The organism is Methanobrevibacter sp. (assembly GCF_015062935.1).
In the GTDB taxonomy this organism is placed as follows: domain Archaea; phylum Methanobacteriota; class Methanobacteria; order Methanobacteriales; family Methanobacteriaceae; genus Methanocatella.
The window spans coordinates 1-55,461 of sequence record NZ_SUTM01000017.1; the positions used below are offsets into that span (position 1 = coordinate 1).

At 34.8% G+C, this 55,461-nt stretch carries 63 protein-coding genes and 1 tRNA gene; 45 read left to right on the forward strand and 19 right to left on the reverse strand.

The features are described 5' to 3' along the window. Positions 1 to 369, reverse strand: a 369-nt coding sequence (locus E7Z81_RS08470; RefSeq protein WP_292746309.1) for a helix-turn-helix domain-containing protein, incomplete at its 3' end; no start/stop codon positions are given. 317 nt (positions 370 to 686) lie between these two features. Between E7Z81_RS08470 and E7Z81_RS08475 the strand changes: the two genes are divergently transcribed. Both E7Z81_RS08475 and E7Z81_RS08480 read left to right on the forward strand, forming a co-directional pair. After that, complete coding sequence (locus tag E7Z81_RS08475; protein ID WP_292746312.1) at positions 687 to 1,436, forward strand: ABC transporter permease; 750 nt, start codon at positions 687 to 689, stop codon at positions 1,434 to 1,436. Between the two features lie 8 nt (positions 1,437 to 1,444). Beyond that, on the forward strand, positions 1,445 to 2,197 hold the full coding sequence (locus E7Z81_RS08480; RefSeq protein ID WP_292746315.1) for an ABC transporter ATP-binding protein: 753 nt from the start codon (positions 1,445 to 1,447) through the stop codon (positions 2,195 to 2,197). 35 nt (positions 2,198 to 2,232) lie between these two features. Here the strand turns inward: E7Z81_RS08480 and E7Z81_RS08485 are convergent, their stop codons facing one another. The 4 genes from E7Z81_RS08485 to proS all read right to left on the reverse strand — a co-directional run bounded on the left by E7Z81_RS08485 (position 2,233) and on the right by proS (position 6,123). Then, on the reverse strand, positions 2,233 to 3,225 hold the full coding sequence (locus E7Z81_RS08485) for a tRNA-dihydrouridine synthase (protein WP_292746318.1): 993 nt from the start codon (positions 3,223 to 3,225) through the stop codon (positions 2,233 to 2,235). 77 nt (positions 3,226 to 3,302) lie between these two features. Then, entirely contained in the window at positions 3,303 to 4,037 is a 735-nt protein-coding gene (thiD, locus tag E7Z81_RS08490) for a bifunctional hydroxymethylpyrimidine kinase/phosphomethylpyrimidine kinase (protein WP_292746320.1), read from the reverse strand. Continuing rightward, positions 4,038 to 4,712 (reverse strand): 2-phospho-L-lactate guanylyltransferase, encoded by a 675-nt coding sequence (gene cofC, locus E7Z81_RS08495; RefSeq protein ID WP_292746323.1) that lies wholly within the window; start codon positions 4,710 to 4,712, stop codon positions 4,038 to 4,040. A 7-nt stretch (positions 4,713 to 4,719) separates the two neighbouring features. Next, positions 4,720 to 6,123 (reverse strand): proline--tRNA ligase, encoded by a 1,404-nt coding sequence (proS, locus tag E7Z81_RS08500; protein ID WP_292746326.1) that lies wholly within the window; start codon positions 6,121 to 6,123, stop codon positions 4,720 to 4,722. A gap of 141 nt (positions 6,124 to 6,264) precedes the next feature. On the opposite strand from proS, the gene E7Z81_RS08505 reads away from it, so the two are divergent. From E7Z81_RS08505 to E7Z81_RS08520, 4 genes are read left to right on the forward strand one after another with little or no spacing between them, the layout of a single operon-like run. Continuing rightward, positions 6,265 to 7,308: an NAD(P)-dependent glycerol-1-phosphate dehydrogenase gene (locus tag E7Z81_RS08505; RefSeq protein WP_292746329.1), complete on the forward strand. Its 1,044-nt coding sequence runs from the start codon at positions 6,265 to 6,267 to the stop codon at positions 7,306 to 7,308. Continuing rightward, positions 7,308 to 7,748: a UPF0179 family protein gene (locus tag E7Z81_RS08510; protein WP_292746332.1), complete on the forward strand. Its 441-nt coding sequence runs from the start codon at positions 7,308 to 7,310 to the stop codon at positions 7,746 to 7,748. The genes E7Z81_RS08505 and E7Z81_RS08510 overlap by 1 nt, the downstream gene beginning before the upstream one ends. Further along, the gene (rpiA, locus tag E7Z81_RS08515; protein WP_292746334.1) at positions 7,749 to 8,435 is read left to right on the forward strand and encodes a ribose-5-phosphate isomerase RpiA; all 687 of its coding nucleotides are present in this window, start codon (positions 7,749 to 7,751) and stop codon (positions 8,433 to 8,435) included. Between the two features lie 8 nt (positions 8,436 to 8,443). Then, a complete protein-coding gene (locus tag E7Z81_RS08520) occupies positions 8,444 to 8,662 on the forward strand; it encodes a hypothetical protein (protein ID WP_292746336.1) in 219 nt (72 codons plus the stop codon). Between the two features lie 49 nt (positions 8,663 to 8,711). On the opposite strand, the gene E7Z81_RS08525 is transcribed toward E7Z81_RS08520, so the two are convergent. Then, a complete protein-coding gene (locus E7Z81_RS08525) occupies positions 8,712 to 11,669 on the reverse strand; it encodes a right-handed parallel beta-helix repeat-containing protein (protein ID WP_292746339.1) in 2,958 nt (985 codons plus the stop codon). 280 nt (positions 11,670 to 11,949) lie between these two features. Here E7Z81_RS08525 and E7Z81_RS08530 point away from each other — a divergent pair, with 280 nt between their 5' ends. From E7Z81_RS08530 to E7Z81_RS08540, 3 genes are read left to right on the forward strand one after another with little or no spacing between them, the layout of a single operon-like run. Next, positions 11,950 to 13,698 carry a nitrous oxide reductase family maturation protein NosD gene (locus E7Z81_RS08530; protein ID WP_292746342.1) on the forward strand — a complete coding sequence of 583 codons (1,749 nt, stop codon included), beginning with the start codon at positions 11,950 to 11,952 and terminating at the stop codon, positions 13,696 to 13,698. Positions 13,699 to 13,758: 60 nt separating this feature from the next. Further along, the gene (locus tag E7Z81_RS08535) at positions 13,759 to 14,163 is read left to right on the forward strand and encodes a secondary thiamine-phosphate synthase enzyme YjbQ (RefSeq protein ID WP_292746345.1); all 405 of its coding nucleotides are present in this window, start codon (positions 13,759 to 13,761) and stop codon (positions 14,161 to 14,163) included. Further along, positions 14,164 to 14,304, forward strand: a complete 141-nt coding sequence (locus E7Z81_RS08540; protein ID WP_292746348.1) for a hypothetical protein — start codon at positions 14,164 to 14,166, stop codon at positions 14,302 to 14,304. 8 nt (positions 14,305 to 14,312) lie between these two features. On the opposite strand, the gene pheT is transcribed toward E7Z81_RS08540, so the two are convergent. Continuing rightward, on the reverse strand, positions 14,313 to 15,968 hold the full coding sequence (gene pheT / locus E7Z81_RS08545) for a phenylalanine--tRNA ligase subunit beta (protein WP_292746351.1): 1,656 nt from the start codon (positions 15,966 to 15,968) through the stop codon (positions 14,313 to 14,315). A 22-nt stretch (positions 15,969 to 15,990) separates the two neighbouring features. Further along, positions 15,991 to 16,347, reverse strand: coding sequence for a hypothetical protein (locus E7Z81_RS08550; protein WP_292746355.1), 357 nt, complete (start codon positions 16,345 to 16,347; stop codon positions 15,991 to 15,993). A 201-nt stretch (positions 16,348 to 16,548) separates the two neighbouring features. Here E7Z81_RS08550 and E7Z81_RS08555 point away from each other — a divergent pair, with 201 nt between their 5' ends. From E7Z81_RS08555 to E7Z81_RS08570, 4 genes are all read left to right on the forward strand, one after another. Next, on the forward strand, positions 16,549 to 17,244 hold the full coding sequence (locus E7Z81_RS08555) for a hypothetical protein (protein ID WP_292746358.1): 696 nt from the start codon (positions 16,549 to 16,551) through the stop codon (positions 17,242 to 17,244). A 38-nt stretch (positions 17,245 to 17,282) separates the two neighbouring features. Then, positions 17,283 to 17,555, forward strand: coding sequence for a hypothetical protein (locus E7Z81_RS08560; protein WP_292746361.1), 273 nt, complete (start codon positions 17,283 to 17,285; stop codon positions 17,553 to 17,555). Between the two features lie 203 nt (positions 17,556 to 17,758). Then, positions 17,759 to 20,473 (forward strand): valine--tRNA ligase, encoded by a 2,715-nt coding sequence (locus E7Z81_RS08565; protein ID WP_292746364.1) that lies wholly within the window; start codon positions 17,759 to 17,761, stop codon positions 20,471 to 20,473. A gap of 46 nt (positions 20,474 to 20,519) precedes the next feature. Continuing rightward, positions 20,520 to 20,987 (forward strand): DUF2115 family protein, encoded by a 468-nt coding sequence (locus E7Z81_RS08570; protein ID WP_292746367.1) that lies wholly within the window; start codon positions 20,520 to 20,522, stop codon positions 20,985 to 20,987. Between the two features lie 27 nt (positions 20,988 to 21,014). Here E7Z81_RS08570 and E7Z81_RS08575 read toward each other — a convergent pair whose 3' ends face one another. Then, on the reverse strand, positions 21,015 to 21,581 hold the full coding sequence (locus E7Z81_RS08575; protein ID WP_292746369.1) for a sugar O-acetyltransferase: 567 nt from the start codon (positions 21,579 to 21,581) through the stop codon (positions 21,015 to 21,017). Between the two features lie 44 nt (positions 21,582 to 21,625). Between E7Z81_RS08575 and aroA the strand changes: the two genes are divergently transcribed. The 13 genes from aroA to E7Z81_RS08640 all read left to right on the forward strand — a co-directional run bounded on the left by aroA (position 21,626) and on the right by E7Z81_RS08640 (position 31,493). Then, complete coding sequence (gene aroA, locus E7Z81_RS08580; protein WP_292746372.1) at positions 21,626 to 22,948, forward strand: 3-phosphoshikimate 1-carboxyvinyltransferase; 1,323 nt, start codon at positions 21,626 to 21,628, stop codon at positions 22,946 to 22,948. After that, positions 22,941 to 23,570, forward strand: a complete 630-nt coding sequence (gene nth, locus E7Z81_RS08585; RefSeq protein WP_292746375.1) for an endonuclease III — start codon at positions 22,941 to 22,943, stop codon at positions 23,568 to 23,570. Before aroA ends, nth begins: the two co-directional genes overlap by 8 nt. An 18-nt stretch (positions 23,571 to 23,588) precedes the next feature. Further along, positions 23,589 to 23,744 (forward strand): hypothetical protein, encoded by a 156-nt coding sequence (locus E7Z81_RS08590; protein ID WP_292746378.1) that lies wholly within the window; start codon positions 23,589 to 23,591, stop codon positions 23,742 to 23,744. After that, the gene (locus E7Z81_RS08595) at positions 23,729 to 23,872 is read left to right on the forward strand and encodes a hypothetical protein (protein ID WP_292746381.1); all 144 of its coding nucleotides are present in this window, start codon (positions 23,729 to 23,731) and stop codon (positions 23,870 to 23,872) included. Before E7Z81_RS08590 ends, E7Z81_RS08595 begins: the two co-directional genes overlap by 16 nt. Positions 23,873 to 24,041: 169 nt before the next feature. After that, positions 24,042 to 24,989: a cysteine synthase A gene (gene cysK, locus E7Z81_RS08600; protein WP_292746384.1), complete on the forward strand. Its 948-nt coding sequence runs from the start codon at positions 24,042 to 24,044 to the stop codon at positions 24,987 to 24,989. A gap of 59 nt (positions 24,990 to 25,048) precedes the next feature. After that, on the forward strand, positions 25,049 to 25,753 hold the full coding sequence (gene cysE / locus E7Z81_RS08605; RefSeq protein WP_292746387.1) for a serine O-acetyltransferase: 705 nt from the start codon (positions 25,049 to 25,051) through the stop codon (positions 25,751 to 25,753). An 11-nt stretch (positions 25,754 to 25,764) separates the two neighbouring features. Beyond that, positions 25,765 to 26,145 (forward strand): transcriptional regulator, encoded by a 381-nt coding sequence (locus E7Z81_RS08610; protein ID WP_292746390.1) that lies wholly within the window; start codon positions 25,765 to 25,767, stop codon positions 26,143 to 26,145. Positions 26,146 to 26,223: 78 nt separating this feature from the next. Continuing rightward, positions 26,224 to 26,295 (forward strand) — tRNA-Cys (locus E7Z81_RS08615). A 32-nt stretch (positions 26,296 to 26,327) separates the two neighbouring features. Continuing rightward, positions 26,328 to 27,674 carry a cysteine--tRNA ligase gene (cysS, locus tag E7Z81_RS08620; RefSeq protein ID WP_292746392.1) on the forward strand — a complete coding sequence of 449 codons (1,347 nt, stop codon included), beginning with the start codon at positions 26,328 to 26,330 and terminating at the stop codon, positions 27,672 to 27,674. Between the two features lie 444 nt (positions 27,675 to 28,118). Continuing rightward, on the forward strand, positions 28,119 to 29,417 hold the full coding sequence (locus E7Z81_RS08625) for an O-acetylhomoserine aminocarboxypropyltransferase/cysteine synthase family protein (RefSeq protein WP_292746395.1): 1,299 nt from the start codon (positions 28,119 to 28,121) through the stop codon (positions 29,415 to 29,417). Between the two features lie 68 nt (positions 29,418 to 29,485). Next, on the forward strand, positions 29,486 to 30,694 hold the full coding sequence (gene nifS, locus E7Z81_RS08630) for a cysteine desulfurase NifS (RefSeq protein WP_292746398.1): 1,209 nt from the start codon (positions 29,486 to 29,488) through the stop codon (positions 30,692 to 30,694). 2 nt (positions 30,695 to 30,696) lie between these two features. Then, on the forward strand, positions 30,697 to 31,071 hold the full coding sequence (gene nifU, locus E7Z81_RS08635) for a Fe-S cluster assembly scaffold protein NifU (RefSeq protein WP_292746401.1): 375 nt from the start codon (positions 30,697 to 30,699) through the stop codon (positions 31,069 to 31,071). 56 nt (positions 31,072 to 31,127) lie between these two features. Then, positions 31,128 to 31,493: a desulfoferrodoxin family protein gene (locus E7Z81_RS08640; RefSeq protein ID WP_292746404.1), complete on the forward strand. Its 366-nt coding sequence runs from the start codon at positions 31,128 to 31,130 to the stop codon at positions 31,491 to 31,493. A 57-nt stretch (positions 31,494 to 31,550) separates the two neighbouring features. Here E7Z81_RS08640 and E7Z81_RS08645 read toward each other — a convergent pair whose 3' ends face one another. Continuing rightward, a complete protein-coding gene (locus tag E7Z81_RS08645; protein ID WP_292746407.1) occupies positions 31,551 to 32,984 on the reverse strand; it encodes a radical SAM protein in 1,434 nt (477 codons plus the stop codon). 102 nt (positions 32,985 to 33,086) lie between these two features. Between E7Z81_RS08645 and E7Z81_RS08650 the strand changes: the two genes are divergently transcribed. The 4 genes from E7Z81_RS08650 to E7Z81_RS08665 are packed head-to-tail and all read left to right on the forward strand — an operon-like array spanning position 33,087 to position 37,758. Then, the gene (locus tag E7Z81_RS08650; protein WP_292746410.1) at positions 33,087 to 33,599 is read left to right on the forward strand and encodes a hypothetical protein; all 513 of its coding nucleotides are present in this window, start codon (positions 33,087 to 33,089) and stop codon (positions 33,597 to 33,599) included. Positions 33,600 to 33,613: 14 nt separating this feature from the next. After that, on the forward strand, positions 33,614 to 35,875 hold the full coding sequence (locus tag E7Z81_RS08655) for a DHH family phosphoesterase (RefSeq protein WP_292746413.1): 2,262 nt from the start codon (positions 33,614 to 33,616) through the stop codon (positions 35,873 to 35,875). 10 nt (positions 35,876 to 35,885) lie between these two features. Continuing rightward, positions 35,886 to 36,773 (forward strand): zinc ribbon domain-containing protein, encoded by an 888-nt coding sequence (locus E7Z81_RS08660; RefSeq protein ID WP_292746416.1) that lies wholly within the window; start codon positions 35,886 to 35,888, stop codon positions 36,771 to 36,773. A 7-nt stretch (positions 36,774 to 36,780) separates the two neighbouring features. Then, the gene (locus E7Z81_RS08665; protein ID WP_292746419.1) at positions 36,781 to 37,758 is read left to right on the forward strand and encodes a zinc ribbon domain-containing protein; all 978 of its coding nucleotides are present in this window, start codon (positions 36,781 to 36,783) and stop codon (positions 37,756 to 37,758) included. A gap of 4 nt (positions 37,759 to 37,762) precedes the next feature. Here the strand turns inward: E7Z81_RS08665 and E7Z81_RS08670 are convergent, their stop codons facing one another. Beyond that, the gene (locus E7Z81_RS08670; RefSeq protein ID WP_292746422.1) at positions 37,763 to 38,056 is read right to left on the reverse strand and encodes a winged helix-turn-helix domain-containing protein; all 294 of its coding nucleotides are present in this window, start codon (positions 38,054 to 38,056) and stop codon (positions 37,763 to 37,765) included. Positions 38,057 to 38,216: 160 nt separating this feature from the next. On the opposite strand from E7Z81_RS08670, the gene E7Z81_RS08675 reads away from it, so the two are divergent. From E7Z81_RS08675 to rrp42, 8 genes are all read left to right on the forward strand, one after another. Then, on the forward strand, positions 38,217 to 38,843 hold the full coding sequence (locus E7Z81_RS08675) for a zinc ribbon domain-containing protein (protein ID WP_292746425.1): 627 nt from the start codon (positions 38,217 to 38,219) through the stop codon (positions 38,841 to 38,843). A 69-nt stretch (positions 38,844 to 38,912) separates the two neighbouring features. After that, on the forward strand, positions 38,913 to 39,623 hold the full coding sequence (gene rnp3, locus E7Z81_RS08680) for a ribonuclease P protein component 3 (RefSeq protein WP_292746428.1): 711 nt from the start codon (positions 38,913 to 38,915) through the stop codon (positions 39,621 to 39,623). After that, positions 39,613 to 39,969: an Rpp14/Pop5 family protein gene (locus tag E7Z81_RS08685; RefSeq protein ID WP_292746431.1), complete on the forward strand. Its 357-nt coding sequence runs from the start codon at positions 39,613 to 39,615 to the stop codon at positions 39,967 to 39,969. The genes rnp3 and E7Z81_RS08685 overlap by 11 nt, the downstream gene beginning before the upstream one ends. 240 nt (positions 39,970 to 40,209) lie before the next feature. Further along, the gene (gene psmA / locus E7Z81_RS08690) at positions 40,210 to 41,001 is read left to right on the forward strand and encodes an archaeal proteasome endopeptidase complex subunit alpha (protein ID WP_292746434.1); all 792 of its coding nucleotides are present in this window, start codon (positions 40,210 to 40,212) and stop codon (positions 40,999 to 41,001) included. Between the two features lie 31 nt (positions 41,002 to 41,032). Continuing rightward, complete coding sequence (locus tag E7Z81_RS08695) at positions 41,033 to 41,734, forward strand: ribosome assembly factor SBDS (protein WP_292746437.1); 702 nt, start codon at positions 41,033 to 41,035, stop codon at positions 41,732 to 41,734. Positions 41,735 to 41,760: 26 nt separating this feature from the next. Further along, positions 41,761 to 42,702, forward strand: a complete 942-nt coding sequence (gene rrp4 / locus E7Z81_RS08700) for an exosome complex RNA-binding protein Rrp4 (RefSeq protein WP_292746440.1) — start codon at positions 41,761 to 41,763, stop codon at positions 42,700 to 42,702. 36 nt (positions 42,703 to 42,738) lie between these two features. Continuing rightward, positions 42,739 to 43,434: an exosome complex exonuclease Rrp41 gene (gene rrp41, locus E7Z81_RS08705; RefSeq protein WP_292746482.1), complete on the forward strand. Its 696-nt coding sequence runs from the start codon at positions 42,739 to 42,741 to the stop codon at positions 43,432 to 43,434. Positions 43,435 to 43,446: 12 nt separating this feature from the next. Further along, entirely contained in the window at positions 43,447 to 44,232 is a 786-nt protein-coding gene (gene rrp42 / locus E7Z81_RS08710; RefSeq protein ID WP_292746443.1) for an exosome complex protein Rrp42, read from the forward strand. Here rrp42 and E7Z81_RS08715 read toward each other — a convergent pair. Genes E7Z81_RS08715 through E7Z81_RS08740 form a run of 6 tightly spaced genes read right to left on the reverse strand, consistent with a single transcriptional unit; the run spans position 44,229 to position 48,304 of the window. Next, a complete protein-coding gene (locus E7Z81_RS08715) occupies positions 44,229 to 44,858 on the reverse strand; it encodes a molybdenum cofactor guanylyltransferase (protein ID WP_292746446.1) in 630 nt (209 codons plus the stop codon). The two genes, rrp42 and E7Z81_RS08715, sit on opposite strands and share 4 nt — an antisense overlap. A gap of 18 nt (positions 44,859 to 44,876) precedes the next feature. Continuing rightward, positions 44,877 to 45,641: a hypothetical protein gene (locus E7Z81_RS08720; RefSeq protein WP_292746449.1), complete on the reverse strand. Its 765-nt coding sequence runs from the start codon at positions 45,639 to 45,641 to the stop codon at positions 44,877 to 44,879. A 20-nt stretch (positions 45,642 to 45,661) separates the two neighbouring features. Continuing rightward, positions 45,662 to 46,225: a precorrin-6Y C5,15-methyltransferase (decarboxylating) subunit CbiT gene (gene cbiT / locus E7Z81_RS08725; RefSeq protein WP_292746452.1), complete on the reverse strand. Its 564-nt coding sequence runs from the start codon at positions 46,223 to 46,225 to the stop codon at positions 45,662 to 45,664. After that, positions 46,226 to 46,774, reverse strand: coding sequence for a UbiX family flavin prenyltransferase (locus E7Z81_RS08730; protein WP_292746455.1), 549 nt, complete (start codon positions 46,772 to 46,774; stop codon positions 46,226 to 46,228). Positions 46,775 to 46,782: 8 nt separating this feature from the next. Then, positions 46,783 to 48,009, reverse strand: coding sequence for an HD domain-containing protein (locus E7Z81_RS08735; RefSeq protein ID WP_292746484.1), 1,227 nt, complete (start codon positions 48,007 to 48,009; stop codon positions 46,783 to 46,785). Between the two features lies 1 nt (position 48,010). Then, positions 48,011 to 48,304, reverse strand: coding sequence for a hypothetical protein (locus E7Z81_RS08740; RefSeq protein WP_292746457.1), 294 nt, complete (start codon positions 48,302 to 48,304; stop codon positions 48,011 to 48,013). A gap of 274 nt (positions 48,305 to 48,578) precedes the next feature. Here E7Z81_RS08740 and E7Z81_RS08745 point away from each other — a divergent pair, with 274 nt between their 5' ends. Beyond that, positions 48,579 to 49,796 carry an ammonium transporter gene (locus E7Z81_RS08745; RefSeq protein WP_292746460.1) on the forward strand — a complete coding sequence of 406 codons (1,218 nt, stop codon included), beginning with the start codon at positions 48,579 to 48,581 and terminating at the stop codon, positions 49,794 to 49,796. 11 nt (positions 49,797 to 49,807) lie between these two features. Further along, complete coding sequence (locus E7Z81_RS08750) at positions 49,808 to 50,146, forward strand: P-II family nitrogen regulator (RefSeq protein ID WP_292746462.1); 339 nt, start codon at positions 49,808 to 49,810, stop codon at positions 50,144 to 50,146. 334 nt (positions 50,147 to 50,480) lie between these two features. Here E7Z81_RS08750 and E7Z81_RS08755 read toward each other — a convergent pair whose 3' ends face one another. Beyond that, positions 50,481 to 51,083 (reverse strand): S24 family peptidase, encoded by a 603-nt coding sequence (locus tag E7Z81_RS08755; protein ID WP_292746464.1) that lies wholly within the window; start codon positions 51,081 to 51,083, stop codon positions 50,481 to 50,483. 4 nt (positions 51,084 to 51,087) lie between these two features. Continuing rightward, the gene (gene aroD, locus E7Z81_RS08760) at positions 51,088 to 51,765 is read right to left on the reverse strand and encodes a type I 3-dehydroquinate dehydratase (protein ID WP_292746467.1); all 678 of its coding nucleotides are present in this window, start codon (positions 51,763 to 51,765) and stop codon (positions 51,088 to 51,090) included. A gap of 141 nt (positions 51,766 to 51,906) precedes the next feature. Here aroD and E7Z81_RS08765 point away from each other — a divergent pair, with 141 nt between their 5' ends. The 5 genes from E7Z81_RS08765 to E7Z81_RS08785 form a co-directional block, all read left to right on the forward strand. Further along, positions 51,907 to 52,632: a hypothetical protein gene (locus E7Z81_RS08765; RefSeq protein ID WP_292746470.1), complete on the forward strand. Its 726-nt coding sequence runs from the start codon at positions 51,907 to 51,909 to the stop codon at positions 52,630 to 52,632. 12 nt (positions 52,633 to 52,644) lie between these two features. Continuing rightward, a complete protein-coding gene (sucD, locus tag E7Z81_RS08770) occupies positions 52,645 to 53,508 on the forward strand; it encodes a succinate--CoA ligase subunit alpha (protein ID WP_292746473.1) in 864 nt (287 codons plus the stop codon). Next, a complete protein-coding gene (gene hmgA / locus E7Z81_RS08775) occupies positions 53,509 to 54,711 on the forward strand; it encodes a hydroxymethylglutaryl-CoA reductase (NADPH) (RefSeq protein WP_292746475.1) in 1,203 nt (400 codons plus the stop codon). It begins immediately after the preceding gene. A 2-nt stretch (positions 54,712 to 54,713) separates the two neighbouring features. Continuing rightward, positions 54,714 to 54,917, forward strand: a complete 204-nt coding sequence (locus E7Z81_RS08780; protein ID WP_292746477.1) for a hypothetical protein — start codon at positions 54,714 to 54,716, stop codon at positions 54,915 to 54,917. 275 nt (positions 54,918 to 55,192) lie between these two features. Beyond that, the coding region (locus E7Z81_RS08785) for a helix-turn-helix domain-containing protein (RefSeq protein WP_292746480.1) at positions 55,193 to 55,461 on the forward strand (269 nt) is incomplete at its 3' end.

The window sequence follows — 55,461 nt, forward strand, 5'->3', positions numbered from 1 at the left end:
TCTAAATCCATTTTTGGGATTCTTTTTGGATTTAAATCTTGGATAATTGGAATTTTTTTTAAAAAATCCATTAAATGCGTGTAATAAGTCACGATAAACCTGTTGCAAGCTACTTGACTCACTTTTATACAAAAATGGATATTGTTTTTTCAACATTGTTAACATGGTGTTGAATGTGGTTTGATTGCATTTTAGCTTTGTATAACCATGTTGTTTAAATAATTCAAAGGTTTTTTGGTATTCTGTTAATAAATTATTCCAGACAAATCTAGTATTACCCAGGCTCTGATTAAATTTATCCTTCATAACCTTATCGGGATACAACTTAACCTTCAAACCTTCATTAACAATAATACACTCATCTAACATGAAAAAACACATCAAAATATCTATTTTATATTCCAATTAATTTTGAACACAAAATATAATATATCAACCGACAACATATAAAGAATTACCAAGAGCATTTGATAACTAATGCCCTTTTTTATGCAATTCATCCTCGACTTGAAGAAGTCAAGGTATTCTTGCACCATTTAGATAAATTAGCACAATAAGTTATATAAATTCCAAAATTTATTTTTTTTATTTTCTTCTTTATTTTATTTTAAGTCTATTTTTTTTTTTAAAGTTTTTATAATATGATAACATAACTATTTATGTATAAATTTTTATTAAGTGATGAAATGTTTGATAATTATAAAAATAAATTCGTTCCTTTGATTCTACCAATAATTTTAATATTGTTTTGGTATGTAATTACTAACGGTATGGGATTATTTTCTTCATATATTTTACCGGGTCCTTTGGATGTTTTAAATTCCGCATGGGTTGTTATTGAGAATGGAAAGCTTTTGACAAATACTATTGATACATTATTTAAGGTATTTGCTGGTTTGATACTGGCTTCAATAATAGCTATTCCTTTAGGAATACTGCTTGGATGGTATAAGACTTTGGAAGATATTGCTACTTTTGTAATAAGTATCTTAAGGCCAATTCCACCTGTTGCATGGATTCCGTTTTCAATCTTATGGTTTGGAATAGGTACAGTTCCTGCAGTATTTATTATATTCATGGGTTGTGTTTTCCCTATTTTGATATATACTCTTGATGGGGTTAAAAGAACCGACAAGGTTTTAGTAGAATCAGCTCAGACTTTAGGAGCTAATGATTGGAATGTCTTAAAACGTATTGTAGTGCCATCAGCTGTTCCATATATCGTTTCCGGACTGAAAGTAGGTATCGGTATTGCTTTAATGTGTACAATTTCTGCGGAAATGATTGGTTCAAGCAGCGGATTAGGTTATATGATTTTAACAGCAACCAATTTATTCGATACAGGTACTACCGTAGTTGGTATGTTGGTTATTGGTTTAATTGGTTTAGTGTTTGACTTTGTATTTACTAAAGCACAAGATAGGATATTCTGGTAGGTGAAATCATGGCAATTGAAGTTAAAAATATTAATAAATCCTTTGAAGGCAAAAAGAAGGATGAATTATCTGTTTTAGAAGATATTAACTTAACTATTAATGATGGTGAGTTGGTTTGTCTTTTGGGACCTTCCGGATGTGGAAAAACCACTCTCTTAAGATTAATTGCAGGTCTTGACCATCCTACTTCTGGTGAAATAGTTGCTAATGGCGAAGTTGTTAAAAAGCCATCCGGTGATAGAGCAGTTATTTTCCAGCAATATTCACTATTTCCATGGTTGACTGTTCTTCAGAATGTTACATTCGGTTTGGAGATGACAAAAAAGAATTCCAAGGAAGAAAATATTGCTGCTGCAGAAAGATATCTTACAAGTGTCGGTTTAATTGACTTTAAAGATAGCTATCCTCATGAACTTTCAGGTGGTATGAAACAAAGGGTTGCAATTATTAGATCTTTGCTTAATCATTCACCTATTTTGCTTATGGATGAGCCGTTTTCTGCATTGGATATGCAAAATAGACATAAGTTACAGGAACAGCTCATTGGAGTTTGGAAAAGATTTGAAAATACAATAGTTTTTGTAACTCACGATGTGGATGAAGCAGTATTTCTTGCAGATAAAATAGTGATTCTTGATAAAAATCCTGGCCGTATTGCTTATGTAGTTGATGTTGATATTGAAAGGCCAAGAAGAAGGGACTCCCCTGAATTTATAAAGCTTCAGGAATCTATAGTAAAAGATTTAAATATGGAAGAATAGTTTTTTAAACTAATTCTCCTCAATTCTTCTTTTTTTTAGTAATGGTAACATGTGCTGGTTTTAGTTCTATAGCAGTTATTGCACATCAGGCATCTGGATTTGCTTTCAGAATTGTTTTTCCAGTCTTTTAAGAAATCGTTTTTTGCAACAAAAGGCCTGTACATGGACAGAAATTCAATATTGGTTGTATTTAAAATTTCATTCATATGATTCATGTCATTGAATCCTCCGCCGACAATAACAGGAACGTCAACGTTATCAATCAATTTGTTGGAATATTCAATCAGTTCTCCTTCTCCGGATAATTTTTTAGTGAAATATAATGGTGAAAGAGGTCTTGTAACCTGAATTGAATCGACACCTACTTTTTCAAGCAGTTTGCACGCTTCAAGACTTTCATTTGAATCAAAACCATCCTTTCTCTCATCAAATGTGTTCACTTTACAGGATATGTGCAAATCAAGATTGTCCTTCATAACTTTAATCAGTTCCAGAACCAGTCTCATTCTGTTGAAGACATTTCCCCCATATTCATCTTCCCTTTGGTTGTAATATGGATTTATGAATTTGGATAGGTAAAAATTGTTTCCGATGGATAGCTGTATGCCGTCAAAACCTGCAAGTTGAAGCTTTTGAGCGGCTTCAATAATGTCTGATTGAATTTTACGGATATCTTCAATTGTCAAATCATTGACTGCAATATCCAAATCAATGTTTCGGTTGTATTTGATGAATTCGACCTGCCCTAATATTGGAACATCATAACTGTGTGTAATTTCAGTTATCTTTCCTGCCATTGTCATGAAATTGAGATTTTCCATTTTAAATGAATGTTCGCTGAATTTGTCCATAGGATAAAGTGAATACAGCTCGGAGGTTATCAGACCAACTCCGCTTGAAGCGATCTTTTCATATCTCTCATAAATTGCATTCAAATCACATTGCTGAGACTCCCAAAGACCTGTTCTGATTATGCGGCTATTGAGCTTCAAGTTTCCTAATTTACATTTGTCGAATATTGTTTTCATAGAAATATTATTGTAAAAAATAGTATAAAAGGAAATAAGTAATTTTAAACTTACCCTGTGTTTAAAAAAGCAGTAAATTATATTTTAGGTATCAATGTTCCATAGTTTCCGTTTTTTATCCCTTCATAGACATAATCAAGGGACTTTAAAATGGAATCCTTCAAATCATTGCCCTTAGCAAGATAAGCCGCTATTGCTGCGGACAAGTTGCACCCTGTACCGTGAAGATTGTCTGTTTCAATCAGTTCCTGTTTTTTAAATGAAACTTCTCCGTCAATGTTGAGGGTGTTAAGACCGTCCAGATGGCCTCCTGTGATGATGTTATTGCATTTCATAATTCGGGATGCCTTCTCAGCGCGGGTCCTGGAATCAATTTTTGTACCGGTTAACTTTTCTGCTTCGGCGATGTTTGGTGTTGTAAGAATGGCCTGGGGAAGAAGATACTTATTCAATGCTTTGGCAATGTCCTCCTTTGTTAGGTCGCCTCCGGATGTGGCAACCATTACAGGGTCGACAACTGCTTTTAAATCATATTCCTTAACTTTTCTTGAAACCAGTTTGATAATTTCAGGAGAATATAACATTCCGGTTTTTATGAATTCAACTTCATAGGAATCCATAACGGCATCAATCTGCTCTTCAATATATGTTTCATTGACTGGCAATGTTGAAAAGAATTTATATGGATTTTGAGCTGTCAGTGCAGTTACAATTCCGGTTCCGTAAACGCCGATGGCCTGAAATGTTTTCAAATCAGCAAAAACCCCTGCTCCTCCTGAAGGGTCAACGCCAGCTATTGACATTACAATCATCTAATCATCTCTGGTGACTTTTATTCGTTCGCTTCCTCTGAACGGTTCAAAGGTCACTTTCAGTTCTTTGAGGTATTGTCTTGTATGTGTTTTTTCGCCATGAATCATTATTTCACCTAAATCTTCAGCGGTATTCACATCCAATGCCATGAACAGTGAATCATGAACCTGAGGATTTAATTTTTTTCTTTCAGCGGCATTAACATGTTCCTTGTAGCTGAAACCCTCAAATCGGGTTCTGATTGCCATAGGTTTCATGATAATCATGTTTGTTCCGCCACCTTTTGACGGAACAATAATGAAATCCAAATTTTTAGAAGCGTCAATCAACATTTTAACATTGGTTTTTCCGATTAATGGAATGTCTGAAGGAACAATCATGATTTTTCTGGTTTTTCCTTTGCAGTATTTCATTGCCTGTGTCAATGCTTTATTTAAGTTGGAATTCTCATTTTCCAAAATGGTATCCAAATTCAAGCTCTCTGCATAGCTCAATACATCCTCATCACGGCTTATGATGAAAATTTTGTCCACATATTTTTTTAAAGTATCTGTAACATCCTGAAGCATCACTTTTAGGAGTTTTTCCCGTTCTTCTTCGGATAAGAAAGGTGATAAACGTGTCTTTGCATTTTTGAATTTACTAACTGGAATTATTGCATAAATGTTGTCCATATTATCACTAGTATGTTTTAGCTATCAATGCAATGTATTTGGCATCCTTGCCGCTTGCTATGCATGTACCTTCAGATACTTCTTCCTGAATTCCTAAAACGTCATAGCCGGTTTTTTCTTCAATTTCATGTCCGACTTCTTCATCTCCGCACCAATAAAATTTAACTACATTTCCTGCTTCAACAAGTTCAGGAACTTCTTCTAAGGTGTTTGCAAACTTGACATGTTCGTTCTGGAAGTCCCATGCTTGGGAGGATAGGTTTTCTGAAGACTGATTTAATAAGTCAATGACTGTATCTGTCAGATTTTCGTCCAATGGAATTTCTGTTTTCTCTTCAGTGTCTCTGGTCATTGCAATAGTGATATTGTTTTCAAGATCCCTAGGTCCGAGTTCAAGTTTGATTGGAGTTCCTTTAAGTTCCCAGTTATTGAATTTCTTACCCGGCCTTATGTCCCTGTCGTCAATGTTGACTCTGATGCCTTCTGATTCCAAAGTCTCTTTAATTTCTGAACATTTTGCCAGGACTTCCTCTTTTCCTTTTTTAAATAAAATTGGAATTATGGTTACCTGATTCGGTGATACTTTAGGTGGTAGGCGTAATCCCTTGTCATCTCCGTGAATTCCTATTACTGATGCAATGACTCTGTCTGATACTCCTGCACAGGTCTGATAGACAAGTTTGTGTTCACCGTCCTTGTCTTCAAAGGTAATGTCAAATGTTTTTGCAAAAGTCTGGCCTAAATTGTGTATGGTACCAATCTGTAAGGTTTTACCGTTAGGCATGATTACATCAAAAGCCATTGTGTAGTCAGAACCCGGGAACTTGTCCCATTCAGGTCTTTTGGAAATTAAATATGGAATTCCCAAATCATCGAAGAACTGTTTGTACATTTCAATAAAGTCCTGTATCTGTTCATCAGATTCCTCTTTAGTTGCATGGGCAGTATGAGCTTCTTTGAATGTAGTGATTTCTCTTACTCTGATTAAAGGTCTAGTGTGTTTGGTTTCGTATCTGAAGGTATTCACAATCTGATACATTTTGATTGGAAGGTCAATGTGAGTCCTGATCCATAATGAATACATCGGATAGATTGCAGTTTCACTTGTTGGTCTTAAGGCTAGCTGTTCATTCAATTCCCTTTGACCGCCTTTTGTTACCCAATATACTTCATCTTCAAATCCTTTTACATGAATTCCTTCTTTTGCAAGTTCACTTTCAGGAACAAGCATTGGAAACAGTACTTCATCATGGTCTTTATCCAATAATTTTTTAATAATGTTCATTGAATGTTTTCTAATCTGAAAACCATAAGGTCTCCAAACAGCCATTCCCTTAATAGGGTATCTTGAATCAGTTATATCCGCTTGTTCTAAAATATCATGAAACCATTCGTCAAAATTTTCCACCATATCACCTAATAATTTTTTATAATGTTAAATTATTTGTTTTTAATAAGTATTATATTTTTTTAATCATCATTTGTAATAAGAAATCTATTTATAATTATATTTTACATATATAGTATTGTATAATTAATTTTAGGAGATATTATGAGTAATAGGAAAATACAAATGCCTCGTGAAGTTTACATTGATCCGGGTATTATAAAAGATACTGCTGAGATTTGTAAGTCTCTACATTTAGATAAAAAGGCTTTGATTGTTACAGGCTCCCATACATATGATGTTGGTGCAAAACCTGCAATAGAAAGCCTTGAAAAGGAAGGTATTGAATATGATGTCATTAAAGTGAAGGATGCATCTGAAGAATCAATATCAGAAGTCGAAGAATTGATTACTCTCGATACTACCGTTTTGGGTATTGGTGGTGGAAGAGTAATTGATGTAGCTAAATTATCTTCTTTCAATCAGGGCGTATATTTTGTTTCAATGCCGACAACCGCATCTCACGACGGAATTGTATCTCCTATGGCATCAATTAAAAATCCTAATACTTCAATATCAGTTACAGCCCATTCACCAATAGCTGTAATTGCAGATTCCGAAATATTGGCACAATCCCCATTCAGACTTCTGGCTGCAGGATGTGCCGATTTGATATCAAATTTTACTGCAATTAAGGATTGGGAACTGGCGCACAGGCTTAAAAACGAGTCATTCAGTGAATCCGCAGCTGCATTGTCAATAATGTCTGCTCATTTGATTACAGACAATATTTCAAACATCAAGCCTAATCTTGAACCTAGTGCAAGAATAGTTATGAAATCACTGTTCAGCGGAGGTATGGCTATCAGTATCGCCGGCTCTTCACGTCCCGCCAGCGGTTCCGAGCATCTCTTCTCACATGCGCTTGATAAGATTCTGGATAAGCCTGCTCTGCATGGTGAACAATGCGGAATCGGTACAATAATGATGATGTATCTTCATGGAGGTGACTGGAAAGCAATTAGAGATGCTCTAAAAGCTGTTCAGGCTCCTACCACTGCAGCTGAAATTGGTGTGGCTGAGGAGGATATAATTGAAGCGTTAATGATGGCTCATAGTATCAGGCCTGAAAGATACACTATTTTGGGCGATAATGGAATTTCAAAGGATGCGGCCTATGAATTGGCCCATAAAACAGAGGTGATTTAATGATTACATTGATAGGTAAGCAACTTGCAAAGGAAGGTCAGGAATTTATTTTTTTAGGCCCTGCTGAAGATTGTGAAAACTGCAGATTTAAATCATCCTGTATCGGAAATCTGGAAGAAAACAGGAAATATGTCGTCGTTGATGTACGGGATAATGAACAGAAATGCCCTATTCATGGTGAGGGTATTGTTGTTCCGGTTGATGTGGACAGGGCTTCAATTGATTTGTTAACTGCTTCCAAAAGTATTTTTGAAGGATCAACATTCACATATAAGGCTCCTGACTGTGATGAAGAAGACTGTGAATTTCATGATTTATGTTTCCCCGAAGGTCTGTTTGAAGATGACAAGTGCATCGTATTGAGAAATGACGGAAAACATAAGCAGGAATGCAAAAAAGGTTATAAACTTAATAAATTAAATTTGGGATTTGTGATTTAGATGAAAAATGCTAGTAGCAATGATTCTAGTAAAAAGAATGCAGGTTATAAGGCTGCTGAATATGTAAAAGATGGAATGGTTTTAGGACTTGGTACAGGTTCAACAACCCATTATTTCATTGAAAAAGTAGGAATGAGAATAAAAGAAGAAGGAATTAATGTAATGGGAATTCCAACTTCATTTCAATCATTATTAATAGCTAAACAATGGAATATTCCAATAACTACATTAGAAGAACATGACATTGATTTGTCCGTTGATGGAGCAGATGAAGTCGATGCTGATTTCAATTTAATTAAAGGTGGAGGAGCTGCCCACACAAAGGAAAAAATAGTGGATTATGCAGCAAAAGAATTTATTGTTATTGTGGATGAATCCAAATGTGTCGATGCTCTAGGTGAGTTTCCGGTGCCTGTTGAAGTTTTGCCTGATGCTTCCCGTATGGTCATACAGACATTGGAGGATATGGGTGCTGAATGTGAAATCAGAATGGCTCAAAGAAAAGACGGTCCTGTAATAACAGACAACGGCAACTTTGTAATTGACGCCAAATTTGATGAAATAGAATCACCTTCACACCTGGAAATAGACTTGAATTCCATTCCGGGTGTTGTTGAAAACGGAATCTTTTCACAGATGGTCGATAAGGTTATTGTCGGAACACCTGAAGGTACAAAAGAATTATAGGTGATTTGATGCCAATTCCTTATGGAGGCCTTCCGGATTTAAGAGATATAGTCTATAAAATTGCATTGTTATTTGGGATTTTAATCGTAATCTATGGTGTTTTATGGCTTTTGGCTGAATTAAAAATAATTCCTACAATAATTTTTGCAATATTTCCTCAAATCGTACTGATTCTGATTGGAATATTTATAATTTACATTGCATATTCCCGCAGGAATATGTACTAATCTTATTTTTTTAAAAAAAGAAAAATTAAAAGAGATTAATTAATCTCTTCTATTTAATTGTTATTTTAGGTTTTACGGTTTTAGCAGCATAGTAACTGTTACCTGCAAATTTAACAATAGCGGTGTATTTACCTTTTTTAGTTAATTTGGTAATTTTCAAGGTTGCTTGTCCTTTGCTGTTGGTTTTTGCAGAGAATGTTTTACCTTTAACTTTAATTGTAACTTTAGCGTTTTTAATTACTTTACCTTTGTTGGTTTTTAAAGTTACAGTGTATTTTTTGGTTTTTACACTTGCTTTAAAGGTTTTAGCTTTAGCAGTTAATTTTGGAGCTGCTTTTTTAACTACAACAGTGACTTTTGAACTAGATTCTTTCAATTTGTCTTCACCTGCAAATTTAACGGTTGCAGTGTAGGTTTTAGGAGCTAAATTAGTTAATGCAATGCTTGCTTGACCTTTTGCATTGGTTACGTCTTTGTAGGTTTTACCGTTAATGACAAGGTATACTGTCTTATTAGCTAATACATTTTTATCAGCATCTTTTAATGTAATGACTACATTTTTAGCAACATTGTAAGTTTTTGTAACTTTAACTGCACTGATAGAAGTTGCATTTCTAATTACATTGATTTTTGCAGTTGCATTTGAACTTACGAAATAGCTTCTAGCATTATATGTGAAAGTTGCAGTGTTTTCACCATCTTTTGCAGTGACATCAAAGGATGCAATACCATTGGAATCTGTTGTAGCAGTGTAATTTTTATCATTTAATGTTAAAAGAACTTCTTCATTGTATATTGCACTTCCGGAACCGTCTTTCAAGGTTACGGTAATAGTTCCTTTGGTATTGGTAAGGTTAATGTCTTCAGCAACAAGTTGGGTATTGATATTGGTACTGTAAAGTCCAACTATGTTTGCTGCACTTTGGAATTTGGAATCTGCAAATGCGATGAATTCCCTGAATGTTGGTGGGAATGGGTAGTACATTGAAGTTGCAGGGTATTTGTTGGTTCCAATGGTTACATTGTAGTATCCTCCACCAAGCAGGAAGTGTAATCTTCCGGTACCTATGGTGTTGTTGAAGATAGCTTCATTTCCAGATCCGTATGCAGTAATAGCACTGATTTTATAATTGCTGATTGTGTTTTCGTAAACACTGTGGCCTTTGGAGTGCATAAGATAGATTCCTTCTTTTGCACCGCTGACTGTGTTGTTGTAGATAACTACGTTAGGTCCGGTTCCGTGTCTCACATCGATACCATGGTTAAAAGCATTTGTGATTGTGTTGCTCATGATGGTAGTGTTAGCTGAACCGAAGTTCATGATACCTGTTGTGTATACATCGTGGATGTTGTTGTTAGCTACAAGTCCGTTAGGTGAACTTCTTAAGAAAATACCCCAGGATGCGCCGGTAATATCCAAGTTTACAGCTGAGAATTTTTTGCTTTGTTCAATGTGTAATCCTACAGTTTTATATTCTTCAGTATTTGTTGTTGCTTTGGTGGTGTCATAACCAGGATACTGTGCAACAATATTTAAATCGCTGATTACTGCTCCGGTTGTGTTTACAACATATACTACTGCATATTCTCCTATTGCATATCCGCCGTTAGCGGTTGCATTTCTAATTTTTACAGGTATGTTTTCAGTGTTAAGGTTGTTGTATCCGATTAAGGTAGCGTTATTTCCGATAATTTTAATATTTTTATCAGTGTAAATGCAGATGTCATTAAATACTGCATCTTTTTCAAAGGATAATGAGTCTCCATCAGCCATTGAATCGATTACGCTTTGGATTTCAGTTCCGCTCATTTCACTGGTGACATTGTATGTAGTTCCTGTTGGGTTGACGATTGCTGAGTAATCAGGGTTTACTTTAACAGGGGTTGCAATGTCTGCAGTTTTGGTGTATGAAACATCACTGGATGAACTGTCGGTGTAGGTTCCAATTACATTGTCTGCAGTTTGGTAAGCGCTATTTGCCTGAGCTACATAGTAAACGAATGTAGGTGGGAAAGGCAAATTGTCTAAACTGAAGGTATTTTCTTCAATGTTGATGTCATAGTATCCTCCACCAAGTAAAATACCGATTCTGGATTTTTGTAAAATGTTATTGGAAAGAGTAATTTGACCTGATCCGTAACATGTGATAGAACTTGTAGTACAGTTAATAATGGTGTTTCCGCTTGCAGTGTGTCCTTTGGAGTGCATTAAGTATATACCTTCTTTGGAACCGATAACTGTGTTGTTTAAAATTTGAACATTAGGTCCGGTTCCGTGTCTTGCATCGATACCGTGGTTTTTAGCATTGACAACTTTGTTGTTTGCAATAAGGGTTCTTGCAGATCCGAAGTTTATAATACCAATTGCTTCTTGGTTTTGAACGGTATTGTCTATAATAGTTCCGTCAGCACAGGAATTTAAGTAAATACCCCAGTATCCTCCGGTAATTGTGGATTTTTCAATGGTTAAGTTTTTAGCCTGGGTTGCATAAACAGCTGCCTGTCCGTATGCAGGGTTCTGTCCGACAATGGTTAATCCGTTGATGACAACATTAGTATTGTTTATGAGATATAATGTTGCATAGTTTCCTATTCCGTATCCTCCGGCTTGTGTAGGAGTGATAACTTTATCAGGAGTAGTATTTTCGTTTGGATTTTCATATCCGATTAATGTTGCTCCGTTACCATTGATTGTAATGCTTTTGTCTACATATATACAAATGTCGTTATATGTTCCCTCTTCGAAGTTTAAAGTATCTCCATCGCTCATATTATTGATAGTATTTTGGATGGTTTGACTATCTGAATTAGCTTTAATGTCGTAGCTGGAAGATAACTTTGAATCTTCTGTACTTTGAATAATATCACTTACATCAGAGCTTTCCTGTAATCCTAATTCATCAGTTGTTGCAGCAATATCTGAAGCATCCTGTGCAAATACTGCTGATGAACTTAAGATTATTGCGAAAACTAATAATGTAGTTATAAACAAACTCTTTTTGTTCATATAATCATCTTTCTCCATTTTTTACATAATTGCTTATAGTTTTTTCCAACGATAAGCAATTAATTATAGTTTGTATTTTTTATTATTTATATTAATTTTTTATAACAATGTTAAGCTATTCAAATTGAGTTAATAACACATGTTTAATCATATTAGTTAATTTAAAAAACTTTATATTGTTTAACTGTCAATATAATAATAATTAATCAATATTAAATAAAATATAATTCGTAAGTTTTATATTTTTATTTTTGATTAACAGTAAATTGAGGGTTTATATATGAATAAAAAGATAATTATTCTTTTATTTGTATGTTTTACATGTTTATTGCTAATTTCAACAGTTAATGCAACTGATAAGTCCAATAATAATTTAACTTCACAAAGTAATTCCTATCAGGTTACAAATGAATTGTCCAACGATGATATACAGGTTATCTTTGACAATGCAAATGACGGGGATACAATTCAGTTTACTTCAAAAGAGTATAGAAATATATCTATTGTAGTGGATAAGAAGTTGAATGTTATTTCCAGTGCTCACAGCAAGGTTTATGCTTCCGATAGCGTTACCAGCAAAGCTCAGGAATTAGGAATAGACAAAACTTTCGGTTTTTACTTCACACGCAATAGTGTCGGAAGCGTCTTGTCAGGAATAACTATCACATCCAATTTCAATGATTATGGTGTTATTGTTGATTCATCAGACAATACGACAGTTAAAAATAATGTCATCACTGGTGGAAACAAAGCAGGAGTTCTTATTAAGGATTCAAAGTATGTGACTGTAAGTTTTAACTCAATTTCAAAATCAACAGGTGATGGGCTCCAGCTCAAGGATGTTGGATTCAGTACAATTAGAAACAATACAATATCTTATAATCAAAGGTCCGGAATCGAGACCTCAAATATAGATAACAACACTATTGTTTATAATGATATCCATCACAATGTGTTGAACGGAATAACTCTGCAAAATAAATCTTATGGGAATACAATTAAGCACAACAATGCTTATGAGAATCTTAATGGAATTTTCATCAATTCTACCTCAACATATGATGTAATCAATGCAAATTCATTTACAAGCAATCGTAAAAACCCTTCAATCAAAGAAACAGGGGGAGTTTACGAGACAGGAAACGGACTCCTATTTGGTTCAGGATTCATAACCAAAAAGGAAAATACTCCGGGAAGACTTGAAGTCAAATACAATGTTTTGGCCCATAATGAGATGTATCAGGCCAAAAACAATCCTGAATTGCCTGTATTCAAATTAGGTGACAACTGGTTTGATTCAACAGATGATTCAAATACCTTTGTATGCCCTATGCTTCTTGCAGGTATTATGAAACTGGGAACCGTATCTGTTAAAAACGGTATTGGTCTTCAGATGTATGATACAAAAGGTGAAGCGGTAAAGGAATTCGGAACATTTGACACAAAAGTCAACATTGACGGAAATCAGTATTCTGCTAAATTTGTAAATGGTAAGGCTACTATTGATGCAAACTTGGATCCTGACAAGGAGTATGATATTGAAGTAATGGTTGGAGGGGAGCCTGTAAAATATAAGTATAAAGCAGCCTCCGGTGAAAAAGATGATAACCAGGACTCCACATCTTCAGATTCAACTGATGGTATTATGGGAGCAGACGGTTCCAGTTCACAGACTTCAACCGATTCAGTAACTGGTGGAACAGCAAAAGGAAATGGAAACCAACAGAATGGTACTTCCAATAGTGCACATTTCTCCAGCAACAAAAATTCTGGAGTTTATGGTACAAATGCCTCAGGGACACGTCAGGACTCATCAGATAATGGGCAGGATGTTCAAACCGATGGGGATTTGAATGCTGGTGATGCCAGTGAAGGTGAAGTATCCCAGGAAGGTAAAGCATATGAAGTAGTTCCTCCAAGTAAAATCTCAAAAGAAGTTACAGATACATCAGGCCTTGTTGTATTGAGTATCGTTTCTTTGATGGGATGTTTAATATATGGATACAGACGAAAAAGTGATTTAGATTAAAAAATTTACTTTTCTTTTTTTCTTTTATTTTATTAACTTGTTTTAACAAATATCTTTTCGATGACAGTAAAATCTTATTCTTTAAAATTAGATACCAACAAACAATTTGAAATTATTGATATCACATCAAGGATTAATGAATTGATTGACATTAACGAGGGAATTATATCTATTTTTTCAAGGCATTCCACTTCAGCCATTGTTGTCAATGAAAATGAAAAAGGATTATTGGCTGATTTTGAATTTACCCTTGAAAATCTGATTACTGATAAATATTCATATTCTCATGATAGAATTGACCATAATGCAAGGTCTCATATGAAATCATTTTTGCTTTCATCAAGCGAATCACTGCCTGTCAAAAATCAGAAACTGGATTTGGGAACTTGGCAATCAGTATTTTTCGTTGAATTAGATGGACCAAGACGTTCAAGAACAATAACTTTGACAATGGTTGGTGAATAATTGAAGCGATGGACAATAATTTTAATAGCTATTATAATTATATTGCTGATTTTTATCCTTGTTTTCTATAATTATGATGGTTCTCATGTTGTAAACAATTATTCCCAGATGGAAACAGACATGAGAAAATTATGGTATTGAAAAAGAATTTAGTTGATAAATTCAATTTCAAATGCAATAACAGGATATTCTAAAGTAAAGTTGGTTATTACTTCAGGTGATACCTCACCAAAGAACCCTTTAACAGATCCTTTTTCAGCTGAACCGGTTACATCAGCAGCTCTTCCTGGAATAAATGTTTTGTTTTCACTGTCAGATATTTCCATGGAATATCCTAAGTTGGATAAAACACTTGTTACAACTGATTTGATTTCAGTGAAGTTTGCAGTTGAGTGACAGATTAATCCTGCTAGCTTTTTGGAAGTAACGGTTTTGTTTTCTTTGGAATCATCCAAGTATAGGACATCACCAATCTCAAATATTTTTTGAGGCAGGTCCTCATGTTTGTTGTCTTCTAAAAATTCCATCAAGGAATTAATCAGGCTGGTTCTAATCATTGTTCTGTCGATTGTGATTGGTCTTGCAACCTGAACGTGAGGTTCTTCTTTTTGATTCATTTTTTCATAATGAGCTTCCTCATTTGTAAGCATTAAACTCATCACTTCCTGGAATCCTAAACTGATCATAATTTCACGGATTATGCTTTCGGATTTAAACCAGTCATTCTCATAAGCTACGGTGTTGATGTCCGGAAGTTCGGCTTCAACACTGTTAATGTGATATTGCACTGCGATATTTTCGACAATGTCAACTTCATGAAGAATATCTACTCTGTAAGCCGGAATGATTGCTTTAACTTCATTGTCATCAATAATTTCCGCATCAAAACGTGCTTTTAGTAGCAGTTCCTTAATGTCCTGTGCAGTTAATGATGTTCCTCCAATTAAGCTGTTTGCAGTATCTACATGAACGTTCATTTCCTGAGGAGTTAAGTCAGGTGTTTTGATGGTTTTGTCTTCATATCTGACTTCCATGCTTTTGATTTGACCTCCAACTTCTGCAAATGATGAACAGATGATGTTCAATGATTGATTAACTGCTCTTTCATCAGTACCGGTTACATCAACAATAATGTTGTGTGTGTCTTCTTTAATTTTGGTTAACTCTCCGTTAATTATTGGAGGCATGGATAATACATTATCGTTTTTATCAAGAATTAATGGATATTTTTCGAAATCTTCAATAAGGTGTGCATAGTCAACACCCTTTTCATGGTCGGTTAATATTGCATCAGGAGTCATTTCAACATCTTTTTCTAATGGAACAAATGCATTTACATCTTTTGGTGTTGCAATGTATTTGAATGGAGCTTCAACCACATCGGCATTGTGAATACCGATAGCTACTTTTTTCCTGTCCCTTCCAATTACCCAGTGGAGGTTTTCTTGAAATTCCATTATGTATTTGAGTTTGTCACCAGTAAAATCAACATTATCGATTTTAGCAAATCCTATGTATGGTCTGATGGCAGCAACATCTTTGTCAACTGTCACATATTCTCCTGAATCTTCAACTTTATAATCCGGAAAACCAATTTCCTGACCGATAAACCCTTTAAAAGATCTAGCTACTCCTTCAACAGACAAATTGTCCGGTCTGTTAGGGAAGAATTCAACCTTGATTTCTTCATCGTCATAGTCTTCGATATCACTTGACATCATAGGTAAAGTGTCTATTAATTCGTCTTTTTCCATATCTATTCCTAAATCTTTTAAATCTTGATATTTAAATGTAATAACTGGCATTTAATAACTCCATTGCTTATTTTTATAATCCATAAATTAAAATGAAAACTAGAGATTCAATTACGAAGTGTAATGCTCTATGTTCGAGTTCTCCCATATTTCTTATCAGTATTGTATGGGATACATCTATAAAGAAATGAATAAGGGCTGCTTCAATTCCGATAACCGGATTGAGGAAAAATATTGACAGGACAATAAAATGGAATCCTGCTTCCATTATTTCATGTGCTAACCATGTTTGCCATGTTGTTTTGGTAGTCTGCTGAATTAACCCGCCCAAAAGTATGTAAAAGTTATTCAGAACTTTCCACATTAATTGTGTGTGCAGTATATCGCTTAAAGCCAATACAATAGCAACATAAAACCATATTAAGTTCATTTTTTCACAGTCCTTCTATTAGATTGATAATATTAATAATTTGATTTTTTAATATAATATAGTTAACTATTTTTTCATTTTTCTTGCTAAGTAAATTTGTTTTTGCTTCTTAAAATTGTTGTAACTGCGTAATATTGCTTTAATTTAGTACTAAGTAATTTATATATTATTAAAATTAAAATTTTATCTGGTGTATTGGTTATGGTGGATTTTAGAAATTTTTTAAAATTAAAAAATATTCTCAGTAGGTTAAATCCAATTCCTGCATTTCCTTTTGGTGATGAAGAGGAGGTCATTGTAAAGTCTCAGTCTCAGGAGGAATTGTTGAAATCAGTTATTAAAAAATATCCTCAATTTAAGAGAATAATTATGATTTCAATTTATCATTTAATTAATACGCAAAATGTCGAAAAAGAATATTTGACTGTTCTAACCAAAGATTTAAGATTAATTGCAGATTTGATTGAAGGGGAAAGGGATAAAGTTTCTGTTCCTAAAAATGTTAAAGAGGAATCCAAAAAAGGGAATGTATTAGTAATATGTCACAATCATTTTCATGGTGCTATTATTTTCTCGTTGATTGATTTTAAAAACGTGCTGTGCTCTAAAATTAAGTTTTCCGTAATTGTTTCTAATGGCAATATTGGAATTTTAGTAAATGAGTTCAGCAGTTTTGATGAAAAATATTTAAAATCATTGAAAATTGAATTAAAAGATTATATTGGTTATGTCATGTTTACTTTCATTATCAATAATGATGAAGCTATTGAAAAATTAGATAATTCTAATTTGGATGATGAATTATACTCTATTGAATATCAAAACTTATTTGACAGGTTCATTGCTAAAAATAATCTGAAGTTTATTGATGAATTTAATTTAAGAATGAAAATATAATTTATATTATTTATATATTAATTTTTAAGGAGGATACGATGTCTGAAATAATGGAAAAATTTGACGGAGGATTAGGTTTAATTGATATAGATATTCTTTTAATATTATATCGTAAAGAAAGGATATCTCTTGAAACTCGTGAAAGTTATGAATCTTATCTTAAAAATGATTTTCCTAATGAATATGCCAGTTTTTTAAAATATAAAAAAATGGTTGAGAAAAGAACACCTAATTTGAAACAAATATATTTTGACTGGTTAGACGGAAAAATCGATGAATTGGATTTTTCATTATTTTCCTATAAAAGTTAATTTCTTTTTTCAGTTTTTCTTTGTTAATACTTGATTTTTTTTGATGAATTAATTGGATGTGTGGAAAAAGGATTATTCCTGATTTAAATTGTTTGAATTATATAATGATTAAATCCATTTTCATTTTTTCATAATTACTTTTTTAAATAATAAACAATATAATTAATAATATTATTTTTACTTTACTTATTAGGAGAAAATATATGTCAAACGAAGAAATTCCTAAAGACTATGATTTTAAAAAAGAAAAAGAATGGGAGAAGAAATGGGAAGATGAAAACATCTACAAATATATTGGAGATGGTTCTCGTCCTAGATATGTTATTGACACTCCCCCACCATACCCAACAGGATCAATCCACTTAGGTCACGTCCTCAATTGGGTTTATATTGATATGAATGCAAGATACAGAAGACAAAAAGGTCACGATGTGCTGTTCACCCAAGGATGGGACTGTCACGGTCTTCCAACAGAAGTTAAAGTTGAAGAAACTCACAATATCAGCAAGAATGATGTTTCAAGAGCACAGTTTAGAAAATATTGTGTCGATTTAACTACTGACAACATTGCAAAAATGAAATCACAGATGAGAGCAATGGGTTATTCACAGGACTGGACCCGTGAGTTTGTAACCATGACCCCAGAGTACATGAGAAAAACCCAATATTCATTTTTAAAAATGTATGATGAAGGCTTGATTTATCAGGGAATTCACCCTGTAAACTGGTGTCCTCGCTGTCAGACAGCTATTGCATTTGCAGAGGTGGAATACTCTGACAATACCACATTTTTAAATTATGTTAATTTCCCTCCTGCAGTTGAAGATTCCTATGATGATATTGCATCTTCACAGGCTTCAGGAAAACAGGCTGATCCTAAAACCGAAGGTATTTTGATTGCAACTACCCGTCCGGAATTAATGTCTGCCTGTGTGGCTGTTGTAATTCACCCTGAAGATGAAAGATACACTCATCTTTTAGGAAAATATGTTGAAGTGCCTTTATCTCACCAAAAAGTTAAAATCATTGCAGATGAAGAGGTAGACCCTGAATTCGGTACAGGTGCAGTAATGATTTGTACCTTTGGGGATAAAACTGACGTAAGCTGGGTACAGAAATATGACCTTGAAATCATCAATGCAATCGATGAAACAGGTACATTAACAGCAGCTGCCGGAAGATATGAAGGAATGGACTTGCAGACCTGTAAAAAACAGACTATTGAAGATTTGGACAGTGAAGGTTACTTATTAAAACAGGAACAGGTCGACCAGAATGTAGGCCAATGCTGGAGATGTAAAACTCCTATTGAAATTCTTGTTAAAAAGCAATGGTTTGTAGCAGTTAGAGATTTAATCGAAAAAACCAAAGTCGCTGCAGACGAAATGAAATGGGTTCCTGAACACATGAAATCTCGTATGGTAAACTGGGCGGATTCCATGGAGTGGGACTGGTGTATTTCAAGACAAAGAATATTCGCTACACCAATACCTGTATGGTACTGTAAAGACTGCGGAAAAGTTATTTTACCTGACCCTGAAGATTTACCGATTGACCCAACAGTCGATAAGCCAAAACATGTATGTGAATGCGGCTGTGAAGAGTTCATAGGTGAAGAGGATGTTCTTGATACATGGATGGATTCATCAATATCTCCGTTATCCATTGCAGGATGGCCTGATGAAGACTACATTAATCATTTCCCATCAGATATTCGTCCGCAAGGACACGACATCATCCGTACATGGGCATTTTATACAACCCTTAGATGCCTTGCATTAACAGGTCAAAAACCGTTCAGTGACATTGTAATCAACGGTATGGTATTCGGTGAAGACGGAAACAAGATGAGTAAGTCAAGACCGGAATTCGTAGTCGGACCTGAAGAGGTAATCGAGCAGTACGGTGCAGATTCACTAAGAACATGGGCCGCTAACAGCGTTCCTGGATCAGATGTAATATTTGACTGGAAAGACATCAAACACGGATACAGATTCCTCAGAAAATTCTGGAATGCGTTCAGATTCATCAGCATGCAGATTTTTGATGAGGAAGTAACATATGATGAAGTTAAAGATAATTTAGGTCCAATTGATTTATGGATTTTATCCAAGTTAAACAACCTGAACAAAACTGTTGACAAGGCATTTGCAGACTATAACTTTGCAGATACAATAACCTCAATCGAAAGGTTCTTCTGGCATGATTTCTGCGATGAATACATCGAAGCTGTAAAATACAGATTATACACAGATGTATCTGACGAATCAAGAAAAGCCGCAAAATATACCTTAAAAACAGTTGTGGAAACATCATTAAAATTGTTGGCTCCAATAGCACCATTCTTCACAGAAGAAGTTTACCAATACTTCTCAGACGAATCAATCCATACAACATTATGGCCGGAAGTTCATGAAGAATTGATCAGTGAAGATATGGAAACTAAAGGAGAAACTACAGTTGAGTTAATAGATGAAGTAAGAAGATTCAAATCAGCATCAAAAATCCCATTGAATGCAGAACTTTCAGAAGTAAATGTATACACATCTGATGAGGATTTAGTTGAAATATTCAATGAATTTGATGATGATTTAAAAGGAACTCTTAAAATCAATAATTTAGCTATCAGCTCAGGAAAACCTGAAGTTCATGAAAAAATCATAGAAGTGGAACCTGACATGTCCCAAATAGGACCTACATTCAAAGGAGATGCCGGAAAAATCATCGGTTATCTTAAATCCACTGACATTTCAGAAATTGGTTCTGCTTTGGATGAAAACCATGAACTCACAATAGGTGATATTGTAGTTCCAGAAGATATGTTGAATATCAAAAAGGAGATTGTAGGTGCATCAGGTAAGAAAGTTGACATCTTACAGTCTGAAAACTTAGATATGATTGTAGAAGTAATAAGATAATTACTTCTTTCAATTACTTTTTTTTAATTTTGGATAATTGATTATTATGAAAGCAACAGAATTGCACAATGAAATCAAAGAAAAATTAAAGGATTATCCGATTGAATATCTTAGAAATAAAGTTACTGATGAGCGATACAAAGATCCTCTCACCAAACAACTTGCCAAATATAACTCAGAAACCTGGGATGAAATATTTGCGTTAGAAATCTCTGATGACTATGACATAAAAGACAGAGTAGTTGAAAATATAAAAAGTGATATAGATTTCTATTTTGACACCTATGCCGGAGGAGATAAGGAAACCAGGGAATTTACAAAATACATCTCACTTTATCTGGCACTGATGGCCAAAAAACCTCTGCATCCATATGGAGAAAATCCTACAAAAGACCAGGTCTTTTTGGAAAATGGGGAATACAAATGCAAAACTAGAATTATGAGCATCAAAGACGAAAATTCCCTATGCCGTTATTGTGTTTGTAAAAATGCAGGCTATTCATTTGGTTTTTAATGAATTTACATGACTTAAATGATAATATCAATCAATATCATTTTCAATTTTTTTAATAACTCTTGCAGGAACTCCAACAGCAAGGGAATTTTCCGGAATGTCTTTTGTCACAACCGCACCTGCACCAACAACAACATTGTTTCCGATTGTCACTCCCGGAAGAACGGTCACATTAGCACCTAACCAGACATCATTGCCAATTCTAATTTCACTGGCCTGGCCTAAATGTTCACGTCTTTTTTTAGGAGACAGGGGATGGCCAACAGTTGTGATAGTGGTATTTGGACCAATCATCACATTATCTCCAATATAAACCTCTTTAATATCAAGAATGGTCAAATTAAAGTTTCCAGTAAAATTATTGCCTATGAAAATGTTTTTACCGTTATCAAAACAGAATCTTTTAGCTATCCATACCTTTTCACCAACAGAACCTAAAATTTCACTTAAAACTTCATGCTGTTTGTCTAAATCATCTTCGGCAATTGAATTGAATATATTTGCATTTTCAATTGCATGCAGTTTCATCATTGATATTTCTTCATCATCATAACAGTATTCAAGTCCGGCAAGCATTTTGTCCATTTCTTTCATAGGTAAGTATTTAATTTATTTGAATTAAAAATATTATTGATAAAATGATTCTTAAGGTAAAAAATATTTCTGAAATTGGGGGGACTGTCAAAGCACCACCGTCCAAAAGCTATTCTCACAGAGCAGTAATTCTAGCATCACTTGCTAAAGGAACTTCAAAACTTTATGACATGTTATATTCTGAAGATACATTGGCTTCAATCAGAGTATGTAAAGCATTGGGAGCTGAAATAAACAAAAAAGATAATTATCTGGAAGTTATAGGAACTGGGGGTAAACTTCATAATTCCTCTGAAAATCCAATTGATTTGGCAAATTCCGGCACTACCTTAAGACTTATGACAAGCGTTTCTGCATTGTCTGACAATGACGTTACATTAACCGGTGATGATTCTTTAAAAACCCGTCCGATGGGACTTCTGATGGGAGCTCTGCATCCTTTGGGTGTTGTAACAGAATCATTGAATGATAATGATAAGGCACCTATTTCAATAAAACCTGGATATGTGGGCGGTGAAACCAATATCATGGGAAATGTCAGCTCACAGTTTATATCATCAATTCTAATTTCATCACCTCTGTCTGAGGAGGGTGTAAAACTATATGTGCTTCCTGAATTTAAATCAAAGCCGTATGTCAACATGACATTGGATATAATGAGGAAATTCGGCGTTAAAACATTAAGCGGATATTATCTTAAGCATGAATCCTGCGATAAGGACCATCAAAGCTGCAGAATTGATGAATTTGTAGTAAGAAAACAGGATTATATTGCATGCGACTATACTGTTGAGGGAGACTATTCCTCTGCATCATATCTTCTGGCACTGATAGCAATCAACGGCGGCAAAGCTGTTGTAAGGAATCTGTTTAGAGATTCCAAACAGGGTGACAAATTCATCCTTGACATTCTTCAGCATATGGGTGCTACCGTAATTAGAGGGGAAGATTATGTTGAAATCGCCTCCAGCGGTGATTTAAAAGCAATTGATGTTAATCTCTCAAATGCTCCTGATTTGCTCATAACAGTTGCAGTTCTGGCCGCAATGGCTGAAGGAACAACAAATATTCGCGGTGTTGCCCATGCAAGAGTAAAAGAAACTGACAGAATCGATACCACCTGCAGGGAACTTGAGAAATTGGGATGCAAAATCGAAGAGCATGAGGATGGTATGAGCATTACCGGCGGTGTAAAATCAGGTACTGTAGACTCCCATGGAGACCACAGGCTGGCGATGGCATTCAGTCTAATTGGCCTTAAGCATGACATTGAAATAACAAACGGCGAAGTATTTGATGTATCATTCCCGAATTTTATAGAAGCTATGGCAGAACTTGGATTTGAACTGGAGTTAAAAGATGAATAAGGAAGAACGAGTAATTGAACTTATAAATCAGCTTGAAAATACATTTGAGATAAGAACATTTCTAGACCATGATCCGTATAAAGTATTGGTCAGGACAATATTGTCCCAAAGGACAAGGGATGAAAACACAGACCAGGCCACCAACAATCTGTTTGAAAAATATCCTGATATTTATGCAGTTGTAGATGCTCCAATCGATGATGTCAAGGAACTGATAAAACCTGCGGGTTTTTATAATGTCAAGGCGGCACGTATTCAGGAAGTCTCACAGATTCTGATTGACCAGTACGGAGGTGAAGTTCCGGATACTGTCGATGAGCTTGTAAAGCTTCCGGGTGTTGGAAGAAAAACCGCAAACTGCGTAATGGTGTTTGCATTTGAGCTTCCGGCAATACCTGTTGACACTCACGTTCACAGAATCTCAAACCGTTTGGGTCTTGTGGATACTAAAGATCCCGAAGAGACTGAAGTGGAACTTTGCAAAATCGCTCCTGAGGATTTGTGGATTAAGCTGAATGATTTGATGGTTCAGTTTGGCCAGAACATATGCAAGCCAATCGGTCCTCAGTGTGAAATCTGTCCTTGCACTGAAATCTGTGACTATTACAGTGAAAATATCTGATTTTTAAGGTGTTTTAACATGGAGTCTGTTGAATCTAAAATAAACATTAACGGCATTAACATATCAGTAAAGCAGGCAGGAACAGGTCCGGACATGATTTTAATTCATGGGATTTTCGCCACAAAAGAAATTATGAATCCTTTATATGAGGAAATCTTATGGCTAAAGCAATAGCACCAATACCATCATTAAAAGGAAAAGACACTAAAAAATTTTTAGAAGAAATGAAAAGGCCAAATAAAATGATTGAAAATAAAATTAAAGACAGGATTAAAAATGGTAGGCATGTTGATTTCTTTTAATTACTAGTTTATTTTTTTTGCATTTTATTTTTCCAATTTTTTCCAAAACATTTATAAAGTAAAACATTGTTATATAACAATAGTTATTATAACGAATGTTATATTAACTTTTAATATAACCCTTTTAATATACCAGTAAAACCAATTAAATAATATAGGAGAAAAAAACATGGCAAATATACCTGAATTAAAAAGAGGAGTGCTCGAAAGTATCACTGATGCTATCGGAAACACTCCAATCGTAAGATTAAACAATTTAACAAAAGATATGCAAGCAGAAGTAGATGTAAAAATTGAATCATTCAATCCAACTGGAAGTGTAAAGGACAGAGTTGCAGTTGCAATGATTGAAGATGCAGAAGAAAAAGGTCTTTTAAAACCTGGTGCAACAATAATCGAGCCGACAAGCGGAAACACTGGTATTGGACTTGCTTTTGCGGCTGCTGCAAAAGGCTATAAATTAATATTGACCATGCCTGACACCATGTCCATTGAAAGAAGAAAATTCCTAAGCGTTTTAGGAGCTGAACTGGTACTGACACCAGGTGCTGACGGAATGGGAGGAGCTATTGCAAAGGCTAATGAGCTCAACGAAGAAACTGAAGGCTCCATCATTTTAGGCCAGTTTGACAATCCTGCAAACGTTAAAATCCACTCAGAAACAACCGCTCAGGAAATCTTAAGAGACACTGAAGGAAAAGTTGACATTGTCATCGGAGGTGTAGGTACCGGCGGAACAATCACTGGAATCGGTAAAGTTTTAAAAGAGGAAGTTCCTGGCGTTAAAATCGTTGCGGTCGAACCGAAAGACTCTCAAACTTTAGGTAAAGGTGAAAAAGGACCACACAAAATCCAGGGTATTGGTGCAGGATTCGTACCGTCCATTTATGATGCGGATGTCATCGACGAGATTATTCCTGTTGCAAACGAGGACGCTGGAAACACTTTACTTGCCCTTGCAAAAGAGGAAGGTATTTTTTCCGGTATCTCATCAGGAGCTGCAACCTGGGCTGCACTGGATTTAGCTAAAAAAGAAGAAAACAAAGGTAAAAGAATAATAGCAATTTTACCTGATAACGGTGAAAGATATCTCTCCGTAGACTGGTTATTTGATTAAGAATAACTATTTATACTATATGTTATATTATATAATATTATAAAACTTGGAGAATTCAAATGTTTGATGGTTTAAGAAGTGAGATTCAGGCTGTAAAAGATAAAGACCCTGCAGCACGTTCCACACTGGAAATATTTTTGTGCTATCCTGGTTTTTATGCATTAATATTCCATAGGGTAAGTCATTGGCTGTGGAATCATTCTCTTAAACTTCTTGCACGTATGAATTCAAATTTAGCCAGATTTATAACTGGAATTGAAATTCATCCGGGCGCAACATTTGGAAAAAGAGTTTTCATTGATCATGGGATGGGTGTTGTTGTTGGTGAAACAGCAATTGTTGGCGATGATGTGCTGATATATCAGGGAGTAATTCTCGGAGGTACCAGTACTGAAAAAACAAAAAGACATCCTACCATTGAAGATGGAGTAATTATTGGAGCTGGCGCCAAGGTAATGGGAAACATTACAATAGGCAAGTATTCCAAAATAGGTACGGGGGCGGTTGTTTTAAAGGATGTTCCTCCGGAATCAACCTGTGTTGGAGTTCCCGGTCGTATAGTCAAGCATAAAGGAGTGCGTAAGAAAGTCGATCTTGACCACGACAAGCTCCCGGACCCTGTTGCCGATGCATTCAGGACAATTGAAAAACATCTTCAGGATAATGACAAGCGCTTTGAAATCTTATTTGACAAGCATGAAATATGTCTGGCAGAAGATATCAGGGATGAACAACAGGATTTAGAGGATTTGTTTAAAAAATAGAAGGGATTTTTATGAAACCACCTTGTGAAATCGTAGTATGGTATGTAATACCTGCAATCAGATCAGAACTAGCAAAAGAACTATTGAATTTGGGAATGAAGCAGAAAGATGTTTCTGAACTTATGGATATAACTCAACCTGCAGTTTCCCAGTACATTACAGATAAAAGAGGCAGCGGAATAAAACTGGATGATGATGTAAGAGGCATGATTAAGGAATTCGCACGCCAATTGTCTGAAGGTGAAGCAACTAAAGCGGATTTGATACCAAGAACCTGCAAAATATGCAAAAATGTAAGAGCTATCGATGTTTTGGAACAGCTCAACATTGACAAGTCTGAACTTGGTGAAGACTGTGAAAGTTGCATTGGTTCTGAACTGGAAGCTAAGTAATTTTGTAAAATATTGGAAAATATAGTAAACTATTTAAACTATTAATTACCAATATTTTATTATCCTATTAATTTTAGTGGCAAGTTTACCGAGTGGCTTAGGTGTGTGGCTGCAGACCATAATACGGGGGTTCAAATCCCTCACTTGCCTTTTACAATTACTATTTTTTGAGGTTATTTTTTATGGAAATTTATTCAACTTTATCTCGCAGTAAAGAGAATTTTGTGACTATTAACGATAACAGAGTTAACTTATTTGTATGCGGTCCTACCGTTTACGATGATGCTCACATTGGGCATGGTAGAACCTACATATCTTTTGATACAATAAAAAGATACTTGGAATACAAAGGATATGCCGTATTCTACATTCAAAATGTCACCGATGTGGATGATAAAATTATTAACCGTTCAAAAGAAAGCGGAATTCCGGCAGATGTACTGGCCCGCAAATTTGAAAAAAGATATCGTGAAGACATGCACAGATTAAATGTTGACGGTGTTAATCTATTTGCAAGAGCTACAGATCACATGCCTGAAATCATAGACCAAATCCAAAGGTTAATTGATAAGGGATTTGCATATGAAACCGATGACGGTGTTTACTTTGAAATAGATACATTTGAAGAATTTGGAAAACTTTCAAACAGAAATGTTGAAGAGCTGGAATCTCATCGTGAAATCGCAGAAACTTCCAAGAAAAATCAGCAGGACTTTGCGCTCTGGAAAAAACGTGAAGGAGTTGATGAACCAACCTGGCCGTCTCCATGGGGTGATGGAAGACCTGGATGGCACATTGAAGATACTGCAATTACCGAATACTACTTCGGAGAACAGTATGATGTGCACGGCGGCGGATTGGACTTGATTTTCCCTCACCACGAAGCGGAAATCACACAAATGGAAGCTGTCAGCGGAAAATCACCGATGGTAAGATACTGGTTACATACAGGATTTTTAAATGTTAACGGAGAAAAGATGTCAAAATCACTCCATAACTTCATTACAATCCGTGAACTGCTTGAAACCTATGAACCGGATACATTCAGATTCTTTGTACTGTCCACTCACTACAGAAGCCCTATAGACTTTTCAAAAGATTCACTTCACCAGTCTGAAAAAAGTCTTGAGAGAATCAGAAAATACTATGAACAGTTGGATGTTGAAGTTGATGACGGAGAATATGAATTCGATGCACTGACTCCTCACAAAAAAGAGTTCTTTGACAGTATGGATGATGATTTTAACACTCCAAAAGCCATTGCTGCAATATTCGGTTTGATTAATGACACCAAAAACGATTTAAGTGATTATTCAGATGAGGATAAAAAAGCTATCAAAGCATTCCTTGATGATGCCGCTCATATTTTGGGTGTTAGCTTTGAGATTGAAGAGGTTTCTGCAGGATCTGACGATTTGCTTAACTTAATTTCAGAAGTTAGATCAGAGTTAAGAGCCAACAAGCAATATGACTTATCAGATAAAATTCGTGATAACCTGCAGGCATTAGGTTATGAAATCAATGACTAAAGGGAATTATTCTCTTTATTTTTCTTATTTTTTTGTGTACTTGCTTTATTTTTGATAACATTTTGGCGATAAAAATTGATTGTATTATTTTTTGTATATGTGCAATATTGTCAATTTTTGATTGAGCCTATTCAAGTTTTTATTGAGCATTATTTAATTAGATTTATGGATTAAATTTGAATTAGTTTTTTTATTTATTATATTTTAATTTTTTTCTTTTTTGAGATTTTTAATTTTTTTTATCAAAGTTTTTTTTCAAAATATAACAATGTTTATATACTAAAAATAACAGATGTTATGTCTGTATAACATAAGTTATAATTTATTTTTTGTAGTTGTTATTTAGGCATACAAAACATTTATATATAAAAAATAACTATTGTTATATAGTAAATATAACACGTGATATATTTTACAGAAAATCAAAAATTAAGGTGATTATTAATGACAAATAACAAAAATTACGGATTAGCAACATTAGGTGTACGCGCAGGACAACAACCAGACCCCGTAACAGGGGCACAGGCAGTTCCAATTTATCAGACCACTTCATACGTATTCAAAGACTCAGATGAAGCTGCTAGGAGATTCGCCCTTCAAGAGTTTGGACAAATCTACTCCAGACTAACCAATCCTACCAGTGATGTATTTGAAGCAAGAATAGCTGCTATCGAAGGTGGAAACTCTGGAATTTCAACTGCAAGCGGTCTTGCAGCAATTACATATGCAATTTTGAATGTAACCGAACCTGGAGACAACATAGTTTCAGCAGACAACCTCTACGGTGGAACTTATCAATTATTTAATTACACTTTCAAAGATCTCGCAAGAGATGTAAAATTTGTTGACTCTCAGGATTTGGATGCTTTTGAAGCAGCAATTGATGAAAAAACCAGAGCAATATATGTTGAATCAATCGGAAACCCAAAACTTGATGTTCCGGACTTTGAAGCACTTGCAGAAATTGCACATTCACACGACATTCCATTGATTGTAGACAATACCGTCGGTGTAGGATTAGTCAGACCACTGGAACATGGTGCAGATGTCATTGCAGCATCAGCAACCAAATATGTCGGCGGACACGGTACTGCAATCGGAGGATACATCGTAGATTCAGGTAAATTCAACTGGGGAAACGGCAAGTTTGCAAACTTCACCAAACCTGACCCAAGTTACCATGGACTCGTATTCTGGGATGCATTCGGTGACGTTCCTGAACTCGGAAATCTCGCTTTTACTGTAAGAATCAGAGCAAGACTTTTAAGAGACCTTGGAGCAACACAGGCGCCAGTGCACAGCTTCATATTCCTGCAGGGACTTGAAAGCCTTGATGTCAGAGTAAAAAGACACTCAGAAAATGCACTTAAAGTGGCTAAATTCCTCGAATCCCACCCTAAAGTAAAATGGGTAAACTATCCAGGACTCGAATCCCACCCAACATATGAAATCAACAAGAAATACCTGAAAGACAATTTTGCAGGAATTTTAGGATTCGGTGTTGAAGGCGGAGAGGAAGCCGGAAGAAAAGTAATTGAAAAATTAGAACTGTTCTCAATACTTGCAAACATCGGTGATGCAAAAAGTCTCGCAATCCACCCTGCAAGTACAACCCATCAGCAATTAAGCAGGGAAGAACAGGAAGCTACAGGAGTAACTCCTGACTTCATCAGACTTTCCATTGGTCTTGAAGATGTTGATGATTTAATCGAAGACCTCGCTCAGGCATTAGATAGTATTTAAATTACTATCTAATAATTTTAAATTTATTAAAGTTTTTACCATAAAAAAGACAATTGGGAGATAATGAAATGTATTTGGACAACTCAGCAACTACACAAGTTAGCGAAGAAGTTTTTGAAGAAATGAAACCATATTTCATTGAAGAGTATGGAAATCCTTCCACTCTTTATGGAATTGGTCGTGAATCTAAAAAAGCATTAGATCAAGCCCGCCAAAGAGTGGCTGATGCAATTAATGCAAAACCTGAAGAAATAATCTTCACCAGCGGAGGTTCAGAATCTGATAATTTGGCAATCAAAGGTATTGCCTTTAAATTAGCTAAAAAAGGTAAACATATTATCACAACTAATATTGAACATCCTGCTGTTAAAAATACTTTAGGATTTTTGGAATCCCTTGATTTCAAAGTAACCTATCTGCCGGTCAATGAAGATGGTATAATCAGTATTGAAGATTTAAAAGATGCAATAACTGATGAAACAATCCTGATAACCATTATGCACGCTAACAATGAACTTGGTACTATTCAGCCAATTGAAGAAATTGGAAAGATTGCACGTGAGAAAAAAATCAAGTTCCACACAGATGCCGTTCAAAGTTTCGGTAAAATTGAAGTGGATGTTGAAAAATTGAATGTCGATTTGCTTTCATTATCTTCTCATAAAATCAACGGTCCAAAAGGTGTTGGAGCATTATACATCAAGAAAGGAACTCGCGTTGTACCTCTTATTCATGGAGGCGGTCAGGAAAAAGGAATCAGATCAGGAACTGAAAACGTACCTGGAATTGTCGGATTTGGAAAAGCCTGTGAACTGGCTGCAAATCAATTGGAAGAGCATTATGAAAAATTATCTTCAATTCGTGATGAACTAATTGATAAAGTTTTAACTACCATTCCTGAATCCTACCTGAACGGTTCTAAAGAAACCAGATTACCAAACCTTGTAAACTTCAGATTTAAAGCTATTGAAGGAGAATCATTAATTCTTCTTTTAGATGCAAAAGGTTATCAGGCATCCACTGGTTCAGCATGTTCATCAAATACCTTGGAAGCATCACCTGTACTGACTGCATTGGGCCTTGACCCTGTTGATGTACATGGATCATTAAGGATATCATTGGCACCTGAAAGCGATACTTTCGATGTTGATGAATTTGTAAATACAATTGCAGAAGCTGTTGGAAGATTAAGACAGATGTCACCATTATGGAATCAGGAACTTGACTATGATGGCGTAATGTGTAAAAAAGATCACGATGACTGTAGGAGATGTTAATTATGGATTATTCAGAAAAAGTAATGGACCACTTTGCAAACCCAAGAAACTGTAGAATGATGGAAGACGCTAACGGTGTTGGAACTGTAGGAAACCCAACATGCGGGGACTTGATGACCATCTACATCAAAGTCAATGACGATGAAGTAATTGAAGACATTTCATTCCAGACTTTCGGATGCGGTGCAGCGATTGCAACAAGCAGCATGATAACAGAAATTGCAGTCGGAAAAACATTGGATGAAGCATTGAAAATATCCAGAAATGATGTAGCAGAAGAACTGGATGGTCTTCCACCAATTAAAATGCATTGTTCAAACCTTGCTGCAGACGGACTTCAGGCAGCTATTGAAAACTATTATGAAAACAATCAATAATAATAAATACTTTAAGTAATAAAATATCTTTAACCTATTTTTAGGAGATGTTTATTATGGCAAAAATATTAAAATGTGACGATTGTGGAAGTATTATCCAAGTTTTAGCTGAAGGCGATGAAAAAGTATGTTCCGACCACATGCTTGAATTCCCTGTACAGACCGAAGGAGAAAAATCTCCAAAACACAAACCTGTTGTTGAAATCGATGGTGACAAAGTAACCGTTAAAGTCGGTGAAGCAGCTCACCCAATGGATGATGACCACTACATTGAATTTGTTATTGTTGAAGCTGGTGCTGAACAATACGCAAAATGCTTTAAACCAGGAGACGTTGCAGAAGCAACTTTCACAGTAAACTCCACAGATGATGTTAAAGCATTAGCATTCTGTAACCAACACGGACTTTGGTCCAGTGAATAAGTTTAAAATTAATTTTTAAACTTCTTTTTTTTATTTTTAAAAAATTTTCAATTAAATCTATTTTCCTACTTTATTTACATTAGTTTTATTGTAATCTGTATTTCCGTTAGTCTGTTTGGAAATCAACTGTTTTGCAATGCCGAATATTGTTTTCAGTAAAATCAGTCCGTCAGTTGAAACCTGGCGAATGAGATAATTTGGTCTTAAATAAAACCCGATAAACGCTTTTTTTTGGATTTTTCTAAGTTCTTCACTGGAACAATCCACGGTTTTTAAAACAGGATTAATAAGAGTGTATTTTGACCAGTCCTTAATATTGATTAGGTTTTTCTTAAAAGTTTCATTATAAAATCGGGTACCTGGATATGGTGTAGCAAGACTGTATAATGCATAATTAGGATTAAGTTTTTTAACAAATTTTATAGTCTGTTTCATGCTTTTAATGGTGTCTTCAGGCATGCCGATGACACATGATGCAATTGACCTGATGCCTACTTCACGGGCAAGCTTAAATGCGTTTTCAGTTTTGGAAACTGTAATATTTTTATTCATTTTTTCAAGCATTTGCTGGTCTGCACTTTCAACACCAATGAAAATGGTTATGCAGCCTGCATCTTTCATTGTTTGCAGTAAATCCCTATCAAGAGTATCGACTCTTGAAGTGCATCCCCACCAGAATTTCAAGTCACGTTTTTTAATTTCAGAACAGAATTCCTTTACGAAACGTTTGTTTAATGTAAAAGTATCATCCATAAATGCTATTGTGTCAATATTCTGCTCCATTAAGCGCATCTCAATTTCATTAACCACATTTTCCACTGATCTTCTGCGCAGTTTATGGCCGTGAAGGGCGGCTGATGAGCAGAAGGAACATTGCATAGGACATCCCCGTGTGGTAATGATGGTTGCAACATTGGTTGTAATGTTTAGGATTCTATACTTTTCCATTGGGAATAAATGGAAAGCAGGAAACGGCAGTTCATCCAGATTTTCAATTATTGGTCTGTCTGGAGTAACTATTAATGAACCGTCATTTTCATCATGGAATGCCAATCCCTCAACATTAAATAAATCACCGTTATTTTCAATTGTCCTGACAAGTTCAAGTAAAGTGTACTCTCCTTCTCCTCTAACAACTACATCAACGCTTTCTTCTTCCAAAACGCTTTTATATTCAAAAGTAGGATGATAACCTCCTAAAACAACTATTGTATCAGGTTTTACCTGTTTTATTTTGTCGGCTGAATCAAGTGCAACTCCGATGGTTGGTGTTAATGCACTGATGGATACAATATCAGGATTTCTTTTTAAAATCTCTTCACCGATTTCTTCATAGGTTAATTCCAGCGCTGAAGCATCCAGTACATCAACATCGATATTGTGCTGTTCCAGTACTGCAGCCATATATCCGATTCCTAATGACGGCGCTACAACGCCTAAAAATTTATATTTTGAATTTGTTTGAGGAGGATTGAGAAAAGTTACCTTCATGTTATCAACAATTTTGAATTTTATATAGTTTATTTTTATTAAAATATATATAAGTTTTTTTCATGAAAAATTATAATAATATGTTTTTAAATAATATATATCGTGTCTAGTTATATAAAATTAATAATTTTCATTGTTGTTTTAGTACTTATTTCAACAGCCATCGTCTTTGTAGAAAGTTCAACAGATGATATGAACAAATCAATGCACAGTATTAGTGACGGCATTGTTCAGGGCGATAGCGAGTATAATGAGGCTGTTGATTTGGTCAACAGTAAAAATTTTCATGATGGAATGGAAAAGGTGGAATCTGCAGGTAACAGTTTCAATAATAGTTTAGATAAGTTGCGCCAGATTCAAAACAGTTCTCAGGATATTAATGAAATCCACAGAGAATATATTAATGTTGTCATTACTGAATTGGAACTAAAACTTCAAGCTATTGATTTATTTAAGGAAGCTATAGATTGTTTTGAAGTCCAGTCAAATTATACTGGTTCAAATTATGCTTATCAGGCAAATGATTTGATGCTTCAGGCAAAAGAATATCAAAACCAGAGAGATTCTATAGTTGCCAATAATTCAAATTTATTTAAGGAAGAATTTAATATATGATATGAGGTTTTAAATTGAAAACTAATTGTCCGAAATGTAAAGGTGTAGGTTCAGTTGTAGTGGACTACAAAGAATGTGATGCCTGTGGTGGAACCGGGTATGAAGAAGACTTATTTGATGTAGGTAGTCATTTTAAAGGAGTAAATAGTAAAGCAAAAGCTAAATTTGATTTAGGTTCAGATCAGGATATTCCCTGCGAAGTATGTAATGGAAAAGGTCAGGTTGAAGTATTTGAAGACTGCCCTCACTGTCATGGAACTGGTCAGGTAAATGTATGTCGTGACTGTGGAAAATTAATAGGTGAAAATGAGGATGTCTGTTCTGAATGTATGGAAAAAAGAAAGGTAGAAAAAATGAAGCATGATGAGTATATTGCACGTCAAAATCAGGCAAGGGATGTTTATATTCTTGATTCCCTATGTCAAATGAGGGATTTAGACAAAGACAGATTATATAAAGGAAAAATCACAAGAGTTGAAAAATACGGTGCATTTGTTACATTAAACAATAACGTTTGGGGACTTATGAGAGGAGATGTCTCTGAATATAAGGTTGGTGATGAAGTTATTGTATTTATTACTGCCATTAAGTCAAGGGAAGGCAAAATTGATTTCGCACCGGCTTATGTTGATAAGTATAACCTTAAAAGATTAACCAAATCCATTCCTAGAACTTTAATATCCAAACTTGAAGAGAAAAAAGGAAAGGTTGTCAGAATCAATGGTGAAGTTCAGCAGGTACAACAGACTTCAGGTCCGACAATATTCATAATCAATGATGAAAGCGGAACAACTGAAATTGCAGCATTTGACAAGGCCGGAGAAAGGTCATATCCTGAAATTGATGTGGGCGATGCGGTTCAGGTAATTGGTGAAGTTAATGAACACAGTGGAAAAACACAAATCGAGTCATCTTCAATGACAAAACTTGGTGAAGAAAATACGAGGAAGCTATTAAAATTAATTGACGATGCATTAAACAAGAAGGCTCAACCTGAAGATGTCGATTTCTTGGTCAAAAGTGATGTTTTAAACAGACTAAAACCTAAGATGTATGAAGCTGCTCAAAAAATCAGAAGAGCAATACTTGACGGAAGAACAATTCTTTTAAGACACCACAATGATGCCGACGGAATCTGTTCAGGAGTGGCAATGGAAAAAGCTATTGTTCCGTTAATTCAGAAGGCAAATCCAAGCAATGATGCAGAATATTATTATTTCAAACGTTCTCCTAGTAAAGCACCATTCTATGAACTGGAAGATGTTGTTAAAGACTTGTCATTTGCATTGGAGGACCAGGAAAGACACGGTCAGAAATTGCCTTTGATTGTTCTTTTGGACAACGGTTCAACAGAAGAGGACATCGTTGCATTGATGCAGGCAAAAATATATGATATTGAAGTTGTTGTTATAGACCACCACTCCCCTGGAGATTTAATCACCAAAGACGAACGTGACGGTGAGATATATGGTGGAACTGTTGCAGTAGATGAATATGTGGACTGTCATGTAAATCCTTACATTGTTGGTGGAGATTCCCAGCTGACAGCGGGCTGTCTTGCAACAGAAGTGGCACATATTATCAATCCTGATGTTAAAGAACTGATTATGCATTTACCGGCTATTGCAGCATTGGGGGACCGTGCTGAATGCGGTGAAGTTTACCAATACCTGCAGCTTGCATCTAAGAAAGGATTCAGCAGGGAACATCTGGCAAAAGTTGCAGAATGTGTTGATTTTGAAGCATATTTCTTAAGATTCATGAATGGTAGGGGAATAATGGATACCATTCTAGCTGTTGATAACCTTGATAAGCATGAAAAAATGATTGATGCATTATATAAGGAGTACCAAAAAAGAATCGATACCCAACTTAGGGCAGCTCTGCCGAATATCAAGAAAACTCAACTTGAAAACGGCATTTACTTTAATTTGCTTGATGTTGAAAAATTCGCACATAAATTCACATTCCCCGCTCCTGGAAAAACATGCGGTTTTGTTCACGATCATGTGATTAAAGAGTTGGGAGAAGACAAACCGATTGTAACATTAGGTCATGGTCCTGATTTTGGTGTATTCAGAGCCACTGATGCGGTAAACGAGCAATACGGTTTTAATGTTAATGAAATTGTATCCGCAATGATTGATAAAGTTCCTCAGGCAGGTATTGACGGCGGAGGCCATGAATGCGCAGGTTCAATCAAATATATTGAAGGGCTTGGCGAAGAAGTACTGTACAAGGTCGTTGAAGAAATTCAATCTCTGTCAAAAAAATAATTAGGTAAAAATGGTTTTAGAAAATTATTGTAAACATTGCGGTCATAGACTGCATCATGATGAGCCTTATTGTAAGGAATGTGGGCGAAAAACTCAATATTTGCCCACTAAGGACAACTATATTTTAGATATTCCAATATATGACATTGGATTTTTTGATTTTGACATTGATTTTTCTCCATACATAAACAGTTCAAAAGAGGATTTTAAATACGAGATATGCTCCTGCGGATATTTGAATGACGTAAATAATGAATACTGTTATATGTGTGGTGCAAAAAGGAATCACAGCAAATTTGAAAGAATTTTAAAAAACAGCTCAAAACCTCAGTTTTCCATAGACAATGTTTTATGTGACTGCGGAGCCATAAATTCCCGTGAAAATATTTTCTGTGAAATGTGCGGTAAACAGCTGAAGGACAACGGGCCTGTTAAAGAGGATAATTACAGTAACTTTAATTTGGAGTTCACTGATTCTGTTTTCTGTTTTTGCGGAGAGGAAAACGACAAATTCTCTCAATTTTGCAGAAACTGCGGCCTTCCATTATTCAATTACGGCAAACAGGGTGATGTTCATATTTTATGCACATGCTCTACAATAAATGAAATAACCTCCGATTACTGTATCGGATGCGGAAAGAATTTAAATATTGAAAGTTCGGTTATCCTTTGTATCTGCGGTGAAAAAAATCCCAAGGGCACTAAATTTTGCCATAGCTGTGAAAGACCATTAAATCCTCAAAAAACAATCAAAACCAGAATAATCTGTTCATGTGGGGAAGTATTGGATTGGGATGCCGATTATTGTCATAATTGTGGAAAAAATATTAAAAGGACATTTATTCGTAAAAATACTGTAAATGATACAGTCAAATCTCTGAAAAATCTGTTAAGGTAGTGATTTTTTGAAAACTTGTGATATTTGCGGCACTTTAAATTTTAAGGAAAATAATTATTGCACCCATTGTGGAAACAAATTCATCACAGAAAATTTATGTCCTTACTGCGGTGCAGTTAATGAGGATGTCGCAACACATTGCGTAAAATGCAACAAACAGATTAATCCGGTATATATTGATGATTTTGATACATTATTCAGTGATTATAATCATGATTTGCTTTTGAATGCAGAAATAAGCGATGAGGAATATGAAGAGATTGTCTCAAAATTATTCATCAGAGCAGATTATCTGGAAATTTATGGGGATACCACTAAAAATAAGATTCTTAATTTTGCAAGTGCATTTACTGAGTGCAAAACCAAGGCAAGAGGATACGAAAGAGGTTATATCTTTCTTGGAAACTGCATTTACTATGATGATCGTTTAAGCGATTCAGTGCAGATTGCTACATTAATTCATGAACTGGCTCACTATTTTTTATTCAGCATTGTTGAAAGTATTTTATGCCACATATTCAAGGTTAAACCGTCAGTAACTCTGCAAAGTTTCATCTGGTATTTTTTAACCCTTCCTGAATTTAAAATTATGAATGAATACTGTGCTCACACTGTTGAAGGCAGGTTTGTTCCATTCGGATATCAGAATTACGGTTCATATAATATTCTGATTAAGAATTTAGGTGTAGATAAGGAATCTTTGGATGGCATGGTTATTTTTGGAAATACTTTTGCAAATGAGATTATTCATTATCTGGAAAACTATATTGATGAAGAGTTGAGGGAAGAAATAAAACTTCAATATAAAAAGGATTTGACACCGCCATCTTATGAATCAATATTGACGGAAACAAGTGATGAATTACCATTGTATATAAAAAATAAGACTTTATTGCAAGTATTATATGATATTTTTAAAGAAGCTTCAAAAGAAAGTGTAAGAATTGAATTGGAAGATATAAAAAAAGGGATTGAATTAAACTAATCGTTTACTGTTTCTTTTTTTGCTCTTTTTTTTCTATGCTTTCCAATACTTCTTTTCCGGTATCAGTTAAACGGTATAGTCTTCCTTTACGAGCTTCTTCATTTATACATTCAACAATTTCTTTGCTTTTTAGTTCGCTTAGGACTTTTGAAATATGATTTGTTCTAATTCCACTGTCTTGAGCGATGTGAGTTGGTATTTTAACTTCGTCTCCAATTGATTTCAATGTTTTTTCTCTATATTTGGAAATTTGAACATATGAAGTTAATTTCAAAAGCTCATCGTTTTCATTTGACATAATAGAATATATGTACTTATACTATAAAATATTTTATACCAGTTTATTATTTTGATATAATTATTTTAACCACTTGTTTACCTATTTTAAACAATAATTAACTTATTATATAAGTGGTGTCAAAAATAATAGTATATTATTATTTCGTTTATGTGATAATATGAAATGTGAAAATTGTGGATTTGAAAATAAGGATACTGCCAAGTTTTGCACAAAATGCGGTGCATCATTTGTAGAACAACCTCCCGCACCCCCTGAAGGGCCAAAAGAGACTAATAATACAACTAAATACGTGATTGTAGCATTAGTCATTGTAATAATTATGCTTGTTGCGGGTCTTTCTTATTTTGCGGGGTCAATGAATTCAAATGATGTTTCCAGTGATGCTGCCGTGCAGAATGACACTGCTTCTCAGGATGCTGGAAGTGATGACAGTCAGGAATCTCAAAGTACCTCAACTCAAACTACAAGTTCTTCAAGTTCCAAATCCAAATCTTGGGAAATTATAGGTACTTATTCGGGTTCAGGTTCCGGTTCTCAAACTGTTGAGGTTCCTTCAGGTCAGATAATGGTAAAATTGTCTGCATATCCAATTAAGAATTATGCAACCAATCATTTGTATGTATCAGGATCCAATGGTCAATCCGGTGGCGTTGATTGGGGTTCACACAGTGATGTGGAAACAAGGTCTGATTCATTCAGTTACACATCATCATCTTCTGAGACATTTACCATAGATTATTATGAAACCGTAAGCTGGGAAGTTGAATTCTATCGTTATCAATAGGTGATTTTAAATCACTTATTTTATTTTTTTTGAAAAATTATTAATACATAAAGTAATAAAGTATCTACTATGTTTTTTGATTTAAATATTGAAGGAAGTAGCCTAGAAGATAATATTGATTTGGCTTGTGAAGCTTCTAAATATGGATGGAACCATATTAACTTTTCTTATAATCAGAATGATTTTAAACAGGCTTTGGAATTTAAACAGGATTTGTATGACAATTTAGAAAAAACAATCGATTTTGATTATACTTTGGAAATTAAATCAAATAATGTTGCTGAGATAAGAAAGATTGTACGTAAATTTAGAAATAAATCTTCCTGCATTTCAGTTGTCGGTGGAGATTTGAAGGTTAACCGTGCCGTTTTGGAAAACATTCAGATTGATGTCTTATCAAGGCCATATCTGAGAAGGTATGATAGTGGATTAAATCAGGTATTGGCAAAGGAATCAGTCAGAAACAATGTTGCAATAGAGTTATGCTTTAAGGATGTTTTAAAAAGTTATCTGGCTCACAGGGCAAAGGTAATTTCAAACTTTAAGGATATTTACACATTATACAGGAAGTTCGACTTCCCGTTGATTTTGTCAAGCCGTGCCGAAAGCGTTTTCGATATCAGAACCACTCATGATTTCATTGCATTTTTCAAGCAAACCGGTCTTGAGGCTGGTGAAATAAATAAATCATTTTTAACTGCTCAAAATATTTTGGAATTTAACCGGGATAGAAAAAACCTTATTTTAAAAGGGGTTAGGAGGGTCAGTGATGAAGCTTAAGGTATTGCCTCCAACTCTTAGAAAGAACAACAGGTACCTTACAGTTGAAATAAAAATCCAAACTCCAATCACAAAGGATGATTTTGTCAATATCATATGGGATTCATGTGTTAGGTTTCAGGGGGAAGCTAATACGGCCAATTTTAATTTATGGGTTATGAAATTCTATGAAATGGACAAAACAGAGAAATATTATTCTTACAAATCAATAGTTCGCTGTCAAAGGGGTTTTGTTGATGAGGTCAGATCAGCTTTGGCTTTGGCCAATATGTATAACAATGGCAAGATTGCCATAACGACCATCGGGTTGTCAGGAACTATCAAAGCATCACAAAAATACATTTAATTACTTTTTGTTAGTTTAAAATAGAAAACTTTATAAATAATATATTAATATAAATAACAATTGGATTTATGGAATGAAGAATATAAAATATTTTAATAAACTACTATGTAGTGATTAAAATTAAAATTTGCCTTTTCATGGAAGATTTGGTTTTGATTTTGAAATAATATTTTTTTAAAACGTAGTTGAATTAAAATTTTTAATATTTATAAAATTTGTATATGAATGTGAGGTATTATTATGCAACCTTTACAAAATGCTGGATATGATAGAGCTATTACTGTATTTAGCCCAGATGGAAGACTTTTCCAAGTAGAATACGCAAGAGAAGCTGTTAAAAGAGGAACTACATCTATAGGTGTAAAAAGTTCTGAAGGAATAATTTTAGCTGTAGATAAAAGAACTACTTCCAATTTAGTAGAATCATCATCTATTGAAAAAATATTCAAAATAGATGAACATATTGGAGCAGCTACTTCAGGTCTTGTTGCAGATGCTAGAGCTTTAGTGGAAAGAGCTAGAGTTGAAGCACAAATCAATAAAATAACCTATAGCGAACCTATCCGTGTTGACAGCCTATCTAAAAAACTATGTGACATGTTACAGTTATACACCCAAAATGGTGGAGTAAGGCCATTCGGTTCCGCTTTAATCATTGGTGGTGTATATGACGGCAAATGCAAACTGTTCGAAACTGACCCAAGTGGTGCATTAATCGAATACAAAGCAACCGCTATCGGTTCAGGAAGAAATGCTGCTATGGATATTTTTGAAGAAAAATATAGTGATGACTTAACTTTAGACGGAGCTATTGAATTGGCTTTAACTGCTATTAATGACGCTACCGATCACGAAACCACTTCAAAAAATGTTGAAATTGCTGTCATTAAATGTGATGATGGAAAATATGTAAAACTTTCTCCGGACGAAGTGCAAAAATACATTGATGAAGTACTTGTCGAAGAGGAAGAAGAGGAAGAAGAAGCTTCTGAAGAAGAAGCAGATGAAGATTCCGAAGAAGACGAAGAATAATTATTTTAATAACTAGTTAGGGGATGTTTCAATGGTAAATGTTGATGAGGCGATAATTGCTAAATATGAATATTGCGGTGAACATTTTGAAATATTGGTTGACCCTGATTTAGCAGCTGATTATAGAAATCCGGATGGTCCTGATGTTGCCATTGAAGATCTTTTAGCTGTTGAAGAAATTTTTAAAGACTCCAAAAAAGGAGATAAAGCTTCTGATGAAGCTATGAATAAAATATTTGAAACTACAGATCCTATTGAAGTTTCCAAGATTATACTTGAAAAAGGAACTGTTCAATTAACTGCTGATCAAAAAAGAAAGATGCAAGAGGATAAAAGGAAATTGGTTATTAACAAAATAGCTAAAGAAGCTATAAATCCTCAAAATGGTCTCCCTCACCCTGTTCAAAGAATTGAAAATGCATGTGATGAGGCTCGTGTTAAATTTGATCCATTTACTTCTGTAGATCAACAAGTTCAAACAGCTCTAAAAGCGATTAAACCTCTTATTCCAATCAGGTTTGAAAAAGTTAAAGTTGCTGTTAGACTCCCAGGATCTGCGGCAGGCGGTGCTTATTCTGTAATTCATGGTTTCGGTGAAATAATTAATGAAGAATGGCAACAAGATGGCTCCTGGATTGGTATTATTGAAATGCCTGGTGGTCTTCAAGATTCTTTTGCTGCAAAAATGGCTGAAATTTCAGGCGGAGAAGCAGAAACTAGAACTATTAAATAATAATTAATTAAGCTTATGGGATTATTATGATATACGTGGAAAATAAAGATTTAGTAATTCCTGGTCAGATTTTATCTGACGATGAATACTATTCAGGAAGAGGTACCTTTAAAGAAAATGGTAAAATTTGCTCTTCTTTAATAGGGCTTGTTTCTTTAAGGAATAAAAAAATCAGAGTTATTCCTTTAAAAAGTAAATATGTTCCTAAAAAAGGAGATGTTGTAATAGGTAAAATCAATGATGTAAGATTCTCAATGTGGGATGTTGACATCAATTCACCTTATTCCGGAATTTTACCTGCTTTTGAAGTGTTTGGTCGTGAGAAAAAAGAACTCAACAAAGTATATGATGTTGGGGATGTTCTATTTTTAAGAGTTGTCGATGTTGATGAAATCAAAAAGGCAAAACTCGGTTTAAAAGGAAGAGGAATGGGTAAATTTAAAGGAGGTATCATTGTAGATATTGCTCCAACTAAAGTTCCTAGATTAATCGGTAAAAAAGGTTCTATGATTAACATGATTAAGGACAAAACAAAATGTAAAATTGTCGTTGGTCAAAACGGTCTCGTTTGGGTAAAAGGAGACGAAGACATGGAACAGCTTACCAGAAATATTATTCATTTAATTGAGGCTGAGGCTCATACTTCTGGTTTAACTAATAAAATTAAAAACAAATTATACTTGGCTATTGACGGTGAATTGCCACCTGAAGAAGAACCTCAAGAGGAAGAAGAATTTGTTTTGGAAAAACCTAAACTTCAAAATTTTAAAGAAGAATTAGAACAAGAAGAAAGAGAAGCTGAAGAAAAAAGAATGGCTGAAGAAGAAGAGCCTGAAGAAGATAAACAAAAAGAAGATAAGCCAAATATTGCTGAAGTTATTGAAGAATTAAAGAAGAAAAATAATAAGGATCATACTTTATCTTATGGCGATAACTCAAATAATTCTTTTATTTTGAATAATAAATAATGATTATTAATTCTTCGTAGTTTAAATGAGGTAGATATAATGTCTGATATGATAAGAGAAGACGGTAGGAAATTTGATGAATTACGTCCTATCAAAATTGAAGCAGGAGTTCTTGAACGTGCAGATGGTTCTGCTTATTTGGAAGTTGGAGGAAATAAGATTTTAGTAGCTGTATATGGTCCTAGGGAATCATACATCAGGAGGCTATTAAAACCAAACACTGGTGTAATTAGATGCAGATATAATATGGCACCATTTTCAGTAGATGACAGAAAAAGACCAGGTCCAGACAGAAGGTCTTCCGAAATTTCTAAAATCACTGCTGATGCTTTAAGACCAGCATTAATGTTAGAAAATTATCCTCGTTCAATGATTGATATTTATATAGAAGTAATTGAAGCAGAAGGAGGAACTCGTTGTGCAGGAATTACCGCAGCTTCTGTTGCATTAGTAGATGCAGGAATACCTATGAAAGATATTGTTGTAGGTTGTGCTGCAGGTAAAGTAAATGATGAAATTGTGCTTGATTTATCTGAAGTTGAAGATAAGGAAGGACAAGCTGATGTTCCAATAGCTATGATGCCAAGAACCGGTGAAATCACATTACTGCAAAGTGACGGTGATTTAACTGAAGAAGAATTTGCAAAAGCAATCGATTTAGCTATGGAAGGATGTCGTCAAGTGAGCGAACTTCAAAAAGAAGCTTTAATGAAAAGGTATTCTACAGAATAGTGGGTGGATAATATGGATATAGTACCAGAAATTACAAGACAAAGTATTTATAATCTTGCCAAAAATGATAAAAGAGAAGATGGCAGACAATTAACTGAATATAGGGATATTACTATTGAAACTAATGTCATTTCTAAAGCTGAAGGTTCTGCTCGTGTAACTCTTGGTGGAACTCAAGTTATTGTAGGTATTAAACCACAACTTGGAAGCCCATTCCCTGACACTCCTGATTTAGGAGTTTTAATGACTAATTGTGAAATGTTACCAATGGCTGATCCTAACTTTGAACCAGGACCACCTAGTGAAGATTCAATCGAACTTGCACGTGTAGTTGACAGGGGTATTCGTGAAAGTGAATTGGTGGAATTGGATAAATTATGCGTTGAAGAAGGAAAACATGTCTGGATGTTATTCATTGACTTGCACATTATCGATAACTGCGGAAACCTTTTTGATGCATGTGAATTAGCTGTAATGGCTGCATTAAAATCCACTAAATTACCTGTTGCAAGCATAGTTGATGAAGAAGTTGTCTTAAGTGAAGATGAAACTTTCGATTTACCAATTAACAATGAATTAGCTTTATGTACTTTCGTTAAAATTGGTGACAAAATGGTCATTGACCCAACATTGGATGAAGAAAGAGTAGCAAGTGCTCGTTTGAATGTTGGTGTTACAAAAGATGGTCACATCTGCTCAATGCAAAAAGGCGGAGAAAAACCATTGACCAAAGATGAAATTCTCTACTGTGTAAATACTGCAATAGGAAAAGTAAAAGAGTTAATAGAATATCTTTAAATGTCTGAAGGACGATTAAGATTTCTAAATTCTTTTTTTTCTATTTTTTTATTATCTATTAAAACAAATTTTGTATCTATTTTTTCAATCAGCCCTTTAATGTGCAAAACATCATCATTTATCAGATTTTCAATTGTTTCAACAATGTCTCTGCTGTAGATTGAATGAAGTGGTTCTGATGTTTTAAGTTTCATTTCAGGGTCATGATATGGTACAACAGCATCAAAATTTTCATCAATTTCTTTAAAAATAGTGTTTATATAGTTTTTGGTAACGTAAGGGCTGTCGCAAGGTAGAATCAGTGAATATTTGCCTTTAATGTTGGATAATCCTGTCATTATTCCAGGCATCGGGCCTTTGTTTTTAATTTTGTCTTCAACAAATTTCAGTGTATATGCATAATCATTTGGATTTATGAATTCGCCGTATTTTTCAATTCTGGTCTGGTCATTTAAAAGGATTATGACTTCATCTATCTGGTGGTTTAAAGTAGAAAGGATGTGTTTAATCATAGGTTTATCCTGAATAATCATAGATCCTTTATCACGCCCCATTCTACTGCTTTTGCCTCCACATAGAATAATGCAAGATTTAATATTTTCATTGTTTTTATTTTCATTACTCATATTAAACCTTCCATGATATTATTCTGTAACGTATACGCTTGCTGTTTCATCAAATGGATTTGTACGTATTATCAATGCAATCATATATGGATAATGCTTGTTGAGGTATCTTAGATAATATACCCATTCATACACTAATTTTTCATATACTCTTTGCATGTCTCCATTGAGGTGCGCAAAATCGGAATTAGTAACCAAATCTAGTTTTTGCCTGTGTTCCAGTTCTTCATCCAGGTGAAGAATGGCATTAATCAGACCAGTGAACTCTTCTTTTTCAAGTAAATTTGGATTGTTAATTAAATTAATGATGAATTCTCTTTTGCCTGCAAGCAGTGTTCTTAAATCTTCTAAAAACTCTTCTCTTTTTTCAAGCGGAATGTCCATTGCTGAAAAATCAACATTTGAATTTTCAAGTTCGTTTAATTTATTTTCATAATCGGCATCGTTCCAGTTTTTGATGGATTTTAAGTTTTCTGTACTTGCCTTATATTTGTTGACTGTACTCAATTGGTTGATTAAGTCATTTCCAACTTCAGAAAAGAATGTGCTCATTAGCATATCCAATTTTTCAAGCATTGCTTCTTTTTCTTTTCTTTCGATAATTTCATCAAGTAAAAATGCTACAATAAGTATATCTACAGGAATGAAACCTAAATGTGTCCATATATAGGAAATGATATGTTCGGCATCTCCCAATACGAGATAGTTTGATCCGTAGATAATAATTATTAAAATAATCATTAAAATGGAAAATTTCGCTTTCCAGCTTAATCGCTCACTCATATTTATAATCTCCGTTTTTTTTATCTTTTTTTAGCGGTAATTATAGCTATTGGGTTTTCACTAATCATCAGTATTCCACGATCTAAAACCCGTCCATTGGAAACGTTTACTTCCATAATCTTAGGATTATATCCTAAATCTTTAAGTTTATTTATCGCTTCGACTTTAGTGTCAACCAGTATTGCTGTAATTATAATTCTTCCTTTTGAATTTAATTTTTCATCAACGATGTCCAAGATATTTTCCAGTTGTCTGCCGCTTCCCCCAACAACGGCAATGTCAATGTCGTCAATATCTTTAAGGGCATTGGCCCCGTCATCATTAATCAGTGTGACATTGTCTCCCAGTCCAAATTTTTCAAGATTTCTGATGGTAACTTCAATGGCTTCAGGGTTTGTGTCAATGGATATGACTTCACGTGCTCTCTGGGAAAATTCACATGTAAGTCCTCCGGTTCCACATCCGCAATCCACCACCTTGTCTTTTTCAGTCACTTCAGATTTATACAGCAGTATAGCTCTTATTGCTTCTTTTGTTGGTCCGGGTACGTCACAGGATTTAATAAAATCCTTATCTTCTAACATTTATTCCCACCTTTTAAATAAATTATTTTCAATTTTTAATGAGTCTAGAATTTTCCCGACAATAAAATCGATTTGGTCATCAAGGGTTTTAGGATTTGAATAAAATCCAGGCATTGCAGGTAAAATTATAGCTCCTTCTTGTGATAATGTTAGCATGTTCTGCAGATGAATGCTTCTAAGCGGAGTTTCACGGGGAACAATAATGGTAGGTCTTCTTTCTTTAAGACTTACATCTGCCACTCTTGTAATTGTATTTGCCCCATAGCCGTTGGCAATTGAGGATAATGTTTTCATGGAACATGGCACGATAACCAGTCCGTCCGCTTTAAATGATCCGCTGTTTACGGAAGCTGTAAGGTCATTGAAATCATAGTAATTGTCGGCTAAATCAATAATGCCTTCTATTTTATAGTCGGTTTCTGAGTTTATCACTGTCTTTGCAGCATCACTAATAATTAAACTATTTTCTATTTTCAGTTCTTTCAATGCTTCAAGTAATCTTATTCCATATATTACTCCACTGGCACCTGTAATTGCAATTACTATCATTTTATCTCCTAGAATAGTTTTATTTGGTCATAATGAATACCATGGAATTTTTCTCTATCAATTTCAGGTAAATCAAGATAATTGTCCAATTTGAATTTGCCAAACTTAACCTTTTCCTCTTCGGGAACGTAAACGCTAATGTCTGGTATGTTGAATCGGGCTTTACTTAATGCTCCTATAATATTTGAAATTTCTGTCAATGGGAACAGTTTGCCTTCAACACTTACTTGAGTTTTCATTTCGTCAAAACGAGGATATTCAGCTATATTTATAAACACATAATCCTTGTCGATTCCATAATCTTCAGCTATTTCCTCTTCAGCTTTTCTCAGCTGGCTTGCTTCTATTTTATACATTTTTTCAGGGTATTTGAAGTTATCAAGCCGTATGGTTTTTACTCTTTTCATGATGCGGCGGTTATCAAGTCTTGCCATAATGTCATTGACGAAGTTGTTTTCGCAGTGTCTGAATATTCCGATAATGTCTGCATCATCGTATTTGTAAATGTCATTTTCATTGATGATGTCTTCATCGATGACCCTTTTCAATGCTCTTCTAAACATGGAATTGACGATTCTTGTTGTGTGGTGTTGATATACACTCGGATACATGAAATATCTTGATACTAATGCTCCTTCAGCGGCCTGAACTCCTTTGATGTCTAAAATCAGCCCGTCATCAAGACTTAAGTTGGATATTATCCTTTCATAATCTATGACTCCGTAGGCCACTCCGGTATTGTGGGAATCCCTTAAAAGATAATCCATTCTGTCCACATCAAGCTCTCCGGAAACGATAGGTCCGAGATAACCTTTTCCGTTTACAATATCAACTATATCATTAACGTCGAATTTTTCTTCAAGCAAATCCCTCATGGAAGTTTCAGTAACGACATATTTGGTCAGTTCTTCATGTGGAAATGACAATACTCCTTCGGATACGTGTGAAAATGGGCCGTGACCGACATCATGCAGCAGTGCGGATGTTCGAACTAATTCAATCTCATCCTGTGTCAAATCGAGTTCCGTTGCCAGTTTGGATCCTAAATTCATGGTTCCCACACAGTGTTCGAATCTTGTGTGTGTAGCTCCGGGATAAATCAGGCTGATTAATCCTAATTGTTTAATTCTTCTTAAACGTTGGAATTGGGGCATATCCATGATTCTTTCTTCAAATTTGTCTAAACTAATATCTCCATAGACACTGTCTCTGATAAACTTTTTCTTTTCAGTCATTTTACCAATCATCCCATTCTTCGATTGTTTCATTCAATATGTCCGTCCAGTTGTCATCGGTTACTGTGGTATTTGTTTCGGTAGTGTTGTTTGTGAGGTTTGTTTCAACTTTAGGCATGATTGTCGGAACTTCCTCAATGTAATTGGGTTCAAAGGAGTCATTTTCAATTGAACTTAATTTGTAAGAGTCGGTTTTTTCAACAATTGTTAAACTTGCAAAAGCGCTGCTGATAACAAATGCTAAAACGGCAATTATTAAAAATATTATCAAATTTGCTTTTACTGACTCTTTCATAATAACACTTTTATTTATTTTGTTTAAAAATTTAAACTATACTATTATTATTTTTTTTAAAAGCTATTATTTAATCTTTACTTATTTAAATAGATTTTAATCTATTTCTTATCTAAATTTTGATTTAATTTCATTATTTTTTTTACAATTTTTAATTTGTAATTTTTTTCTTACGAAACTTTTATATATTGTGGAAGATTATCATTATATATCGGAAGTATACTTCCGACAGTATACTTCCGACTATGTTAAAAAAATTTTTGAGAATGATATAATGGATATGTTTAGTGCTGGTGACACTGCCTGGATTTTAATATGTACTCTTTTAGTTCTTCTAATGAGTATTCCGGCAGTCGCATTTTTTTATGGAGGATTAAGTAAACGTAAGAATGTCTTAAATACAATATTTTTAACTTTCATAGCATTTTCAATAATCAGTGTTATATGGGTAATATTTGGTTATCAATTTGCATTTGGAAGTGACATTAACGGATTAATAGGATCACCGACCAACTTCTTCCTGCAGGGAATCGGTTTGGATGATTTAAACGGTACTATACCAACATTACTATTTGTAATGTTTCAGTGTGCCTTTGCAGGGCTGACCTGCGCAATCATGTCTGGTGCCCTAGTTGGCAGGATGAAAACAAAAGCTTGGGTTGTTTTTGCTGCACTATGGGCCTGCCTTGTATATGTCCCTATTGCCCACTGGGTATGGGGAGGAGGATGGCTCATGCAGATGGGTGCACTTGACTTTGCAGGAGGTGCTGTAGTTCATATGAATTCAGGTATTTCCGCATTGGCTGTCGCTTTGGTATTAGGTAAAAGGAAAAATACTGCACTGATTCCACATAACCTCGGATATGCTGTTTTAGGAGCCGCACTCTTGTGGTTTGGATGGATGGGATTCAATGGAGGATCAGGTCTTGCAGCTGACGGACTTGCTGCAAATGCAATTATAGTATCAAACGTAGCGGCTGCAGTAGGTTTAATCGTATGGACTTTAATAGATACTTTCACTATTGGAAAACCTACAGTTTTAGGTGCTATATCCGGTGCAGTTGCAGGTCTTGTAGGTATTACTCCTGCAGCAGGTTTTGTTGATGTATTCGGTGCTTTAGTAATCGGTGCCGTAGCTCCAGTAGTTTCATACTTTGCAATCAATTACATGAAACCGAAACTCGGATATGACGATGCTTTGGATGCATGGGGCATACATGGAATGTCTGGAGTATGGGGAGCAATAGCAACAGGAATATTTGCTGTTCCTGCAATCGGAGGAACTGCAGGACTCTTATACGGAAACCCTAATCAGGTAGTTGTTCAAATTATAAGTGTAATAGCTACTATTGTATATGCATTTGTTGTAAGCTACATTTTAGCTAAACTATTAGACAAAGCAATGGACGGTATCAGAGTGGATGAATCAGATGAAATAGGAGGTCTTGATTCAAATCTCCACAAAGAATCTGCATACAACTTCAACTCATAGGAGAAATTTATATGAAAAGCGTTGTAGCAATTATAAGAGAGGAAAAGTTCACAGACGTTAAAGATGCCCTTATTGAAGTCGGATGTGAAGGGATGAACGTTTCTGAAGTTAAAGGAAGAGGAAGTCAAAGAGGAATCAGAGAATCTTATAGGGGATCCAGCTACTGTATAGATCTGATTCCTAAAACCCGTATTGAAATTGTCGTAAAAGAAGAAGGTGTTGATGCAATAGTTGATGCCATTAAAAAAGGAGCCTATACCGGAAATATAGGTGACGGTAAAATATTTATCTATCCGATGGATAATGTAATAAGAATCAGAACTGGAGAAGAAGGTGATAATGCAGTTTGAATTTTTTCTTTAAATTATTATGGAAGCCCAATCTCCTAATGTAATTAAAGGTAATAATGTAAACACTTTCAAAATATGCTATAATTAATAACTTCTCTTGATTATCAACCGGTATTATTATTTTTAATTACATTCACGATTATCTTTTAATAGATAATAAATACCAAATTAACTTATTGAAGAGGATGATATTCAATCTGTCATCCTTTTCCATATTAAAATTAGTCCTGATTATTTTTAATTCATTAAATAATATATTAATAATATTATACTGTTTTTACATTAACGTTAAGGATTTCAATTTTTAGGGTTAAATTCTTTTGATGATATATATCTAATATTTGATAACGACACCGTTAATGTCTGAAAAGTCAACCCATGTGGTGATTCCTTTTATTTCGTACAGATTGCCGTTAATGTATTCATAGGAAATGTCCTTGTTGTCGCTTGTCAGATATATTGAATCACCGTTAATGTCACTAACTCTTTTTATGATTCCGCCATATTCATCAGATTCAGCTACAACAATATCCCCAACATGGACATTGTGGGTTTTATTTACAAGAACGCTTTGACCGTCCTGCAGGGTAGGAAGCATTGATGTTCCATCCACATGAACAATGACCGGAATCTGATTTTCACCCAGTGTGGAATCTATGTTGATTTCCACATCCTCAAGTCTGTATTTGCTGCAAGTGTCTCTGATTTCACTTTTCAAGGTACTTGCATTTGAGGAGGTGTCGTTCATTGCATGTATGGCCAAATCACAAATGTCCTGATTCAGTGAATCCCTGTCAATTTGTGAAAGGGTACTGGTACTGACGCTGACATTCTCCCCGTCAATGAAAACATCGACGCTATCATTGCCTAAAAATGTCAACGCTAAAAAAGCAATTAAAATAAGTATGATTAATGCTAAAATAATTTTTTTAGCCATTTTTTCACTCGTCCATGATATTTAAATCCATATTTAAAAGAGCTTTCATTGTTTCTATGTCAATCTGTCCGGGTGCTGTAACATCGGTTCCGGCCGCAAAAGTAATCGGTGAATCGAATTTGGATGCCATGACTCTGGTGTAACTTCCCAAATCTCCCATGGAGATTGCAATTGTGTCTTTGCAGTGTGAAAGGACAGCAAGTATTGTTAAAGTGTCTTCCAGATTCTGAGGCATGAAAGCAACTTTTGCAATATCTCCCAATTGATGTTCCTTATCAACTATATATGTAATTTCATTCAAATCAGGAGTTTTTTCAAAATCATGGTAAGAAACAATGGTTTTAACACCTGTATTATGGATTTTTTCAATGTATTCGTCGCTGCTTTGCAGTTCTATATCGACATATTCAACCAGATCGCAGCATTCATATAATATATTGAACCTTTCTTCTTCTGTTCCCTTAAAAGATCCGCCTTCTGAGTTAATTCTATTTGTAGCTATCATTGGAAAGTTGATTTCTTCAATTGTGCTTTTAATTTCATCAATATTTGGATTTTTAAGACCATCAATTCTAAATTCCAATACATCTGCACCCTTTTCAATGCAGTCGTTAGCTACTTCAATAACGTCACGGCAATTTTCCTGAAAGATAGGAATTGCAATTTTAGTTTGTGAATACATTAGTTAGTATATATTATTTTACTATTAATTAATACTTTCTTAAATAACGGTTAATATTTATATAAATTAAAAAACAAAATATATACCAATAAAATATTTATATTTTATTCATTTATTTAATCAATTTTAAAAGGTGTTAATTTGAAAATTACAGCTATAGGTGCGGATATATCAAAAAATGATGTGTCTTGCAGTACTAAGCTAGTAGAAACTATTGAAAACAACCTTTACAAAGTAAAAGAATTAGGTGCAAGGGATGTTGCATTAACAAATGTCACAGGAGACGATGTTGTAGTAAGTGCATTTGTTGAAGACGATCTGCTTGAATCTATTAATGAAGGTATTGTTAATGTTTTAAAAGAGAGTGCAGAAAACTTAGGTGACCTGTCCGGAATTTCTGATAATCCGGATGATGCAGGTGAAGGGATTTCCTATGCCGAAGCAAATATTAGGCCAGACAGATATCCTGATGCCATTGTTTTAGGTTTCGATACATATGGGGGAGAATCTTTTGTAGCGGATGCCGCAAATTCAGCGATTGAAGCTGCCAAAGGAATGAAAAATATGACAGATGTATCTGATTTGATAGAGCCAAAAACAAGAAAGATACCTGGAGTAGGTTACGTTTCACCGGAAACCGACGATCCTGTTGTTGTAGCTACTGTTGAAAACATAGAGCATATTGGTGTAATAGCAGGCGCAATGATTGGAGCTGTACTTGGAAATAAAAATACTTATTTAGTTAAAAGAGGAACAACCTGCAATGTATTGCCGGGCAGTGTAATATTTTCAGCCACTGCATTTATGAACGGTAATGTAATTGATTTGGCTGTTCCGTTTGAAAACAAAACTAGAATTTTAAGATAGGAGTATAAAATCATGATTTTATTAAATGAAGATACAAAATGTTTAGTTCAAGGAATAACCGGTAAACAAGGTTCATTCCACACAGAACAAATGTTAAAATACAATACTAATATTGTTGCAGGTCTTACCCCTGGAAAAGGCGGTCAAAAATTCTTAGACCAGGTACCGATTTTCAATTCAATGGAAGAAGCTATCGAAGAAGTGGATGTAAATGCTTCAATTATTTTTGTACCTGCAAGATTTGCAAAAGACGCTGCTTTTGAAGCAATAAGACACTTAGATTTAGTAGTAATTATTTCAGAGCATATTCCAGTACATGACAGTATGAAAATCATGGCATATGCAAAAGAGATGGGAACCACCATTATCGGACCAAACACTCCTGGAATCATTTCACCAGGTGTCGGTAAATTAGGTATCATGCCTACACATATCTTTTCTGAAGGTAATGTTGGTGTAATTTCCAGAAGCGGTACATTAACATATGAAATAGCTAGCGAATTAACCAATGCAGGAATAGGTCAAAGTACTGCTGTCGGTATAGGTGGAGACCCAGTAACCGGGGACAATTATGTTGATATCCTGAAAAGATTTGACAAGGATGACCAAACTGATGCAGTTGTTTTAATCGGTGAAATCGGAGGAACTGCTGAAGAAAGAGCAGGTAAATATATTGCTGAAGAAATGTCAAAACCGGTTGTATCATACATTGCAGGAAGAACTGCACCTCCGGGCAAAAGAATGGGACACGCCGGAGCTATCATTCAAGGTTCTTCAGGTACTGTTGCAAGTAAAACCAAAGCATTAAATGAAGCTGGTGTTGAAGTAGCTAAAAAACCATCTGAAATTGTAGAATTACTTAGAAAGGTAATGTAGATGTCAAATCAGGAAATTATTGATAAATTATTAAAAGGCGAAATGAAGCTTTATCAGGTTGATAAAGAAGTTTCAGCCAAAGAAGCAACTGATATCAGAAGAGAATTTATTGAACAGAAATATGACCTGAAACTGGATAATATTTCAAATTACACTCTTGATATGGAAAGGGCTTCAGCAAGAAATATTGAAAACTCAATTGGAGTACTGCAGCTGCCTATGGGTATTGCAGGCCCATTAAAAATAAATGGTGAACACTGCAAAAGAGAAGTATTTGTTCCATTGGCAACTTCCGAAGGAGCATTAGTCGCATCAATAAATAGGGGAGCATCCACAATAACTGCTTCCGGAGGCGTTAATGCAAGAGTTGTTTCAGATTGCATGACCCGTGCACCTGCAATCAAATGTGAAAATGCAGGTGAAGCCTTAAAAATCAGACAATGGTTTATTGATAATTTCGATGAGTTAAAACAACTGGCTGAAAGTACAACTTCACACGGTAAACTGTTAAAAATTGATCCTATCTTAATCGTTGGAAGCTATGTATACCCAAGATTTGTTTTCTCAACCGGTGACAGTATGGGAATGAATATGGTTACAATAGCTTCTGAAAAAATCCTCGATAAGCTCTCACAGGAAACCACTGCAACACACATTGCATTAAGCGGTAATGTATGTGTTGACAAAAAACCTGCAGCTATAAACATTGTTGAAGGAAGAGGAAAAAGCGTAGTTGCAGATATATTGATACCTGAAGAAATCGTGGAAAAGAAACTTAAAACCACTGCAGATGCAATCGTTGAAGTAAACACAGCTAAAAACCTTATAGGTTCCGCAGCAAGTGGAGCCATGGCATATAATGCTCATTATGCAAACATGGTTGCAGCAATATTTTTAGCAACCGGCCAGGATGCCGCCCATGTTGTTGAAGGATCTCTTGGAATTACTACAGCTGAAAACAGAAATGGGGACTTGTATTTCTCAGTTAACTTGCCGGACTTGCCTGTGGCAACAGTCGGTGGAGGAACAAGTCTGGAAGTCGCACATGAAGGATTGGAGATTCTAGGTGTTGCAGGTTCAAATCATGCCCGTGAATTTGCAGAAATCGTTGCATCAACAGTTTTGGCAGGTGAACTGTCACTTGTCGGAGCACTGGCAGCAGGACACCTTGCAAGAGCTCACCAGGAACTTGGAAGAGGATAAAAATGGATGACCCTTTAGATGAATTATGTCCTCAAATTACCCTCGAAACAGATGATTTTATTATGGAAATATCTGTTAAGAAGGATTATTCTCAAATTAAAGATTTAGATGAAAGAAAAGAAGAATTCATCAATGATTTAAAAGATTTCATTAATGAATTCAGTGAAACTCCTGAATCAAAGGAGTTCATGGCTTTTTTTGATTAGTAGTAGGATTCATACATAAATTTGTATGATTCCATTATATAATTTTAAACTCCTGAATCAAAGGATTTTTATGGCTTTTTTTTTTGATTTGTAAACTATTTTTATCTAAATGGTGCAAGAATACCTTGACTTCTTCAAGTCGAGGATGAATTGCACAAAAAGAGCAGTTAGTTATCAAATGCTCTCGCTTATTCTTTATATATTGTCGGTTGATATATTATATTTTGTGTTCAAAAATTAGTTGAAATATAATAGATATTTTGATGTGTTTTTTCATGTTAGATGAGTGTATTATTGTTAATGAAGGTTTGAGGGTTAAGTTGTATCCTGATAAGGTTATGGCGGATAAATTTAATCGGAGTCTGGGTAATGTTAGATTTGTTTGGAATAATTTATTAACAGAATACCAGGAAACCTTTGAATTATTTAAACAACATGGTTATACAAGGCTAAAATGCAATCAAACTACATTCAATACAATGTTAACAATGTTGAAAAAGGAATATCCATTTTTATATGACAGTGAATCTAGCACATTGCAGCA

What these genes read in the sequence shown, in the direction of transcription:
- E7Z81_RS08550 (WP_292746355.1), bottom strand. Translation starts at nt 16,347, where the DNA reads ATGAACTTAATATGGTTTTATGTTGCTATTGTATTGGCTTTAAGCGAT.
- cofC (WP_292746323.1), bottom strand. Translation starts at nt 4,712, where the DNA reads ATGGACAACATTTATGCAATAATTCCAGTTAGTAAATTCAAAAATGCA.
- thiD (WP_292746320.1), bottom strand. Translation starts at nt 4,037, where the DNA reads ATGATTGTAATGTCAATAGCTGGCGTTGACCCTTCAGGAGGAGCAGGG.
- E7Z81_RS08610 (WP_292746390.1), top strand. Translation starts at nt 25,765, where the DNA reads ATGAAACCACCTTGTGAAATCGTAGTATGGTATGTAATACCTGCAATC.
- E7Z81_RS08565 (WP_292746364.1), top strand. Translation starts at nt 17,759, where the DNA reads ATGTCAAACGAAGAAATTCCTAAAGACTATGATTTTAAAAAAGAAAAA.
- rrp42 (WP_292746443.1), top strand. Translation starts at nt 43,447, where the DNA reads ATGGATATAGTACCAGAAATTACAAGACAAAGTATTTATAATCTTGCC.
- E7Z81_RS08640 (WP_292746404.1), top strand. Translation starts at nt 31,128, where the DNA reads ATGGCAAAAATATTAAAATGTGACGATTGTGGAAGTATTATCCAAGTT.
- cysK (WP_292746384.1), top strand. Translation starts at nt 24,042, where the DNA reads ATGGCAAATATACCTGAATTAAAAAGAGGAGTGCTCGAAAGTATCACT.
- E7Z81_RS08555 (WP_292746358.1), top strand. Translation starts at nt 16,549, where the DNA reads ATGGTGGATTTTAGAAATTTTTTAAAATTAAAAAATATTCTCAGTAGG.
- E7Z81_RS08510 (WP_292746332.1), top strand. Translation starts at nt 7,308, where the DNA reads ATGATTACATTGATAGGTAAGCAACTTGCAAAGGAAGGTCAGGAATTT.
- hmgA (WP_292746475.1), top strand. Translation starts at nt 53,509, where the DNA reads ATGTCAAATCAGGAAATTATTGATAAATTATTAAAAGGCGAAATGAAG.
- E7Z81_RS08660 (WP_292746416.1), top strand. Translation starts at nt 35,886, where the DNA reads ATGGTTTTAGAAAATTATTGTAAACATTGCGGTCATAGACTGCATCAT.
- E7Z81_RS08530 (WP_292746342.1), top strand. Translation starts at nt 11,950, where the DNA reads ATGAATAAAAAGATAATTATTCTTTTATTTGTATGTTTTACATGTTTA.
- pheT (WP_292746351.1), bottom strand. Translation starts at nt 15,968, where the DNA reads ATGCCAGTTATTACATTTAAATATCAAGATTTAAAAGATTTAGGAATA.
- E7Z81_RS08715 (WP_292746446.1), bottom strand. Translation starts at nt 44,858, where the DNA reads ATGAGTAATGAAAATAAAAACAATGAAAATATTAAATCTTGCATTATT.
- E7Z81_RS08560 (WP_292746361.1), top strand. Translation starts at nt 17,283, where the DNA reads ATGTCTGAAATAATGGAAAAATTTGACGGAGGATTAGGTTTAATTGAT.
- E7Z81_RS08570 (WP_292746367.1), top strand. Translation starts at nt 20,520, where the DNA reads ATGAAAGCAACAGAATTGCACAATGAAATCAAAGAAAAATTAAAGGAT.
- E7Z81_RS08535 (WP_292746345.1), top strand. Translation starts at nt 13,759, where the DNA reads ATGACAGTAAAATCTTATTCTTTAAAATTAGATACCAACAAACAATTT.
- proS (WP_292746326.1), bottom strand. Translation starts at nt 6,123, where the DNA reads ATGGTGGAAAATTTTGACGAATGGTTTCATGATATTTTAGAACAAGCG.
- E7Z81_RS08735 (WP_292746484.1), bottom strand. Translation starts at nt 48,009, where the DNA reads ATGACTGAAAAGAAAAAGTTTATCAGAGACAGTGTCTATGGAGATATT.
- E7Z81_RS08505 (WP_292746329.1), top strand. Translation starts at nt 6,265, where the DNA reads ATGAGTAATAGGAAAATACAAATGCCTCGTGAAGTTTACATTGATCCG.
- cysS (WP_292746392.1), top strand. Translation starts at nt 26,328, where the DNA reads ATGGAAATTTATTCAACTTTATCTCGCAGTAAAGAGAATTTTGTGACT.
- E7Z81_RS08675 (WP_292746425.1), top strand. Translation starts at nt 38,217, where the DNA reads ATGAAATGTGAAAATTGTGGATTTGAAAATAAGGATACTGCCAAGTTT.
- E7Z81_RS08480 (WP_292746315.1), top strand. Translation starts at nt 1,445, where the DNA reads ATGGCAATTGAAGTTAAAAATATTAATAAATCCTTTGAAGGCAAAAAG.
- aroA (WP_292746372.1), top strand. Translation starts at nt 21,626, where the DNA reads ATGATTCTTAAGGTAAAAAATATTTCTGAAATTGGGGGGACTGTCAAA.
- nth (WP_292746375.1), top strand. Translation starts at nt 22,941, where the DNA reads ATGAATAAGGAAGAACGAGTAATTGAACTTATAAATCAGCTTGAAAAT.
- E7Z81_RS08595 (WP_292746381.1), top strand. Translation starts at nt 23,729, where the DNA reads ATGGCTAAAGCAATAGCACCAATACCATCATTAAAAGGAAAAGACACT.
- E7Z81_RS08780 (WP_292746477.1), top strand. Translation starts at nt 54,714, where the DNA reads ATGGATGACCCTTTAGATGAATTATGTCCTCAAATTACCCTCGAAACA.
- E7Z81_RS08575 (WP_292746369.1), bottom strand. Translation starts at nt 21,581, where the DNA reads ATGAAAGAAATGGACAAAATGCTTGCCGGACTTGAATACTGTTATGAT.
- cysE (WP_292746387.1), top strand. Translation starts at nt 25,049, where the DNA reads ATGTTTGATGGTTTAAGAAGTGAGATTCAGGCTGTAAAAGATAAAGAC.
- E7Z81_RS08625 (WP_292746395.1), top strand. Translation starts at nt 28,119, where the DNA reads ATGACAAATAACAAAAATTACGGATTAGCAACATTAGGTGTACGCGCA.
- E7Z81_RS08685 (WP_292746431.1), top strand. Translation starts at nt 39,613, where the DNA reads ATGAAGCTTAAGGTATTGCCTCCAACTCTTAGAAAGAACAACAGGTAC.
- E7Z81_RS08670 (WP_292746422.1), bottom strand. Translation starts at nt 38,056, where the DNA reads ATGTCAAATGAAAACGATGAGCTTTTGAAATTAACTTCATATGTTCAA.
- E7Z81_RS08750 (WP_292746462.1), top strand. Translation starts at nt 49,808, where the DNA reads ATGAAAAGCGTTGTAGCAATTATAAGAGAGGAAAAGTTCACAGACGTT.
- E7Z81_RS08755 (WP_292746464.1), bottom strand. Translation starts at nt 51,083, where the DNA reads ATGGCTAAAAAAATTATTTTAGCATTAATCATACTTATTTTAATTGCT.
- cbiT (WP_292746452.1), bottom strand. Translation starts at nt 46,225, where the DNA reads ATGTTAGAAGATAAGGATTTTATTAAATCCTGTGACGTACCCGGACCA.
- E7Z81_RS08720 (WP_292746449.1), bottom strand. Translation starts at nt 45,641, where the DNA reads ATGAGTGAGCGATTAAGCTGGAAAGCGAAATTTTCCATTTTAATGATT.
- rrp4 (WP_292746440.1), top strand. Translation starts at nt 41,761, where the DNA reads ATGATATACGTGGAAAATAAAGATTTAGTAATTCCTGGTCAGATTTTA.
- E7Z81_RS08740 (WP_292746457.1), bottom strand. Translation starts at nt 48,304, where the DNA reads ATGAAAGAGTCAGTAAAAGCAAATTTGATAATATTTTTAATAATTGCC.
- rpiA (WP_292746334.1), top strand. Translation starts at nt 7,749, where the DNA reads ATGAAAAATGCTAGTAGCAATGATTCTAGTAAAAAGAATGCAGGTTAT.
- E7Z81_RS08730 (WP_292746455.1), bottom strand. Translation starts at nt 46,774, where the DNA reads ATGATAGTAATTGCAATTACAGGTGCCAGTGGAGTAATATATGGAATA.
- nifU (WP_292746401.1), top strand. Translation starts at nt 30,697, where the DNA reads ATGGATTATTCAGAAAAAGTAATGGACCACTTTGCAAACCCAAGAAAC.
- E7Z81_RS08520 (WP_292746336.1), top strand. Translation starts at nt 8,444, where the DNA reads ATGCCAATTCCTTATGGAGGCCTTCCGGATTTAAGAGATATAGTCTAT.
- nifS (WP_292746398.1), top strand. Translation starts at nt 29,486, where the DNA reads ATGTATTTGGACAACTCAGCAACTACACAAGTTAGCGAAGAAGTTTTT.
- sucD (WP_292746473.1), top strand. Translation starts at nt 52,645, where the DNA reads ATGATTTTATTAAATGAAGATACAAAATGTTTAGTTCAAGGAATAACC.
- aroD (WP_292746467.1), bottom strand. Translation starts at nt 51,765, where the DNA reads ATGTATTCACAAACTAAAATTGCAATTCCTATCTTTCAGGAAAATTGC.
- rnp3 (WP_292746428.1), top strand. Translation starts at nt 38,913, where the DNA reads ATGTTTTTTGATTTAAATATTGAAGGAAGTAGCCTAGAAGATAATATT.
- E7Z81_RS08645 (WP_292746407.1), bottom strand. Translation starts at nt 32,984, where the DNA reads ATGAAGGTAACTTTTCTCAATCCTCCTCAAACAAATTCAAAATATAAA.
- psmA (WP_292746434.1), top strand. Translation starts at nt 40,210, where the DNA reads ATGCAACCTTTACAAAATGCTGGATATGATAGAGCTATTACTGTATTT.
- E7Z81_RS08525 (WP_292746339.1), bottom strand. Translation starts at nt 11,669, where the DNA reads ATGAACAAAAAGAGTTTGTTTATAACTACATTATTAGTTTTCGCAATA.
- E7Z81_RS08485 (WP_292746318.1), bottom strand. Translation starts at nt 3,225, where the DNA reads ATGAAAACAATATTCGACAAATGTAAATTAGGAAACTTGAAGCTCAAT.
- E7Z81_RS08695 (WP_292746437.1), top strand. Translation starts at nt 41,033, where the DNA reads ATGGTAAATGTTGATGAGGCGATAATTGCTAAATATGAATATTGCGGT.
- E7Z81_RS08475 (WP_292746312.1), top strand. Translation starts at nt 687, where the DNA reads ATGTTTGATAATTATAAAAATAAATTCGTTCCTTTGATTCTACCAATA.
- E7Z81_RS08745 (WP_292746460.1), top strand. Translation starts at nt 48,579, where the DNA reads ATGGATATGTTTAGTGCTGGTGACACTGCCTGGATTTTAATATGTACT.
- E7Z81_RS08590 (WP_292746378.1), top strand. Translation starts at nt 23,589, where the DNA reads ATGGAGTCTGTTGAATCTAAAATAAACATTAACGGCATTAACATATCA.